This window comes from Streptomyces sp. NPDC096136, assembly GCF_044763325.1.
Taxonomy (GTDB): domain Bacteria; phylum Actinomycetota; class Actinomycetes; order Streptomycetales; family Streptomycetaceae; genus Streptomyces.
Genome location: NZ_JBIWFZ010000005.1, coordinates 167,469 through 223,185, shown reverse-complemented (window position 1 = coordinate 223,185; position 55,717 = coordinate 167,469). Strand labels below are relative to the sequence as shown.

Annotated in this window: 51 protein-coding genes (2 of these 51 only partly in view); 23 read left to right on the top strand and 28 right to left on the bottom strand. The window is 74.4% G+C overall.

Annotated features, from left to right (window positions below):
• Positions 1–174, top strand: partial view of a nitrate/nitrite transporter gene (locus tag ACIRBY_RS12905; RefSeq protein ID WP_403900033.1) — the end only. 1,176 nt of this gene lie to the left of the window's left edge; 174 of the gene's 1,350 nt are visible here — the last part of the coding sequence; its start codon lies off the left edge, out of view; it ends in the stop codon at positions 172–174.
• Positions 175–370: 196 nt separating this feature from the next.
• Here ACIRBY_RS12905 and ACIRBY_RS12900 read toward each other — a convergent pair whose 3' ends face one another.
• Entirely contained in the window at positions 371–1,198 is an 828-nt protein-coding gene (locus ACIRBY_RS12900) for a maleylpyruvate isomerase family mycothiol-dependent enzyme (protein ID WP_403900031.1), read from the bottom strand.
• Positions 1,199–1,337: 139 nt separating this feature from the next.
• Here ACIRBY_RS12900 and ACIRBY_RS12895 point away from each other — a divergent pair, with 139 nt between their 5' ends.
• Positions 1,338–2,135, top strand: coding sequence for a carbon-nitrogen family hydrolase (locus tag ACIRBY_RS12895; RefSeq protein ID WP_403900029.1), 798 nt, complete (start codon positions 1,338–1,340; stop codon positions 2,133–2,135).
• A 101-nt stretch (positions 2,136–2,236) separates the two neighbouring features.
• On the opposite strand, the gene ACIRBY_RS12890 is transcribed toward ACIRBY_RS12895, so the two are convergent.
• Positions 2,237–2,749, bottom strand: a complete 513-nt coding sequence (locus ACIRBY_RS12890) for an LURP-one-related/scramblase family protein (RefSeq protein ID WP_403900027.1) — start codon at positions 2,747–2,749, stop codon at positions 2,237–2,239.
• A 31-nt stretch (positions 2,750–2,780) separates the two neighbouring features.
• Here ACIRBY_RS12890 and ACIRBY_RS12885 point away from each other — a divergent pair, with 31 nt between their 5' ends.
• Positions 2,781–3,590, top strand: a complete 810-nt coding sequence (locus tag ACIRBY_RS12885; RefSeq protein ID WP_403900025.1) for a hypothetical protein — start codon at positions 2,781–2,783, stop codon at positions 3,588–3,590.
• Here the strand turns inward: ACIRBY_RS12885 and ACIRBY_RS12880 are convergent.
• A complete protein-coding gene (locus ACIRBY_RS12880; RefSeq protein WP_403900023.1) occupies positions 3,553–4,701 on the bottom strand; it encodes an acyltransferase family protein in 1,149 nt (382 codons plus the stop codon). The genes ACIRBY_RS12885 and ACIRBY_RS12880 overlap by 38 nt on opposite strands.
• A gap of 119 nt (positions 4,702–4,820) precedes the next feature.
• Here ACIRBY_RS12880 and ACIRBY_RS12875 point away from each other — a divergent pair, with 119 nt between their 5' ends.
• On the top strand, positions 4,821–6,659 hold the full coding sequence (locus ACIRBY_RS12875) for an NHL domain-containing thioredoxin family protein (protein ID WP_403900021.1): 1,839 nt from the start codon (positions 4,821–4,823) through the stop codon (positions 6,657–6,659).
• A gap of 59 nt (positions 6,660–6,718) precedes the next feature.
• Here the strand turns inward: ACIRBY_RS12875 and ACIRBY_RS12870 are convergent, their stop codons facing one another.
• The 3 genes from ACIRBY_RS12870 to ACIRBY_RS12860 form a co-directional block, all read right to left on the bottom strand.
• Complete coding sequence (locus ACIRBY_RS12870) at positions 6,719–8,011, bottom strand: M18 family aminopeptidase (protein ID WP_403900019.1); 1,293 nt, start codon at positions 8,009–8,011, stop codon at positions 6,719–6,721.
• A gap of 103 nt (positions 8,012–8,114) precedes the next feature.
• The gene (locus tag ACIRBY_RS12865) at positions 8,115–8,852 is read right to left on the bottom strand and encodes a hypothetical protein (protein ID WP_403900017.1); all 738 of its coding nucleotides are present in this window, start codon (positions 8,850–8,852) and stop codon (positions 8,115–8,117) included.
• Between the two features lie 161 nt (positions 8,853–9,013).
• Complete coding sequence (locus tag ACIRBY_RS12860; protein ID WP_403900551.1) at positions 9,014–10,840, bottom strand: acyl-CoA dehydrogenase; 1,827 nt, start codon at positions 10,838–10,840, stop codon at positions 9,014–9,016.
• A gap of 176 nt (positions 10,841–11,016) precedes the next feature.
• On the opposite strand from ACIRBY_RS12860, the gene ACIRBY_RS12855 reads away from it, so the two are divergent.
• Together ACIRBY_RS12855 and ACIRBY_RS12850 are read left to right on the top strand one after the other, a co-directional pair.
• Positions 11,017–11,478 (top strand): SseB family protein, encoded by a 462-nt coding sequence (locus tag ACIRBY_RS12855; RefSeq protein WP_042815576.1) that lies wholly within the window; start codon positions 11,017–11,019, stop codon positions 11,476–11,478.
• A gap of 120 nt (positions 11,479–11,598) precedes the next feature.
• A complete protein-coding gene (locus tag ACIRBY_RS12850; RefSeq protein WP_403900015.1) occupies positions 11,599–12,606 on the top strand; it encodes a pirin family protein in 1,008 nt (335 codons plus the stop codon).
• Positions 12,607–12,645: 39 nt separating this feature from the next.
• Here the strand turns inward: ACIRBY_RS12850 and ACIRBY_RS12845 are convergent, their stop codons facing one another.
• Together ACIRBY_RS12845 and ACIRBY_RS12840 are read right to left on the bottom strand one after the other, a co-directional pair.
• Positions 12,646–13,722 (bottom strand): AI-2E family transporter, encoded by a 1,077-nt coding sequence (locus ACIRBY_RS12845; RefSeq protein ID WP_403900013.1) that lies wholly within the window; start codon positions 13,720–13,722, stop codon positions 12,646–12,648.
• A 55-nt stretch (positions 13,723–13,777) separates the two neighbouring features.
• Positions 13,778–16,021 (bottom strand): SpoIIE family protein phosphatase, encoded by a 2,244-nt coding sequence (locus ACIRBY_RS12840; RefSeq protein WP_403900011.1) that lies wholly within the window; start codon positions 16,019–16,021, stop codon positions 13,778–13,780.
• 148 nt (positions 16,022–16,169) lie between these two features.
• Between ACIRBY_RS12840 and aspS the strand changes: the two genes are divergently transcribed.
• Positions 16,170–17,987, top strand: a complete 1,818-nt coding sequence (aspS, locus tag ACIRBY_RS12835) for an aspartate--tRNA ligase (protein WP_403900009.1) — start codon at positions 16,170–16,172, stop codon at positions 17,985–17,987.
• 126 nt (positions 17,988–18,113) lie between these two features.
• Here aspS and ACIRBY_RS12830 read toward each other — a convergent pair whose 3' ends face one another.
• From ACIRBY_RS12830 to ACIRBY_RS12810, 5 genes are all read right to left on the bottom strand, one after another.
• Entirely contained in the window at positions 18,114–20,177 is a 2,064-nt protein-coding gene (locus ACIRBY_RS12830) for a VWA domain-containing protein (protein WP_403900007.1), read from the bottom strand.
• A 429-nt stretch (positions 20,178–20,606) separates the two neighbouring features.
• Complete coding sequence (locus ACIRBY_RS12825) at positions 20,607–21,866, bottom strand: sensor histidine kinase (RefSeq protein WP_403900005.1); 1,260 nt, start codon at positions 21,864–21,866, stop codon at positions 20,607–20,609.
• Positions 21,854–22,582, bottom strand: a complete 729-nt coding sequence (locus ACIRBY_RS12820) for a hypothetical protein (protein WP_403900003.1) — start codon at positions 22,580–22,582, stop codon at positions 21,854–21,856. Before ACIRBY_RS12820 ends, ACIRBY_RS12825 begins: the two co-directional genes overlap by 13 nt.
• A gap of 38 nt (positions 22,583–22,620) precedes the next feature.
• Positions 22,621–24,618 (bottom strand): FUSC family protein, encoded by a 1,998-nt coding sequence (locus ACIRBY_RS12815; protein WP_403900001.1) that lies wholly within the window; start codon positions 24,616–24,618, stop codon positions 22,621–22,623.
• 71 nt (positions 24,619–24,689) lie between these two features.
• Positions 24,690–25,517, bottom strand: coding sequence for a hypothetical protein (locus tag ACIRBY_RS12810; RefSeq protein WP_403899999.1), 828 nt, complete (start codon positions 25,515–25,517; stop codon positions 24,690–24,692).
• Between the two features lie 149 nt (positions 25,518–25,666).
• On the opposite strand from ACIRBY_RS12810, the gene ACIRBY_RS12805 reads away from it, so the two are divergent.
• On the top strand, positions 25,667–26,074 hold the full coding sequence (locus ACIRBY_RS12805; protein WP_403899997.1) for a hypothetical protein: 408 nt from the start codon (positions 25,667–25,669) through the stop codon (positions 26,072–26,074).
• A gap of 89 nt (positions 26,075–26,163) precedes the next feature.
• Here ACIRBY_RS12805 and ACIRBY_RS12800 read toward each other — a convergent pair whose 3' ends face one another.
• The 7 genes from ACIRBY_RS12800 to ACIRBY_RS12770 all read right to left on the bottom strand — a co-directional run bounded on the left by ACIRBY_RS12800 (position 26,164) and on the right by ACIRBY_RS12770 (position 30,165).
• A complete protein-coding gene (locus ACIRBY_RS12800; protein WP_403899995.1) occupies positions 26,164–26,346 on the bottom strand; it encodes a hypothetical protein in 183 nt (60 codons plus the stop codon).
• A 57-nt stretch (positions 26,347–26,403) separates the two neighbouring features.
• Entirely contained in the window at positions 26,404–26,760 is a 357-nt protein-coding gene (locus ACIRBY_RS12795; RefSeq protein ID WP_403899993.1) for a hypothetical protein, read from the bottom strand.
• A gap of 113 nt (positions 26,761–26,873) precedes the next feature.
• Positions 26,874–27,461, bottom strand: coding sequence for a hypothetical protein (locus ACIRBY_RS12790; RefSeq protein WP_403899991.1), 588 nt, complete (start codon positions 27,459–27,461; stop codon positions 26,874–26,876).
• A gap of 216 nt (positions 27,462–27,677) precedes the next feature.
• Positions 27,678–28,685 carry a PucR family transcriptional regulator gene (locus ACIRBY_RS12785; protein ID WP_403900549.1) on the bottom strand — a complete coding sequence of 336 codons (1,008 nt, stop codon included), beginning with the start codon at positions 28,683–28,685 and terminating at the stop codon, positions 27,678–27,680.
• Positions 28,686–28,857: 172 nt separating this feature from the next.
• Positions 28,858–29,103, bottom strand: coding sequence for a hypothetical protein (locus ACIRBY_RS12780; RefSeq protein ID WP_390686275.1), 246 nt, complete (start codon positions 29,101–29,103; stop codon positions 28,858–28,860).
• 52 nt (positions 29,104–29,155) lie between these two features.
• Positions 29,156–29,908: a CbtA family protein gene (locus ACIRBY_RS12775; RefSeq protein ID WP_403899988.1), complete on the bottom strand. Its 753-nt coding sequence runs from the start codon at positions 29,906–29,908 to the stop codon at positions 29,156–29,158.
• 41 nt (positions 29,909–29,949) lie between these two features.
• Entirely contained in the window at positions 29,950–30,165 is a 216-nt protein-coding gene (locus ACIRBY_RS12770; RefSeq protein ID WP_079428426.1) for a CbtB-domain containing protein, read from the bottom strand.
• 244 nt (positions 30,166–30,409) lie between these two features.
• On the opposite strand from ACIRBY_RS12770, the gene ACIRBY_RS12765 reads away from it, so the two are divergent.
• The gene (locus tag ACIRBY_RS12765) at positions 30,410–30,871 is read left to right on the top strand and encodes a histidine phosphatase family protein (RefSeq protein ID WP_403899986.1); all 462 of its coding nucleotides are present in this window, start codon (positions 30,410–30,412) and stop codon (positions 30,869–30,871) included.
• A 54-nt stretch (positions 30,872–30,925) separates the two neighbouring features.
• On the opposite strand, the gene pucL is transcribed toward ACIRBY_RS12765, so the two are convergent.
• Both pucL and ACIRBY_RS12755 read right to left on the bottom strand, forming a co-directional pair.
• Entirely contained in the window at positions 30,926–31,843 is a 918-nt protein-coding gene (gene pucL, locus ACIRBY_RS12760; RefSeq protein ID WP_403899984.1) for a factor-independent urate hydroxylase, read from the bottom strand.
• 293 nt (positions 31,844–32,136) lie between these two features.
• Positions 32,137–33,492, bottom strand: coding sequence for an aspartate aminotransferase family protein (locus ACIRBY_RS12755; protein ID WP_403899982.1), 1,356 nt, complete (start codon positions 33,490–33,492; stop codon positions 32,137–32,139).
• 429 nt (positions 33,493–33,921) lie between these two features.
• Between ACIRBY_RS12755 and ACIRBY_RS12750 the strand changes: the two genes are divergently transcribed.
• On the top strand, positions 33,922–34,338 hold the full coding sequence (locus ACIRBY_RS12750) for an ATP-binding protein (protein ID WP_403899980.1): 417 nt from the start codon (positions 33,922–33,924) through the stop codon (positions 34,336–34,338).
• 39 nt (positions 34,339–34,377) lie between these two features.
• Here ACIRBY_RS12750 and ACIRBY_RS12745 read toward each other — a convergent pair whose 3' ends face one another.
• Positions 34,378–35,358, bottom strand: a complete 981-nt coding sequence (locus ACIRBY_RS12745; RefSeq protein WP_403899978.1) for a LuxR C-terminal-related transcriptional regulator — start codon at positions 35,356–35,358, stop codon at positions 34,378–34,380.
• A 268-nt stretch (positions 35,359–35,626) separates the two neighbouring features.
• Here ACIRBY_RS12745 and ACIRBY_RS12740 point away from each other — a divergent pair, with 268 nt between their 5' ends.
• Both ACIRBY_RS12740 and ACIRBY_RS12735 read left to right on the top strand, forming a co-directional pair.
• Positions 35,627–35,845: a hypothetical protein gene (locus tag ACIRBY_RS12740; protein ID WP_403899976.1), complete on the top strand. Its 219-nt coding sequence runs from the start codon at positions 35,627–35,629 to the stop codon at positions 35,843–35,845.
• A 565-nt stretch (positions 35,846–36,410) separates the two neighbouring features.
• Entirely contained in the window at positions 36,411–36,791 is a 381-nt protein-coding gene (locus tag ACIRBY_RS12735; RefSeq protein ID WP_403899974.1) for a response regulator transcription factor, read from the top strand.
• Between the two features lie 64 nt (positions 36,792–36,855).
• On the opposite strand, the gene ACIRBY_RS12730 is transcribed toward ACIRBY_RS12735, so the two are convergent.
• The 4 genes from ACIRBY_RS12730 to ACIRBY_RS12715 form a co-directional block, all read right to left on the bottom strand.
• Positions 36,856–37,458 carry a hypothetical protein gene (locus ACIRBY_RS12730; RefSeq protein WP_052290852.1) on the bottom strand — a complete coding sequence of 201 codons (603 nt, stop codon included), beginning with the start codon at positions 37,456–37,458 and terminating at the stop codon, positions 36,856–36,858.
• 90 nt (positions 37,459–37,548) lie between these two features.
• On the bottom strand, positions 37,549–39,144 hold the full coding sequence (locus tag ACIRBY_RS12725) for an AMP-binding protein (protein ID WP_403899972.1): 1,596 nt from the start codon (positions 39,142–39,144) through the stop codon (positions 37,549–37,551).
• Positions 39,141–40,349, bottom strand: a complete 1,209-nt coding sequence (gene hemA / locus ACIRBY_RS12720; RefSeq protein WP_403900547.1) for a 5-aminolevulinate synthase — start codon at positions 40,347–40,349, stop codon at positions 39,141–39,143. The genes ACIRBY_RS12725 and hemA overlap by 4 nt, the downstream gene beginning before the upstream one ends.
• Positions 40,350–40,418: 69 nt before the next feature.
• Entirely contained in the window at positions 40,419–41,966 is a 1,548-nt protein-coding gene (locus ACIRBY_RS12715) for a class I adenylate-forming enzyme family protein (RefSeq protein ID WP_403899970.1), read from the bottom strand.
• Positions 41,967–42,338: 372 nt separating this feature from the next.
• On the opposite strand from ACIRBY_RS12715, the gene ACIRBY_RS12710 reads away from it, so the two are divergent.
• The 11 genes from ACIRBY_RS12710 to ACIRBY_RS12660 all read left to right on the top strand — a co-directional run bounded on the left by ACIRBY_RS12710 (position 42,339) and on the right by ACIRBY_RS12660 (position 54,965).
• Positions 42,339–42,494, top strand: a complete 156-nt coding sequence (locus ACIRBY_RS12710; RefSeq protein ID WP_390686287.1) for a thiazolylpeptide-type bacteriocin — start codon at positions 42,339–42,341, stop codon at positions 42,492–42,494.
• 125 nt (positions 42,495–42,619) lie between these two features.
• On the top strand, positions 42,620–42,778 hold the full coding sequence (locus ACIRBY_RS12705; protein ID WP_390686288.1) for a thiazolylpeptide-type bacteriocin: 159 nt from the start codon (positions 42,620–42,622) through the stop codon (positions 42,776–42,778).
• A gap of 61 nt (positions 42,779–42,839) precedes the next feature.
• A complete protein-coding gene (locus tag ACIRBY_RS12700) occupies positions 42,840–43,940 on the top strand; it encodes a hypothetical protein (RefSeq protein ID WP_403899967.1) in 1,101 nt (366 codons plus the stop codon).
• On the top strand, positions 43,937–44,911 hold the full coding sequence (locus ACIRBY_RS12695) for an ABC transporter ATP-binding protein (protein WP_403899965.1): 975 nt from the start codon (positions 43,937–43,939) through the stop codon (positions 44,909–44,911). Before ACIRBY_RS12700 ends, ACIRBY_RS12695 begins: the two co-directional genes overlap by 4 nt.
• On the top strand, positions 44,908–45,816 hold the full coding sequence (locus ACIRBY_RS12690; protein ID WP_403899963.1) for an ABC transporter permease: 909 nt from the start codon (positions 44,908–44,910) through the stop codon (positions 45,814–45,816). The genes ACIRBY_RS12695 and ACIRBY_RS12690 overlap by 4 nt, the downstream gene beginning before the upstream one ends.
• Entirely contained in the window at positions 45,813–48,575 is a 2,763-nt protein-coding gene (locus ACIRBY_RS12685; RefSeq protein ID WP_403899961.1) for a hypothetical protein, read from the top strand. Before ACIRBY_RS12690 ends, ACIRBY_RS12685 begins: the two co-directional genes overlap by 4 nt.
• Entirely contained in the window at positions 48,566–50,287 is a 1,722-nt protein-coding gene (locus ACIRBY_RS12680; protein WP_403899959.1) for a hypothetical protein, read from the top strand. Before ACIRBY_RS12685 ends, ACIRBY_RS12680 begins: the two co-directional genes overlap by 10 nt.
• The gene (locus ACIRBY_RS12675) at positions 50,284–52,212 is read left to right on the top strand and encodes a TOMM precursor leader peptide-binding protein (protein ID WP_403899957.1); all 1,929 of its coding nucleotides are present in this window, start codon (positions 50,284–50,286) and stop codon (positions 52,210–52,212) included. The genes ACIRBY_RS12680 and ACIRBY_RS12675 overlap by 4 nt, the downstream gene beginning before the upstream one ends.
• Before the next feature lie 13 nt (positions 52,213–52,225).
• Positions 52,226–53,689 carry a hypothetical protein gene (locus tag ACIRBY_RS12670; RefSeq protein ID WP_403899955.1) on the top strand — a complete coding sequence of 488 codons (1,464 nt, stop codon included), beginning with the start codon at positions 52,226–52,228 and terminating at the stop codon, positions 53,687–53,689.
• Between the two features lies 1 nt (position 53,690).
• The gene (locus ACIRBY_RS12665; RefSeq protein ID WP_403899953.1) at positions 53,691–54,668 is read left to right on the top strand and encodes a thiopeptide-type bacteriocin biosynthesis protein; all 978 of its coding nucleotides are present in this window, start codon (positions 53,691–53,693) and stop codon (positions 54,666–54,668) included.
• A gap of 117 nt (positions 54,669–54,785) precedes the next feature.
• On the top strand, positions 54,786–54,965 hold the full coding sequence (locus ACIRBY_RS12660; RefSeq protein WP_403899951.1) for a hypothetical protein: 180 nt from the start codon (positions 54,786–54,788) through the stop codon (positions 54,963–54,965).
• Between the two features lie 167 nt (positions 54,966–55,132).
• Here the strand turns inward: ACIRBY_RS12660 and ACIRBY_RS12655 are convergent, their stop codons facing one another.
• Positions 55,133–55,717, bottom strand: the final stretch of a protein-coding gene (locus ACIRBY_RS12655; RefSeq protein WP_403899950.1) for a M16 family metallopeptidase. 819 nt of this gene lie beyond the right edge of the window; only the last 585 of its 1,404 coding nucleotides appear in the window; its start codon lies off the right edge, out of view; its stop codon occupies positions 55,133–55,135.

Sequence of the window (55,717 nt, the reverse complement as noted above, 5' to 3'; positions counted from 1 at the left end):
TTCTCCTCGGTGTTCGCCGTGGAGCTGCTGGGCCTCACCCAGATCCTCCGCCTGCGCCCCCGGGCCCTCGCCCGCGAACGGGAACGCGAACGGGACCGGGAGCCCCTCGCGCCCGCCGCGCCCGCCGCCGCCGGGGAGGGCCCCCGCGCGGCCGCCCCGAGCGCACCGCGCTGACCCGGGGCGCGAGCCCCCGCGCACCGCGCCGGACGGGCTGCGGGCGGTCCGGTTGCGTGCCGGACGGACTGCGGGGCGGGCCGGCGAGGTGCCGGGCAGGCTGCGGGGCGGGCCGGCGAGGTGCCGGGCAGGCTGCGGGGCGGGCCGGCGACGTGCCGGGCAGGCTGCGGGGCGGGCCGGCGACGTGCCGGACCCGCTACGGGGTGACGGCGAAGTTCGCCAGGATCGCTGCCGCCAGCTCCGCGTCCCCGTCCACCTTCACCCGGTCCGCGACCTTCCCCGGCCGCACCCGCCCCGCCGCGAGGCGCACGTACGTCTCCCAGTCCAGCGACAGCGACACCGCCGGGCCCAGCGAGGGCGTCGAGTCGAGGGTGGCCCGGCCCGACGCGTCCACCCGTACCGTCCGCAGGAACTCCAGCGCGCCGTGCACGTCCAGCACCACGGCCGTGTTCGGCGGCGCGCCCGCGCCCTTCGCGACCGCCTTCGGCAGCCCGGACAGCAGGATGTCCCGCGCCACGTGCGCACCCGGCGCGTCCCAGTTGCCCGGCACGCCCAGCGCCGCCCGCAGGTCCTGCTCGTGGATCCACACGTCGAACGCCCGCAGCCGCAGCGACAGCTCCAGCGGGATCTGGTCGCCCTGCGGTCCGCGCACCATCGTCGTGGCCGGATCCCGCTTCTCGCCCCGCAGCTGCCGCTGGCGGCGGATGACGGTGTACTCCAGCTCGGAGGTGATCTCCAGCGCGGTGTGGTGCCGGCGGACGTCGACCGGAACCTCCATGTAGCGGGTGAACTCGTCCACCACGTGCCGCAGGTCGCGGGGCAGCGTGTGGATCGGCCGCGGGTCGCCGAGCTGCTCCAGCTCCATGCCGATGACGTGGGAGACCACGTCCCGCACGGACCAGCCCGGGCACGGCGTCGGCTGGTTCCACTGGCCCTCCGTCAGGGGGAGGACCAGCTCGGTTATCGCCTCGATCGAGTGTGTCCACGCGTCGACGTACGGCTCAAGACTGGGATGGACGGTCAACGGGACCCCTCGCTGGCTGTTCAGTGGCGCGTTGTGGACTATTCCCAAAACTACGCTGCCGATGAGCACCCCGACAGCGCTTTCGTGTGACGATCGTAGGCCTTGACTTGACCGGCTGACATGCCAGGACGGTGGTAGTGTGCGCGCCTCGCTGATTCAAATCGCGGTGAACGAGGGGGAGTCGGTGGCCTCCCGGCGGTCCAGGGCCGCCGAACTCGTCCGGGAGCAGAACGACTCCGACCTCGTCGTCCTGCCCGAGCTGTGGACGGTGGGCGCCTTCGCCTACGAGCAGTTCGAGACGGAGGCCGAGCCGCTGGACGGGCCGACGTACGAGGCCATGTCCAAGGCCGCGCGCGACGCCGGGGTCTGGCTGCACGCCGGCTCGGTCGTGGAGCGCGCGGGCGACGGCTCGCTCTACAACACCGCGCTCGTCCTCTCCCCGGCCGGCGAGCTCGCCGCGACCTACCGCAAGATCCACCGCTTCGGTTTCGACCAGGGCGAGGCGGTGCTGATGTCCGCCGGCGACTCCCTGACCACGGTGGCCCTGCCGGAGCAGACCCTGGGCCTCGCCACCTGCTACGACCTGCGCTTCCCCGAGCTGTTCCGCGGCCTCGTGGACGCGGGCGCCACGACGATGGTCGTCTCGGCCGGCTGGCCGGCCCGGCGGCGCGAGCACTGGACCCTGCTCAACCGGGCCCGGGCGGTGGAGGACCAGGCGTACGTCCTGGCCTGCGCGACGGCCGGCACCCACGCGGGCGTCGAGCAGTCCGGGCACAGCCTGGTGGTGGACCCGTGGGGCGAGGTCCTGGCGGAGGCGGGCCCGGGCGAGTCCGTCCTGACGGTGGACCTGGACCCGGCGAAGGTGGCGGAGACCCGCGACCAGTTCCCGGCCCTGAAGGACCGCACCCTGGGCCTGCGACCCCCGACGGCCCCGTAGCCCGGGGGAACGACGGAAGGCGGGTGGGGGGCTCCGCAGATCCCCCCACCCGCCCGCCCCCGCACCGGCCTACCCGCCCGCCCCCGCCCGCGCGCACCGGCTCACCCGCCCGCCCCGCCCTCCTCGCGCTCCCGTTCCGCCATGCGGATCACGCACACCGCGACCGCCACCATCAGCGCCGCGTCCGCCTCCTCCCGGACCACGTCCACCGCGTACGTCTCCCGGATCCGGTACCACTGCCGCGAGACGAGCGCGAGCAGCTCCCCCTCGTACTCGACCTTGAACTCGCGGTCCAGGATCCGCCCGCTGACGTCGAGTTCCGTGCCCTCGGACATCGTCACCCGGAAGTGGTTGCGCAGCAGCGTCATCCGCTTGCGCCGGATCACCGCGAGCCGCTTCCCGTCCCGCTCCAGGGTCATCGCGTCCCGGAACCCGAAGCCGAACAGCCGCTCCCGCAGGGTGATCAGGACCCGCCCGGACGGATCCTCCAGCTCCAGGGTGTCGCGCAGCCGCAGCGCCTTCCCGTCGATGAGGAAGGCGTGCCGGCCGTCCTCGTCCTCGATCCAGTAGTCGTCCCCGATGGCCAGCATTTTGTCCCGAACGAGGTATTTCATACGGAGATCGTTTCCCGGATAGGTTGCCGCCATGCCCCTTCTCTACGTGACCGACCTGGCGTACCCGGCGCGCGGGCGCCGCTACGGTGACGAGGACGTCCTCCTCACCTCCCGGCTGCGCGAGCACTTCCCGCTCGCCCTCTGCCACCCGCTGGACGCCCGGGCCCTGATGCCCGGCTTCGACGCGGTGATCGTCCGCAACAGCGGTCCCGTCCTGCACTACCAGCAGGCCTACGACGCCTTCCGCGCGGCCGCGCTCGCCGCCGGGACCCCCGTCTACAACCCGCTCACCGGCCGCGCCGACATGGCCGGCAAGCAGTACCTCCTCGACCTGACGGCCGCCGGGTACCCCGTCATCCCGACCGTCGACGACCCGGCGGACCTCCACCTCCTGCCGGCGACGGACCTCTACGCCGTCAAGCCCAAGCAGGGCGCCGACTCCATCGGCCTGACCTTCACCCCGGCCCCCGCCACCGGGCCCGGCGAAGCCCTGATCCAGCCCCGGATCGACTTCGCCTACGAGGTCTCCTTCTACTTCGTCGACGACGCCTTCCAGTACGCCCTCCACGCCCCGGACCCGGAGCGCCGCTGGGAGCTGGTCCCGTACGAGCCCACCCCCGCGGACCTGGCCTTCGCGCGCCGCTTCATCGACTGGAACACCCTCGCGCACGGCATCCAGCGCGTGGACGCCTGCCGGGCCCCGTCGGGGGAGCTGCTGCTGGTGGAACTGGAGGACCTCAACCCGTACCTCTCCCTGGAGCTGCTCCCGGCCCCCGTCCAGGACTCCTTCGTCGAAGCCCTGGTCAGCTCACTGAAGGCGTTCCTCCCCGCCGGGACCTGAGCAGGAGCCGGCGACCCGGCACCTCCACCCAGGCGTACAGGGCCCAGGCGAGCGCCAGCGACACGGAGAAGGCCGCGGCCAGCACGAGCAGGCCGCCGCCCCACAGGTCCAGCTTGGGATGCCCGCCGAAGAGGCTCTCGCCGGTCCGTATCACCAGGATGTGCACCATGTAGAAGGCGAAGGACACCTCGCCGAGCCGGACGCTGAGCCGCCCGCGCCAGGGCGAGGGCTCGCCGCGCAGGTCGGCCTGCGCGGCGGCGGCGATGAGCGCGGCGTACCCGACGACCGTGCAGGCGGCGGCGCGGTAGGCGTAGTCGGCCTGCTGGCTGAGGAAGTACCCGCCCATGGTCAGCGCCAGCGACACGGTCAGCCCGGGACCCCGCCAGCGCCCGGCCCGCACCAGCTCGGCTAGGGCGATGCCGAGCACGAACTCGGGGAGCCGGTAGAGCGGGAAGAAGTTGTCCGCCCAGATCTGCCCGTCGGAGTGGTGGGCGAGCTCCGCCCAGGTGGGGATCGCCACCACCGCGGCCAGGGACAGCGCGGCGACGACCGCGCTCCCCCGCCACCCCAGCCGCCGCAGCGGCCACACGAGGAACGGGAAGGAGACGTAGAAGAACGCCTCGGCGGCGAGCGACCAGCTGACGGGGTTCAGCCCCTGGAAGTACGGCACCTGCGGCACCCAGGCCTGCACCAGCCCCAGGTTGGCGGCGACCGGCCCGGCGGCCGGCTTCTCCCCGGCCCCCAGCAGCCACACCAGCACGAGCGCCGCGACGGCCGTCACCAGGTGCAGCGGATACACCCGCGCGAACCGCCGCCGCCAGAACCGCACGATGCCCCGCCCGGTGGGCGCCTGCGCGGTCGACCAGGCGAGCACGAAGCCGGAGAGCACGAAGAAGAACGACACACCGGTGTTCCCCACCCCGAAGGCGGCGGCCACCAGCCCCTGGGCCCGTCCGCCGAAGTACTCGACGACGTAGACGTGGTAGAGGAACACCATCAGCGCGGCGGTCCACCGCAACCCGGTCAGCGAAGGCAGCGCGACGGGCCGCCCGCAGGCCTCCTCGCCCGCCTTCGCCTCTTCACTCCTGGATATGACCGCTGCCGTCGACATGCGCGGCAACCTAACACGCAAGCCCCTTGATCAATTGCCCCCGCAATCCGAAGCGAAGGAGGCCCTTCCCGTCGTACCGGCGTGATCCGCCGTTCGTGAGCCAATGGCAAGCTTGAAGGATGAACGATGCTGCCCCGGCGCCCACCCCCGCGCCCGCACCCCGCAAGCGTGCCCGTGTCCGTGCTCCCGAGCTGATCGGCAAGGGCGGCTGGCTGAACACCGGCGGCAAGGAGCTGACCCTCGCCGACCTGCGAGGGCGTATCGCCATCCTGGACTTCTGGACCTTCTGCTGCATCAACTGCCTGCACGTCCTCGACGAGCTGCGCGAGCTGGAGGAGAAGCACCGCGACACCGTGGTGATCATCGGCGTGCACTCGCCCAAGTTCGTCCACGAGGCCGACCACGCCGCCGTCGTCGACGCCGTCGAGCGGTACGAGGTGCACCACCCCGTGCTCGACGACCCCGAGCTCGCCACCTGGAAGCAGTACGCGGTGCGGGCCTGGCCCACGCTCGTCGTGATCGACCCCGAGGGGTACGTCGTCGCCCAGCACGCCGGTGAGGGGCACGCGCACGCCATCGCGCGGCTCGTCGAGGAGCTGGAGGCCGAGCACGAGGCCAAGGGGACGCTGCGGCGCGGGGACGGGCCCTACGTGGCGCCCGAGCCCGTCGCCACGGACCTGCGCTTCCCCGGGAAGGCGGTCGTCCTGCCCTCCGGGAACCTGCTCGTCTCCGACTCGACGCGGCACCAGCTCGTGGAGCTCGCCGCCGACGGGGAGACCGTGGTGCGGCGGATCGGCAGCGGGGAGCGCGGTCTGGGGCCGGACGCCTTCAGCGAGCCGCAGGGGCTGGAGCTGCTGCCCGACGGGCGGGTGGTGGTCGCGGACACCGTCAACCACGCGCTGCGGGTGTTCGACCCCGTTACGGGGGCGGTCGAGACCGTCGCCGGGACCGGGCGGCAGTGGTGGCAGGGGTCCCCGACCTCCGGGCCGGCCCTGGAGGTGGACCTGTCCTCGCCGTGGGACGTGGCCTGGTGGCAGGGCCGGGTGTGGATCGCCATGGCCGGCGTGCACCAGCTGTGGACCTGGGACCCGGAGGCGGGGACCGTCGCCGTCGCCGCCGGGACCACCAACGAGGGGCTGGTCGACGGGCCCGCCGCCGAGGCCTGGTTCGCGCAGCCGTCCGGGCTCGCGGCCGCCGGCGACCGGCTGTGGATCGCCGACTCCGAGACCAGCGCGCTGCGGTACGTGGAGGAGGAGGGGGACGGGTACGTCATCCGCTCCGCCGTCGGCACGGGCCTGTTCGACTTCGGGCACCGGGACGGGGACGCCGCCCAGGCGCTGCTCCAGCACCCCCTCGGGGTGACGGCCCTGCCGGACGGCTCGGTCGCGGTCTGCGACACGTACAACCACGCCCTGCGCCGCTACGACCCCGCCACCGGCCAGGTCACCACCCTCGCCACCGACCTGCGCGAGCCCAGCGACGCCGTGCTGGCGGGCGAGGACATCGTGGTCGTGGAGTCCGCCCGGCACCGGCTGACCCGGCTGCGGCTGCCGGAGGAGGCCGTACGGGTCGACGCGGTCGCGCACCGCACCCGGCGGGCGGCCACCGAGGTCGCCCCCGGCACGCTCCGCCTCGACGTGGTCTTCCAGGCCCCGGCGGGTCAGAAGCTGGACACCCGCTACGGCCCCTCCACCCGGCTGCTGGTCTCCTCGACCCCGCCGGAGCTGCTCGCGGAGGGCGAGGGCGCCGGGACGGACCTGTTCCGGGACCTGGTGCTGAACCCCGGGGTCGCCGAAGGGGTGCTGCACGTCTCGGCGATGGCCGCGTCCTGCGACGACGACCCGGCGAACGAGTACCCGGCCTGCCACGTCCACCAGCAGGACTGGGGCGTCCCGGTCACCGTGACGGAGTCCGGCACCGCCCGCCTGCCGCTGGTGCTGGCAGGCATGGACGGCTGACGGGGCGTCGGGAGGGCGGGGGACGGGAGGACGGCCGGGTCCTGTCCTTCCCGGGGGGCTCAGCCCTCCAGGAAGGACAGGAGGGCGTTCGCCAGGAGGAACGGGTCGTCGGAGCCGCAGAGTTCGCGGGCCGAGTGCATCGACAGGATGGCCACGCCGATGTCGACGGTCTGGATGCCGTGCCGGGCCGCGGTGATCGGGCCGATCGTCGTTCCGCACGGCATCGAGTTGTTGGAGACGAAGGTCTGCCACGGCACCCCGGCCCGCTCGCAGGCCGCGGCGAAGACCGCGCGGCCGCTGCCGTCGGTGGCGTAGCGCTGGTTGACGTTGACCTTCAGGATGGGGCCGCCGTTGGCGCGCGGGTGGTGCGAAGGGTCGTGGCGCTCGGCGTAGTTGGGGTGGACCGCGTGCCCGGTGTCGGAGGAGAGGCAGATCGTGCCGGCGAAGGCGCGGGCCTTGTCCTCGTACGAGCCGCCGCGCGAGAAGACTGAACGTTCCAGCACGTTGCCCAGGAGGGGGCCGTCCGCGCCGGTGTCGGACTGGGAGCCGTTCTCCTCGTGGTCGAAGGCGGCCAGGACCGGGATGTGCTCCAGCTTGTCGGAGGCGCAGACCGCGGCGAGCGCGGCGACGCCCGCGTGCACGGACAGGAGGTTGTCCATGCGCGGGCCGGCCAGGAGCTCGCGGTCGCGGCCCAGGTAGGCCGGCGGCTCGATCGAGTGGACCATGAGGTCCCAGCCGGCCACCGAGCCCTGGGGCAGGCCCTCTTCCTCCTCCAGGAAGGCGATCAGGTCGCCTTCGCGGGCCTCGCCCAGGCCCCAGATGGGCTGCATGTGCCGCTGCTTGTCGAGCTTGAGGCCGTCGGAGTTGACGGAGCGGTCGAGGTGCACGGCGAGCTGGGGCACGCGCAGCAGCGGGCGGTCGACGTTGACCAGCCGGTCGGTGCCGTCGCGCAGCGAGAGCCGGCCCGCCAGGCCCAGGTCGCGGTCGAGCCAGGTGTTGAGGAGGGTGCCGCCGTAGATCTCGACGGCGACCTGCCGCCAGCCCTGCGAGCCGGTGTCCGGCACCGGCTTGACCCGGAGGTTGGGGGAGTCGGTGTGTGCGCCGATGATCCGGAAGGGGGTGTGCGCGGCCGCGCCCTCGGGCACGTACCAGGCGATGAGCGCGCCGCCGCGCAGGACGTACCGGCCCCCCGTGCCCGAGTCCCAGGCGTCCGATTCCGACAACTGCCTGAAGCCTGCCTTTTCCAGCCGCTCGGCCGCGTTGGCCACGGCGTGGTACGGCGACGGACTGGCCGTCAGGAAGGTCATCAGATCGTCGGTGTGGCCGCGGTCGAAGCGGGCGGGAGAGCTCATGTGGTTCACCTTAACGACGGTCGTGTTCGCCATGGCCGGACTGCGGCGGATGGCCGGAGGGGTCGCGGGACCGCGGGGTGCGTGGCCCGTGGTCCGGTCGTCCTCAGCCCGGCGGACGCTCGAATCGGCGCTGGAGCTGCCGGCGCTCGCCCCGCCGGATGCGCGGGAGCATCTCGGGGGTCTGCGGCGGGCGCTGAGCACGTCTTCTGCGTCCGGCGCAGAAGATACAGGCCTCACCCGGCGGGGCATCGGGGTCGATCGGCGCGCCGGGGTGTTCGGCGCATCCCGAGGCGTTGCGCGGCCGGGACAGCTCGCGGGCCACGATGAACGCCCGGTGGAGGTCGTCGGCGAGGCGGACGAAGTCCTGGTCGGGGGAGCCGAGGGTGAGGTGGAAGCGCTGCTCGTCGATGCCGCGCAGGTACCGCCGCAGCACGTCGAGGGTGTAGGGGGGCTCGGGTACGGGGTAGCCCAGGCGGCGCTGCTCGACGGGGGCGGCGGGTGCGGCCGGGCGGCCGCCCCGCAGGCGCCGGCCGAGGCGGCGGCGGTCGTTGCAGATGAGGCAGCGGCCCCAGCCTTCGGGCGCCTCGGGGTCGAGGGCGCCGTTGGGGTGCTCGGGGCAGCCGGTGTAGCTCTTGGCGGGGGCGAGGCCGGAGGCCGTCTGGAAGGCCACGTACAGGGCGTCGGCCACGGGGTCGTACTCGGCGGGGTGGGCCCCGTCGTAGAGGTCCTTGACGCGGTCGCCGAGGGCGCCCACGTTGGCCTGGAGCTCCTTGAGGGCGTACGGGCGCCCGGTGGGGACGGTGTACCCCCTGCCGCCGTGCTGCTGCTCCTGTGGACTCATGCCTACGAGCGTCCCACGAACCTCGGACAACCGCGGAACCCGGGCGCGGCGGACCCGTACGCACCGGCGGCCGGATCCGGACGCACCGGAGGCCGGACCCCCGACAGGAGGGGTCCGGCCGCCGGCGCGTACGTGCACCGCGTACGGGGAGGGGGCCCGGATTAGAAGGCGGCCTCGTCGAGCTCCATGAGGGAGTTGTCGACGGCCTCGGCCAGCGCGCGCTGGACCGAGACGCCCGGCAGGACCTGCGCGGCGAAGAACTTCGCGGCGGCGATCTTGCCGGTGTAGAAGGGCACGTCCTTGGCGGAGGCGCCCGCGAGCTTCTCGGCGGCCACGGCGGCGCCCTTGAGCAGCAGGTATCCGACGACCACGTCGCCGGAGGCCATCAGCAGGCGGGTGGTGTTCTGGCCGACCTTGTAGATGTTCTTGACGTCCTCGCCGGTGGCGGTGAGGTCGACGATCATCTGGCCGACGATGGCCTCCAGGTCGACGGCGGCCTTGGCCAGCGCGTCGCGGGCCGGGGCCAGCTCCTCGCCGCCCACGCCCTCGGCGAGGAACTTCTTGATCGTCTCGGAGAGGACGTTCAGCGAGGCGCCCTGGTCGCGGACGATCTTGCGGAAGAAGAAGTCCTGGCCCTGGATGGCCGTGGTGCCCTCGTAGAGGGTGTCGATCTTGGCGTCCCGGATGTACTGCTCGATCGGGTACTCCTGCAGGTAACCGGAACCGCCGAAGATCTGCAGGGACTCGGAGAGCAGCGCGTACGACTTCTCCGAGCCGTAGCCCTTCACGATCGGCAGGAGCAGGTCGTTCAGGCCGATCTCGGCGGAGGCGTCCTCGCCGGCGGCCTCCTTGAGCTGGATCGCGTCCTGGACGGAGGCGGTGTACAGCACGAGGGCGCGCATGCCCTCGGCGTAGGCCTTCTGCGTCATGAGCGAGCGGCGCACGTCGGGGTGGTGCGTGATGGTGACCTTGGGCGCGGTCTTGTCCAGGAAGTTCGCCAGGTCCGGGCCCTGCACGCGCTCCTTGGCGTACTCCAGCGCGTTGAGGTAGCCGGTGGAGAGGGTGGCGATGGCCTTCGTGCCGACCATCATGCGCGCGAACTCGATGATCATGAACATCTGGCGGATGCCGTCGTGCTTGTCGCCGATCAGCCAGCCCTTGGCGGGGTGCTGGTCGCCGAAGGTCATCTCGCACGTGTTGGAGGCCTTGAGGCCCATCTTGTGCTCGACGTTGGTGGCGTAGACGCCGTTGCGCTCGCCCAGCTCGCCGGTCTCCCAGTCGAAGTGGAACTTCGGGACGAGGAAGAGGGACAGGCCCTTGGTGCCGGGGCCGTGGCCCTCGGGGCGGGCGAGGACGTAGTGGAGGATGTTCTCCTCCATGTCGTGCTCACCGGACGTGATGAAGCGCTTCACGCCCTCGATGTGCCAGGAGCCGTCCTCCTGCTGGATGGCCTTGGTGCGGCCGGCGCCGACGTCCGAGCCGGCGTCCGGCTCGGTGAGGACCATGGTGGAGCCCCAGCGCTTCTCGACCGCGATCTGGGCGATCTTCTTCTGCGCCTCGTTGCCCTCGGCGTGCAGGATGCCGGCGAACGCCGGGCCGGAGGAGTACATCCAGATGGCCGGGTTCGAGCCGAGCAGCAGCTCCGCGTAGGCCCAGATGAGGGAGCGCGGGGAGGTGGTGCCGCCGATCTCCTCGGGCAGGCCCAGGCGCCAGTACTCCGAGTCCATGAAGGCCTCGTAGGACTTCTTGAAGGAGGCCGGGACCGGGGCGGTGTTGGTGGCCGGGTCGAAGACCGGGGGGTTGCGGTCGGCGTCCGCGAAGGACTCCGCCAGCTCGTTCTCGGCGAGGCGGGTCAGCTCGGACAGGATGCTCTTGGCGGTCTCGGTGTCCATCTCGCCGAACGGGCCGGTGCCGTACAGCTTTTCGCGGCCGAGCACCTCGAAGAGGTTGAACTCGATGTCGCGGAGATTCGACTTGTAGTGCCCCATGGCGACGGCTCCGTTAAGGCTCGGGGAGACAGGTTCCTCGTACATACCAATCGGTAACCTCATGATGCTACCCACCAGTAATAAGAAGCAACCCTTCTCCGCCGACTGTGACCAGCGTCAACCGGGTTCGGCTGGAGGGTGCCTGGGGGCGGGGGCCGCTCGGTAGGCTTCGGTCCATGTACGGCTACGACCAGAACGTGAGCGCAGGGCAGCAGCAGTACGCCGCCCCGCAGCAGATGGCCGGCGGGTACGGCGAGCAGCCGCTCTACCCCGAGCCCTCGCCGCCGTCGCTCGCCGACGCGGTGCGGGCCTTCACCACCGGATCGCTGTCCGCCGAGGACTTCCAGCAGATCTTCGCGACCTCGAAGGTCTACTGCCCGCGCGGCGAGACCCCCGGGTTCCTGGCGCTGCACAACACGCAGCAGCCGGTGATCCCGATGTTCACCACGCTCAAGGAGCTGCGCCGGTACGCCGGCAAGGAGTCCAAGTACTTCGTGATCACCGGCGCCGAGGTCATCGACCTGCTGCCGACCGGGTACGGCTTCGTCCTCGACATGGAGGGCGACCACCGGATGGTCTTCGACGCCAAGGCGGTCGAGCAGATGGTCGACTTCGCGATGCGCCGCATGTACGGCTAGGGGCGTACCGGCACCACCTCACGGCACCCCCCGGGAATGGTCCCGGGGGGTGCCGTGTTGTGTGCGGGTGGCAGGAAGTTCGAGATTCAACTATTCTCGTTCCAGAAGGAGGTCCTGACCATGCCCGCAGTGACTGTTGAGAACCCGCTCGCGCTGCCGCGCGTCATCGCTCCCGCCGAAGGTGCCCAGGCCCGACCCGTGCTGGGCGTGGTGGACGCGCCCTCCGGCTTCGAGGGCGAGGGCTTCCCGGTGCGCCGCGCCTTCGCGGGGATCAAGTACGAGTACCTGGACCCGTTCATCATGATGGACCAGATGGGCGAGGTGGACTACGCGGCCGGCGAGCCCAAGGGGACCCCCTGGCACCCGCACCGCGGCTTCGAGACCGTCACGTACATCATCGACGGCACCTTCATCCACCGGGACTCGCACGGCGGCGGCGGCGTCATCACCAACGGCGACACGCAGTGGATGACGGCGGGCTCGGGCCTGCTGCACATCGAGACGCCGCCCGAGGAGCTGGTCATGTCCGGCGGGCTCTTCCACGGCCTCCAGCTGTGGGTGAACCTGCCCGCCAAGGACAAGATGATCACGCCGAGGTACCAGGACATCCGCGGCGGCACCGTGAAGCTGCTCGCCTCGCAGGACGGCGGCGCCCTGGTCCGCCTGATCGCGGGCGACCTCGCGGGCCACGCCGGTCCCGGCGCCACGCACACGCCGATCACGATGATCCACCTGACGGTCAGCCCCGGCGCCGAGGTCACGCTGCCCTGGCGGCCCGACTTCAACGCCCTCGCGTACGGCCTCGCGGGCAGCGGTGCGGCGGGCGCCGAGCGCCGCCCCTTCCGGATGGGCCAGACGGTGGTCTTCGGCAACGGCGACGGCCTGACCATCCGGGCGGACGCCGCACAGGACTCCCGCAGCGAGAACTTCGAGGTGGTCGTCCTCGGCGGGCTGCCGATCCGCGAGCCGATGGCGCACTACGGGCCGTTCGTCATGAACAGCCACGCCGAGCTCCAGCAGGCCTTCGACGACTTCCAGGCGGGCCGCCTGGGCGTCGTCCCCAGCACCGACGTCACCGGCCTGGGCCACCGCGGCGCGGGCCGGGCGGAGCCGGAGGAGACGGCCTGAGCGGCCGGCGGGCCCGGCGCGCCGGGCCCGCCGCACCCCTTACGCGGGGCCCCCGGGCCCGGGCCCCGCGGCCGGGGCGGACCAGCGGGCCCGGAGCTCCGACAGGACACCGGAGACCGCGGCCGTCAGCGGCACGGCGAGCAGCATGCCCAGCACCCCGGCGACGCTCGCCCCGGCGGTGATCGCCACCATCACGGTGGCCGGGTGCATCTGCACGGTGCGGCTCTGGACCACGGGCAGCAGCACGTGCCCCTCCAGCACCTGCACGGCCAGCACCACGGCCAGCGTCCACAGCGCGATGGCCCACCCCCGGTCGGCGAGGGCCACCAGCACGGCGACGGAGCCGGAGACGAAGGCCCCCAGGTACGGGATGTACGCCCCGACGAACACCAGCGCGCCCAGCCCGACCGCGCCCGGTACGCGCAGCACCAGCAGTCCGACGGTGATGCAGGCGGCGTCGATCGCGGCGATGAAGGTCGTGCCGCGCATGAAGCCCTCGACGGCCGCGTAGGCACGGCGGGCCATGGCCTCGACGACGTCCCCGGTGGAGCGCGGGGCGAGGGAGCGCAGGGCGCCGGCGGCGCGGTGGGAGTCCCGCAGGAAGAAGAACATCAGCAGGAGCGCGAGGACCGCGGTCGCGGTCAGCGCGCCGACGGCGCCGAGGCCGCTGAGGAAGCCGGAGGCGGCCGTACCGCCGATCTCCGCGAGCAGCCCCTGGGCGTTGGCGGCCAGGTCCCGCAGGGAGGCGCCGGCGGCCCCGAAGTGCTCGGCGAGGTCCTGGCCCGCCTGCTTGAGGGCGCCGAGGATCTGGTCGCCGGTCCTGATCAGCGCGGTCGCCACGATGTACGCGGCCCCGCCGGCGACGGCCACCACCGCCAGGCAGGTCAGCGCGGCGGCGAGGGAGCGCCGCATCCCCATCCCGACCAGCCGCCGGTGCAGCGGGCCGAGCAGGGCGGTGCCGAGCAGGGCGAGCAGCACCGGGGTGACGGCCGTCCTGAAGACCACGCAGAGCCAGACGCCGATCCCGACCACGCCGGCCACCAGCAGGACCACGGCGCACCAGGCCGCCAGCCGCCGCACCGGTTCGGGGAGGAGGGGCGTCGTCGGGTTCGGCATGACCTGGTCCGCCTTTCGGTGGCGCGGCCGGCCCGGGGCGCCCGGGCCGGGCGGATCAGTCGGGGGGCCGGGGTGACTCCCGGTCCGCGTCGCTGTCCGGTTTGGACCGTTCGTACAGCTCGAACCAGATCGACTTGCCCGCGCCGCGCGGGTCCACGCCCCAGGCGTCGGCCAGCATCTCCATCAGCAGCACCCCGCGCCCGCTGGAGGCCATCTCGCCGGGGTGGCGCTTGTGCGGCAGCTCGTCGCTCGCGTCGGCCACCTCCACGCGCAGCCGCCGCCCGCCCAGCTCCCCCGTCGCCTCCGCGACCAGCAGCGCGTCGCCGTCGGTGTGGACCAGCACGTTCGTCACCATCTCGGAGACCATCAGCACCGCCGAGTCCACCTGCTCCGCGTCCGCCCAGTCGTGCAGCAGCTCCCGGACCTGCCGGCGGGCGCCCGCGATCCGGGCCGGCTCGGCCTGGGCCACGGTCAGCATCGTGCGCCGGGCGGGCCGCACGGGGTGCGCGCCGGCGGTCCCGCAGCCGCAGCTCGGGCTCTCGCGGCACAGCAGCACCACGGCTATGTCGTCCTCACGGCGGTCGGCCAGCGGGCCGGTGGTGTGGTGTGAGGAGGGCCCGTGCACGGCCTGGACCAGCAGGTCGGCGAGGCGTTCGAGGTGGTTGTCCTCGGCTCCGCCGCTCTCCCCGGCCCCGGCCCCGGCCCGGGCCCGCGCGTCGTGCGCGTCGCCCTCCAGGATCGCGCGCAGCCGCGCCCAGCCCGTGTCCAGGTCGTGCCCGCCGGTCTCGATCAGCCCGTCGGTGCACAGCATCATCGTCTCGCCGGGCTCCAGCGCGAACCGGGTGGTGGGGTAGTCGGTGTCGGGGACGATGCCGAGCGGCAGCCCGCCCGCCGTCGGCCGCATCAGCACCGTGCCGTCGGCCATCCGCACCACCGGGTCGGGGTGCCCGGCCCGGGCGAACTCCAGCGTGCCGGTCCGCGGGTCGCACTCCACGTACAGGCAGGTCGCGAAGCGCGGGCTGCCGAAGTCGGCGTCGGAGCCGGACGCCGCGCCGGGCTCCTCGTCCGGTGCGGGCGCGGAGCACAGCCCGGCCAGGAAGCGGGAGGCGCGCGAGAGCACGGCGTCGGGCCGGTGCCCCTCGGAGGCGTAGGCCCGTACGGCGATCCGCAGCTGGCCCATCAGCCCGGCGGCCCGTACGTCGTGCCCCTGGACGTCGCCGATGACCAGGGCGAAGCGGCCCGAGGGCAGCGGGATCATGTCGTACCAGTCGCCGCCGACCTGGAGCCCGCCGCCGGTGGGGACGTAGCGGGCGGCGATGGCCATGCCCGGGATCTCGGGGCCGAGCTGGGGCATCATCGACCGCTGGAGGCCGGTGGTGAGCTCCCGCTCCGACTCGGCCACCCCGGCCCGCTGGAGGGCCTGGGCGAGCATCCGGGCGACCGTCGTCAGCACGGACCGCTCGTCCGGCGAGAAGGTCACGGGATGCTTGAACGCGGCCATCCAGGCCCCCAGGGTCCGCCCGGCCACGATCAGCGGCAGGAAGGCCCAGGAGGCCCGGCCGAAGCCCTGGGCGAGCGGCCAGGTGACCGGGAAGCGGCGCCTGTACTCCTCCGGCGTCGGCAGGTAGATCGCCCGCCCGGTGCGGACGGCCTCGGCGGCCGGGTAGTCCGTGTCGAGGGCCATCTCCGCGAAGGGGCCCTCGTCGCCGGGGGCGTGCCCGTGGTGCCCGATCACCGACAGCCGGTCGCCCTCCGCCCCGAAGACGGCCAGCCCGTCGGGGCTGAAGCCCGGCATGGACAGCGAGGCCGCCACCCGCAGCACCTCGGCCGTCGAACGCGCCTCGGCCAGTGCCCGGCCGGCGTCCAGCAGGAAGGCCTCCCGGGAGCGCCGCCAGTCGCCGGTGATCGGGGTGTGCGCGGCCGTGGTGCCGGGCTGCGGCTCGGCGATCTCCTGGATGGTGCCGACCAGCTCGTAGTCGACCCGGCCGTCGGCGGTGCGGTTCTCCAGCGGCTTGGAGCGGCTGCGGACGGTGCGCAGCACGCGCCCGTCCTCGTCCATGATCCGCAGCCGGGCCTCCGCGAGGGTGCCCTCGGCCACGGCCAGGTTGACGATGCCGTTGATCTCGTTCCAGTCGACCGGGTGGAAACGCGCGCGGGCGGCGGCCTCCGGCAGGACGACGGGCTCGGCGGGCAGCCCGAGCAGCCGGGCGGCCTCGCCGTCGAGGGTGACCGTTCCGCAAGCGTTGTCCCACCGCCACAGGCCGGTCGCGATGGCGGCCAGGACGTCCTCGGTGCGCACCCGGCCATCTTTACAGGTCACCCGGCCGGGACGCCCGTCCGGCGCCCTCTGCCGCCGCGCTGCGGGCGCGCCCGGTGAGTGGCGCTCCCCGGACGGTAACCTTGGGGCGGTTGAGTCCACCCGGAAATCGCGTAGAACTGGATGAGTGATGCATCGGTACAGGTCCCACACGTGCGGCGAGCTTCGTGCTTCCGACGTCGCATCCGACGTCCGGCTGAGCGGCTGGGTGCACAATCGTCGAGACCTGGGCGGCATCCTCTTCATCGATCTGCGTGACCACTACGGCATCACGCAGCTCGTCGCCCGCCCCGGCACCGCGGCGAACGAGGCCCTCGGCAGCGTCACCAAGGAGACCGTCGTCCGCGTCGACGGCAAGGTCGTCTCCCGCGGCGCCGACAACGTGAACCCCGAGCTCGCCACCGGCGAGATCGAGATCGAGGTCTCCGAGGTCGAGGTGCTCGGCGCCTCCGCCCCGCTGCCCTTCACGATCAACACCGAGGACGGTGTGAACGAGGAGCGGCGCCTGGAGTACCGCTTCCTGGACCTGCGCCGCGAGCGCATGCACCGCAACATCATGCTGCGCTCGGCCGTGATCGCCTCGATCCGCTCGAAGATGGTGGCCCTCGGCTTCAACGAGATGGCGACCCCGATCCTCACCGCGACCTCCCCCGAGGGCGCCCGTGACTTCGTCGTCCCGTCCCGCCTGAACCCGGGCAAGTTCTACGCGCTGCCGCAGGCCCCGCAGCAGTTCAAGCAGCTGCTGATGATCTCCGGCTTCGACCGGTACTTCCAGATCGCGCCCTGCTTCCGCGACGAGGACGCCCGCGCCGACCGCTCGCCGGGCGAGTTCTACCAGCTCGACGTGGAGATGTCCTTCGTCGAGCAGGAGGACGTCTTCCAGCCGATCGAGAAGCTGATGACCGAGCTCTTCACCGAGTTCGGCGGCGGCCGCGAGGTCACCTCTCCGTTCCCGCGGATCCCGTTCCGCGAGTCGATGCTGAAGTACGGCAACGACAAGCCCGACCTGCGCGCCAAGCTGGAGCTCGTCGACATCACCGACGTCTTCGAGGGCTCGGAGTTCAAGGCGTTCGCCGGCAAGCACGTGCGTGCGCTGGCCGTGCCGGACACCGCCGACCAGCCGCGCAAGTTCTTCGACGGCCTCGGCGACTACGCGGTATCGCTGGGCGCGAAGGGCCTGGCCTGGGTGCGCGTGGGCGAGGACGGCTCGCTGACCGGCCCGATCGCCAAGTTCCTCACCGAGGACAACGTCAAGGTCCTCACCGAGCGCCTGGGCCTGGCCGCCGGGCACGCCGTGTTCTTCGGCGCGGGCGAGTTCGACGAGGTCTCGAAGATCATGGGCCCGGTCCGGGTCGAGGCCGCCAAGCGCGCCGGCCACTTCGAGGAGAACGTCTTCCGCTTCTGCTGGATCGTCGACTTCCCGATGTACGAGAAGGACGAGGAGACGGGCAGGATCGACTTCTCCCACAACCCGTTCTCCATGCCGCAGGGCGGCATGAAGGACCTGGAGGAGAAGGACCCGCTCGACATCCTGGCCTGGCAGTACGACATCGTCTGCAACGGCATCGAGCTGTCCTCCGGCGCCATCCGCAACCACGAGCCCGAGGTCATGCTGAAGGCCTTCGAGATCGCCGGTTACGAGGCCGAGACGGTCGAGCGCGAGTTCGCGGGCATGCTGCGCGCGTTCCGCCTCGGCGCCCCGCCGCACGGTGGCATCGCCCCGGGCGTGGACCGCATCGTGATGCTGCTGGCCGACGAGCCGAACATCCGCGAGACCATCGCCTTCCCGCTCAACGGCAACGCCCAGGACCTGATGATGGGCGCGCCGACGGTGCTGGAGGAGAGCCGCCTGCGCGAGCTCAACATCGCCCTGCGCAAGCCGGTCGAGACGAAGGCCGCGGACGCGAAGCCGGTCGCCGAGGCCGTCCACCCGGACGCCGCGCGCTGACGCTGACGCTGCCGCTCCCGTAGCGGGAAGGGCCCGGGATCCTCGCGGATCCCGGGCCCTTCGCGTTGTGTCTGTGGTCCGTCGTCCGTCGTCCGTCGTCCGTCGTCCGACGTCGGCCTTCGGCCGTCAGAACCGGTCGAGGACGCCCTTGAGGAGGGCGGCCGAGGTGAGCTCCGCGGGGGTCGGGCCGGCGTGGAAGAAGCCGGCGTTCTCGGCGTCCAGCTTGCGCAGGAAGTCGAAGGCCTTGGCGTCGTGGTCGCCGAACGCGACGAACTGCCAGTGGATGCCGGGGGCGGTGGCGGCGGCGTCCGCGATCGCCTGGCGGGCGGGGCGGACGTTGTCGGGCGCGCCGTCCGTCTGGAAGACGACCAGGGCCGGGCCCTCGCCGCCGTCCTTGCGGTACCGCTCCACGACGGCCTCGACGGCCACGTGGTAGCTGGTGCGGCCCATCCGGCCGAGCTCGGCGTGGCGGGCCTCGACCCAGGCCGCGTCGTGGCCGTCGAGGGTCAGGTCGGCGGTGCCGTCGATTTCGGTGGAGAAGAACACCGTGTGCACGGTGGCCTCCTCGTCCAGGTGCGCGGCGAGCGCGAGGGCGTGGTCGGCGAGGTACTGGGCGCTGCCGTCCTTGTAGAACCCGCGCATGGAGCCGGAGCGGTCGAGGACGAGGTACACCTTGGCGCGCGCCCCGGTCCTGCCCTTGCCGCGCAGCACCTGCCCGGCGGCCTTGTACGCCGCACCGACGGCCCCGCCCTTGCGACGCACCGCCGCCGCGGGGAGGGCGGGCCCGGCCTCTGCCTCTGCCTCCGGCTCGGCCTGGGCGGCGACGGGAGCGGGCTCCTGCTCCTCGGCGCCGTCGGCCGGGGCCCCGCCCTCCGGCCCGGCGGCTGCGTCGGCCTCGGGCTCGACGGCGTCGGCCGGGGTGGCCTCGGTTTCGGCGGCCACCGGCTCGGGGGCGGTGGTCTCCTCCGGCTGGGCCTCCGGGGCTTCCTGCGCCTGCGGCGCGGGGGCTTCGGGCGTTGCGGCGGCCGCGTCGGCCTCGGGCTCGACGGCGTGGGCCGGGGCGGGCTCGGTTTCGGCGGTCACGGGCTCGGGGGCGGTGGCCGCCTCGGGTGCGGCGGCCGGTTCGGCCTGGGGCTGCGGCTCCGCGGCCTCGGCCTCCGGCAGGCCGGGGGTGGTGGTGACGACCGGCTCGGGGGCGTCCTGGGCCGGCGGCTCGGCGGGCTCCGCAGCGGCGGTCGGCTCGGGGGCGTCAGCCTCCGGCCGGTCCTCCGTCGCGGGAGCGGCCGCCCCGGCCTCGGTGGCGGCCGGCTCGGTCACGGCCTCCGGCCGGGCGGTGGCCGGTTCGGCCGGGGCGGGCTCGGCTGCGGAGGCCAGCGGCTCGGGGGTGGTGGCTTCCTCGGGCTGGGCCTCGGGTTCGGCGGCCGGTTCCGGGACTTCCTGCGCCTGCGGCGCGGGGGTCTCGGGCGTGGCGGCGGCCGCGTCGGCCTCGGGCGCGGTGGCCTCGGCCTGGGCGGCCAGCGGGTCGGGGGCGGTGGCCGGTTCGGCCGGGGTGGCCTCGGTTTCGGCGGCCACCGGCTCGGGGGCGGTGGTCTCCTCCGGCTGGGCCTCGGGGTCGGTGGCCGGTTCGGCCTGGGGCTGCGGCTCCGCGGCGGCCTCGGCCTCCGGCTGGTCCTCCGTCGCGGGAGCGGCCGCCTCGGCCTCGGTGCCGGCCTCCGTCTCGGCCGGGGGCTCGGGGGCCGGCTGGGGCTGCGGCTCGGCGGCCTCGGCCTGGGCGGGCTCCGCTTCGGCGGCGGCCGGCTCGGTCGGGGTCTCCGGCTCCGGCCGGGCGGGTTCCGGCTCGGGGGTGGTGGCCTTCTCCGGCTGGGCCTCCGGGGTGTCCGGGGCAGGGGTCGGCGTCGGCGTCGGGCGGTCCGGCGGGGTGGGACCGGGGGACGGGCGGCGGGCTTCCGGGACCGTGGGGTCCGTGGTGGTGGCGGGCGCGGTGAGCAGGGCGCCCGCCTCGCGGTCGCGCGGCGCGGACTGCGGCGGGACCGTCGGGTTGTCGAAGGACGCCGCCACCAGGTCGGCCGCCGCGTCCAGGGGAGTGCGCTCGGCCTGGCTGGGGAGGGCCGCCGCCGGGGCGTCCGACGTTTCGGGGACCGGCTCCGCAGTCCTTCCGAACACCTTGCGCAACAAGCTCCGAATACCCATGGGCCAGGCCTTTCGCATGAGTGCGTGCGTCATTTGTCCGTGCTGCGCGGTTGATCCCTGCCCAGAGTGGACACGTAAGGTTATCGGCCCCTTGGCTGGAACGACGGCAGGGGCGCCCTTCGTGGTGCCCGTCCTACCACCCAACCCGGCCGCCCGCACGAACTGGCCCTCCGCCGTGCCGGGTTCATCCACCGTTCATCCCCGCGCCGCCGCATCGGCGCAGCCCTCGGACGCCGTCGCGGCAGGGCCCGCCCCTCCGCATCCGTCGCGGACCATCCGCGCAGGCCCCCGGGACGACCCGTCGGCGGCGCTCCGGCGCCCGTTTCCAGCCGGTTCGGGTGGATGGGGGCCGATCTCGCCGAGGGGAACGCCCAGTTGCCGGCCCGGATGGTCCACGTGATGTTCCACGTGAAACATCGGGAGCGTCCCTCAACTCCCCTCCGGCAGCCGCCCCACCGGGAGTCGGAGCGTGGTCAGGGCCCCGCCGTCGGGGGCGTTCGCGAAGGTGAGGGCGATGTCCAGGACGGCCGCCTGGCCCGCCGCGATCGTCAGGCCCAGGCCGTGGCCGCGCCCGCGGCCGGGGTCTCCCGTGCGGAAGCGCCGGGGGCCCTGCTCGATCAGTTCGGCGGGATAGCCCGAGCCGTGGTCGCGGATCGCCACCACCGGCCCCTCCACCGTCACCTCGACCGGGGGCCGGCCGTGCTTGTGCGCGTTGACCAGCAGGTTGACCAGGATCCGGTCCAGCCGCCGCCGGTCGGTGAGCACCACCGCGTCCCGGACCACCCGGACCTCGGCGGCGAGCCGGGAGCCTGCGACGGCCCGCCGTACGGCCTGGCCCAGTTCCACCCGGGCCAGGTCGGCCCGCTCCACCCCGGAGTCCAGCCGGGAGATCTCCAGCAGGTCTTCCGTGAGCAGGTGCAGGGCGCGCAGCCGGTCCTCGATCATCTCCTTGGGCCGGCCCTCCGGGAGCAGTGCGGCGGCGGCCAGCGAGCCCGTCAGCGGGGTGCGCAGCTCGTGCGCGACATCGGCCGTGAACCGCTTCTCCGCCTCCAGCCGTCCCTGGAGCGAGGCGGCCATCGTGTCCAGGGCCTGGGCGACGTCCCGGACCTCGTCGCGGGAGCGGTCGGGGCCGCGGGTGTCCCGGCCGGAGGGGAAGCCGACCCGGGCGTCCAGGTCCCCGGCGCTGATCCGGCGGGCGACGGCGGCCGTGGTGGTGAGGCGGCCGCTGATCCGGTGGGCGAGGAACAGGCCGGCCAGGGCCACCACCCCGGCCGCGAGCGCCGAGGAGAGGAGGATCGCGGTGTCCAGGTCCCGGAGCCGGTCGCGGGTGCCCTCGTACGGGATCCAGACCGCGAGGGCCTGCCGGTCGGCGGGTCCGGCCGCCCACATCACGGGCTTGCCCTGGTAGGTCCCGGCCATGCTGCCGGTCCGGCCGCGGGCGACGAGGTCGCGCAGCGGGCCGGGGAGGCCGGCCGGGTCGAGGGCGGAGCGGACGTCGCCGTGGGCGGTGCCGTACTCGTAGTGGCCGAGGGCGTGCTCCAGTTCCCGGTCGGCCTCCTTGCGGACCTCCCCGACGATCTGCCGGGCGACCACGTTGTGCACGGCGATCCCCAGGGCGGCGGCCACCGTGCAGCAGACCAGGGTGGTGGTCAGGGCGATCTTCCAGCGGAGGCTGCTCAGCGCGCGCATCGCTGCCGGTCGTCGCTCGACGGGGAATCGCTGAGGGCCGGGCAGTCGTCGAGGGTGAGCTGCGACAGGCTCATGCTCTTGGTGTTCGGGTCCCAGACGTAGTCGGAGACGGAGGTGTAGGCCGGGTTGGAGGTCGGTTCGCGGACGGCCAGGTGCTCGGAGGCGACCTCCACGCCCTCCAGGACCCCGCGCCGGGACAGGATGCGGGCGATCCTGCCGTCGTCCTGGACGGTGTAGACCCGCAGTTCGCTGAGGCGGCCGTCCAGGTCCAGGGCGGTGATCAGCTCCTCCCTGCCGTTGCCGGTGAGGTCGTGCAGGACGCCGGGCCGCACCGGGCAGTAGGGGCCGCCGTCCACAGCCCGTGTGCAGAGTCCGAGCCGCTGGACGGCCCGGGGGTCCACGAGGCGGCCGGTGCCGCCGTCCTCGGCGGTGGCGGCGGCGACGTCGGCCCGTACGACGGCCAGGGGGTCCACCCCGCGCATGCTCAGGCCCGGCACCTTGGGCAGGCCCGGGACCACCGCGGCGGCCCCGGGCTGCTGCCCGGGTCCGGGCGGGTCGGGCCGGTAGCCCTTCCACAGGGTCCGGGGGGCGTGGACGGTGCCGCGGTCGCCCTGGTTCTCCAGACCCTCGACGTCGGCGCAGCCGCCGGTCGCCGCCGCCGTCACGGCCAGGACGGCGGCCAGGGCCGGGGCGGCCAGGGGGCGGCGGGGACGCATGCTTCGATGCTGCCGTGCGGAGGGGGTCCGGGCCCCGTTCAGTGCTCCGGTTGGGCGATGGCCCGGGCCGCCGCCACCTCCTGGTGCAGCGGGGTCAGCACGCTGGGCTCCTCCGGGTCCGGGGCCATGTCGACCCGGCGCAGGGTGGGGCTGCTGCGGATGCCCTCGGCCAGCTCCCGGATCTGGCCGGCGATGCGGGACACCTCGGACGGGGGCGGGGCTGCGGCCCCGTGGTTGACCCGCACGCGGGCCGCCGTGGTGGCGTCCACGACCCGCTCCACGGCCACCACCAGCGGCCACCACGCGGCGGCGCGGCTGCCGGTCGGCGGGGGCTCGGTCAGGGCCCGCTGGAACTCGCTGCGGACGCCCGAGAGGTCGCGGTAGATCCGGCGCCGGGCCTGGAGGCGGGACTGGCGGGCCGCCCGCAGCGCGGCGTCGTCCGCGACCGGGGCGAAGGCGCACTCCACGTAGCGGGCGGCGTCGTCGACGGCGGCGGCGAGCCGGTCCCCGACCCGGGTGTGCCAGCTCTCGGGCCACAGCAGGTAGCCGAAGACCAGGGTGATGGCGCAGCCGATCAGGCTGTCCAGCAGCCGGGGCCGGATGAGGTCGAAGCCCTGGTGGTTGAGGAGGTCCGACAGGAGCAGGATCACCGGGGTGATGGCCGCGGTCTGGAAGACGTACCCCTTCGCGGAGAACGCCGGGATCAGCGCGGCCAGCAGCGCCATCACCGGGACGTCCCACCAGCCGCGCGGCACCTCCGCCAGTACGGCGGCCGCGAGGACCAGTCCGGCGGCCGTCCCCAGGGCGCGCAGCACCGCACGGGAGAACACGGAGCCGAAGTCCGGCTTGAGCACGAAGGTGACCGTCAGCGCCACCCAGTACGAGCGCTCCACCTCGACCAGGGAGACCAGCGACTGGGCCAGGCCGATGCACAGGGCCAGGCGGAGCCCGTAGCGCCAGGAGGCCTCGGACAGCATCAGGTCGCGCACCGCGCGCCCCGCCCGGACGCGCAGGGCGGCGGGCCGGCCGAGCCGGTCGTCGGCGTGGCTGAGGTCCGGCTCCTCCAGGTGCACGATCTCCGCCGCGTACCGCAGGGCGGCGTCCACGGCCCGCTCGGACCGGCCGTGCGCGGCCGGGAGGTCGAGGACCGGGGTACCCGTGCGCCCCTCCTCGACGGCGGCGGCCAGCTCCCGCACCGCCGCCGGGACCTCGGGTGGCAGCGGGCGGCCGCGCAGGTGGGCGGCGGGGGCGGACTCGACCAGCGGGATCAGCACGTTCAGCTGGGCGATCACCCGCACCAGCGACGGGCTGCGCCCGTGCACCCGGGCGCGGCGGGCCAGGACGAGGTCGTAGGCCTGGTTCAGGGCCTGGGTGACCTGCTGGCGGCGCTCGTCGTACACGGCCGCCGGTCCGCCCGCCGCCTCCAGGGCGTCGGCGACGGCCCGGTAGGCGGCCGCGACGGCGGCCCGCTCGGGCTGCCGGCCGCGCAGCGGCCAGCCCAGCAGCGTGAGCAGCAGGACGAACAGGCCGCCCGCGCCGAGCAGCAGCGGGGCCGTCCACCAGGGCTCGGGCAGCGGCAGGCCCGCCCCGACGACCGCGTTGAGCAGGAACACGAGCCCCGCCGCCGAGGCGACCGAGCCGATCGAGGAGATCATTCCGGACACCAGGGCGATCAGGGTGAGGACGGCGACCGCGACCCAGCCGTGGCCGTAGACGAGGGTGCCCAGGGCCACCCCGACCGCGCCCAGGAGCTGCGGGACCGCGATGTTCAGGATCCGCATCCGGTAGGCGTCGGCGGTGTCGCCGATCACCCCCGACAGCGCGCCCATGGAGGCGAGCGCGCCGTACTCGGGCTCGTCCAGGGCGAAGCCGACGGCGAGCGGGACGGACATCGCGATCCCGGCGCGGGCGACCGCGGCCCAGGGGACGGGGGTACGGCTCGGCCGCAGTCCCGCGACGAGCCAGGCGGGGGGAGCCAGCGGGTGGGCCCGGGGCGGCCGGGGCGGTATGTGCTCGGTGCGTCGTTCGGTGGTCATTCCGCTTCCGTGTCACCGCTCGCGAATCGGTTCTTCTGGGTCGTTCTGCGGAGGATGGGTATGTTCCGAGCTTATGGGGTGCGGCGCAGCCGGCCCATCAGCCATGCGGTGAGCGCGGTGGCCAGACCGAGGAAGAGGACCACCCAGGCGGTGGTGCGCAGGAACGCGGTCAGCGCGTCGTAGACCGCCCCGGCGGCGGCCCGGTCGATGTCGGAGGGGAGGTCGTCGAGGGTCAGCCGACGGCACACGGCGACCGCGATCCCCAGCAGGACGGCACCAGCCGCGATCCCGAGGCCGGTGGCCAGCAGCGCGCGGCGGCGGCGCACGGCGACGGCCACGGCCGCCGCGGCGAGCAGCACGGTCAGCACGGGGAGCCAGACACCGGCGACCTGGAGCATGCGGAACCCCTCCCGGAGCGCGCCGAGGTTGTCGTACTCCATGACCTTGACGGACAGGTGGGTTTCGGGGATCCGGTCGGCGAACGGCACCCCGTCGGCCACCAGTTCCCCCCTGACCTGCGCGATCACCGGCGCGAGGTCGATGGTGACCGCGTCCCCGTGGCCGGTGGTGAGGGCGTCGAGGAAGGCGGTGTGGGCGGCCCGGTTGGCCGCGTCCCAGGCCGTCCGGTAGGCGGGGGTCCCGGCGAAGGAGTGCAGGGCCTCGCCGATCAGGGCGTCGACCCCGCCCTGGAAGGGGCCCGCGTCGATCTGTCCGGAGAGGGCGCGGGTGACCTGGGTGACGACCACGCCCTGGACGGCGGGGTTGGAGGCGAGCGGGGACATGGCGGCGGTGTAGCTGTCGGCGTCACCCAATCGGCGGTCTGCCCAGTACGCGACCGCGCTCGCGGGGACGAGGAGGGCCACGAGCACGATGAGGGCCGCCGACAGGTAGGTGCGCACGTCACCAGGGAAGGCGGGCGCGGTCCGGGGCGCCACCCCGGTTGCTGCGTCCGGGGAGCGGCCGCGTCCGGGGCCCGCCCGGACGGGTGATCCACTTGCCGCCCCGGGGCGGCGGGTGTGCCCTGGAGACCGGAAGAGAGGAGCCCGCCATGGCACACGCGGCCCCCCGCACCATCCAGTGGCACCGTCCGATGACGTCGGCGGAGCACGACCTCCACAGGGGCGCCCTGATCCGCGCCCTGCTGCTCGGCCTCGCCTACGGGCTCTGGACCGCCATGATGAAGCGCGACACCGGTCCGGTCACCGTCGGCAACGTCTTCTACGGGATCCTGTGCGGCGTGCTCTTCGCCGCCGTCATGTACGGCCTCGCGCGGTTCGGCCCGCTGCTCATGCGGGAGCTGCACGCCACGGCGTACGGGGTGTTCGCCGGGATCGCCGTCGGCTACCTGCACAGCCTCACCAACCAGTCCATCCTCCGCTCCACCGTCGTCGGCCTGTTCACCGGCATCGGCGTCGGGATCGCGGCCTTCTACCGGTACTACACGCGGGAGGACTGAGGCCCCGCGCACCGGCCGCGGCGCCGGTTCCCGTGCCCCGTTGCGGAGGGCGCGGGAACCGGCGCCGCCTCATGGCAGGGCCGGGCCGGCTACGCGGCCGGCTCGGCGGTGCGCGGCTGCGGCTCGCCGCCGGGCCCGGTCTCGGGGCTCTCGGGCGCGGTCTCCGCGGCCGGGGCCTGCGGGGCCGGCCGGTCCTTGCGGGACGCCGGGGAGAAGCGGACGGCCTCCGCGCGGATCATGGCGTTCAGGGCGGCGTACGGGTCGACGGGCATGACGGAACCTCACGGTGGTCCAGGGGTGTGCGGGGGGTGTTCTGCCGCTCGGCCCCCTCAGCAGCGCAGGACCACGCTCCGGACCGCCCGCGGTGACACGGCCGCCCCGGCCGGCCCGCCCGGGGCCACACGGGTGGACTCGTCGGCGTGTTTCACGTGAAACGTCCCCGGCGGCAGCTCGCGCGGGGCCGGCGCCACGCGCACGACCGTCCGCACGTCCGCCCGGGCGTCGGGATCCGCGGCCGGATCCGCCTGTCCTTCGGCGGGGTCGGCCGGGGCGGAGGAGGCGGTGCGGGGGTCGGCGCCCGCGGTGGCGGACGCCGCCGGACCGGCGCCGAACAGGCACAGCAGGGCCACGCAGGCCACCGTCAGGGCCCGCGCCAGCACCGCCCGCGCGTACCGCGCACCGCTCATGGGGGCTTCCCTGCCCAGCCGCCCCGGGCGACTCGCCGGACCCTGCCGAGAACCCCCCGACCGGGGGACCAGGACACCCCCCTCGGCTGACGCGGCGGACCGGCGCACCGCGCTCAGCCGGTGCGCAGCGGCCCGGTCAGCCGCGCGAGGACGGACGTCTCGCCACTGACCAGCCGCAGGCGGGCCCGGCCGCCCCGGCCGGGCGCGATGACCCCGTACGGGGAGACCCGCTCGACGGTGAACACGGCCGTACGGTGGTCCGCGCGCGGGATCTCGATGGTGCGGCCCCGCCGCAGCTCGCCGAGCGGGAGCCCGTCGCCGGTGACCACGGCGGTGCCGGCCGACCCCGGGGCCGGCCCGGTGGTGTCCCAGCCGGCGGTGTCCCGGCCGTCAGGGGCGCCTTCGGCCAGCGGGAGGTCCACCCCCAGGCTGGGGATCCTCAGCCGCAGCGGCCGCGAGGCGCGCAGCGGTCCGGCGGCTCCGGTCCGGCTCCTGCGGGCGGGGGTGTGGGAATGGGTGCCGGAGTGCTCCAGTTCGCGCACGAGGCGGCGGTGGCCGGACAGGCCCAGGGCCCGCGAGGGCAGGGCGTCCGCGACGCCCGAGGTCCCCGGCTCCGCACCCTCTCCGCCGCGCAGCAGTCCGATGCCGGTGCAGAGCAGGGCGACCGTCAGCGCGGCGGCCGCCCATGGGGCGCGGGACATGGCATTCCTCCTGGGCCGGCTCGGGCGGCCGGTCCCTGGGAGCGTGGACCACGCTCCGGGGCCGGGCACATCGGCGGCAGCCGCGGGGTGACGGTGTGTCACGGCTGCGCCGGGGTGCGCGGTGGGAGTCTTCGCAGCTGGCGGCGGGTGCGCCGGGTGCGCTTCGGAAACCGGGGGCGGTGCCGCCGAACGGGTGAGGGTGGGGAACCGGGGCCGTCAGCCGAGCGGCTCGGCCGGCCAGTTCAGGAGGCGGGCTCCGAGGGCCGCCGTCTGGAGGGTGTAGCGGTGGGCCGGGTCGCCGGGGTCGTGGCCCGTCAGGCTGTGGATGCGCTCCAGGCGGTAGGTCAGCGCCCGCACGCTCAGGCCCAGCCGCCGGGCCGCCTCCGCCGCCACGCACCCCGAGTCGAAGTAGGCGGTCAGCGTGTCCAGCAGCGGGACGGCCCCGCCGCGTCCGGCCCGCAGCGGCCCCAGGGCGCTCAGCACCAGATCGGCCATGGCCGCCCGGTCCCGGGTCAGTACGGGGAAGACCAGCAGGTCGGCGGCGCGCAGCAGCGGCCCCTCGAAGCCGAGCCGGTCCGCGAGGTCGAGGGCGTGCAGGGCCTCCTCGTACGAGGAGGCCACCCCGCCCGCGCCGGGGTGCGGGCGCCCGACGGCGACCAGTCCGCCGGCGCCCGCGCGCGCCAGCCGTGCGAAGTGGGCCAGGACCTCGTCCCCGTCGCCGGAGGCCACGCAGATCAGCCGGCCCTCCTTGGTGGCCAGCAGCGCCGCCCCGTCCCCGAACCGTCCGGCGAGCACCCGCTCCAGCCGACGGACCTGCGGGCTGCCGTCCGTGTGGGGCGATGCCGTACGGGCCACGGCCACCGCGTGCGCCCCGGCCGGGCGGAGCCCGAAGCGGTCGGCCCTTTCGCCGAGGTCCCCCGGATCGCCGCGGCCGAGGAGGAGGTCGTCGATGAACTCGCGCCGGGCCGCCTCCTCCTGGCGCACCGCCAGCCGCTGGGCGCGCTCGTACCCCTCGGCGAAGGCGTCCACGGCCTGTTCCGCGGCCGCCATCAGGGGGTCGGGGGCGGTGCGGCCGCCGAGCGCGGCGCGGGTGGCGGCGAGGTGGGCGCCGACCAGGCCGCGCAGCCCGTACCCGGCCTCGGCGGCCTTCTCCCCGAGGGCGCGGCGGGCGTCGAGCTCCGCGCGCACCGGGCGCCGGCCGGTGGCCGAGACCTCCGCGAGCATGTGCACGTACCCGGTCAGGTACTCCTCGGGTATGTCCCGCCCTGCCGCCGTCACACCAGCCCCCGTTCCGTTCGAAAAGCCCCATTCTTCCTCGCCGCGCGGGTCGTTCGGCGGTGGGGGCGCTGGTGCGGGCCGGCGTGGGTGCGGCACGGGAGCGGGGCGGCGGGCGGGATCAGAGCACCACGAAAACGACCGCCGCCGCCCCCATGAGGGCGGCGGCGAGGTGCATCGCGGGGTGGCCGTAGTCCCCGTACCAGAGCTGGCGGGCCAGTCCGCCGAGGGCGGCCAGGGCGGTGATGACGCCCATCTGGGCGAAGAGGGGGACCGCGGTGAAGGGGGCCAGGCTCAGCAGCACCGAGTTCAGCCAGAACGGTGCGGCGCCGGTCCAGCCCCGCCATTCCCGGATCGCGGACTGCATGTCCCGGCTCCCACCCTCGTCACCCGGCACGTCCGCAACCGGAGTGCCGTCCTCAACTCGTCGGCTGTACAGCCTCCTTGGGTGCGGCGGCCGGGGCAATAGCGCGTTCGGCTAGAAATCCGAAGACCAGGCCGAAAGTAGTCCACACCGCCGCCTGGATGGCCAGCGAGGCGAGCCGGAACTGCCAGATCAGTGCCGCCGGGAAGTCCGCCGGCACCTCGTTGATCCCCGGCAGCAGCGCGTAGGCGAGGGCGACGGCCGCCACGAAGGCCAGGGAGGCGACGACCGAGGCGTTCCAGTTTCCCAGGCGCGGCGCGAGCCGCCGGCCCAGGATCAGGGCGGCCGAGGCCAGCAGCACGCTCAGGGCGATCATCAGCAGGTAGAGGGTGGTCCGCCGGACGACCGTGTCGGGATCGCCGACGGCGGGGGGATTGGCGGGGTACTTGAGGAACGGGACCAGCCCGACGGTGAGGAACAGCCCGCCGCTGACCAGGGCCGCCGTGGCCCGGGGGCCGAAGCGGCCGATACGGCCGAGGGCGAAGCAGAAGACGAGCGCGGCGATGCCGCCGAGCGCGATCCCGTAGAGCAGGGTGCCGGTGCCGAGGCCGGCCGTCGCCTGGAGGGCCCGGCTGACCGGGGCGGCCTCGGCGTGGTCGTGCGCGGCCTCGCCGGCCTCCTCGATGGCGATCGCCGCGTCCACCTTGGACTCGCCGATCAGGTACGCGACGAGGAAGGCGGCGACGCCCGCGAGCAGGCCGGACAGCATGCCCCGGACCAGGAGGGCCCGGGGGGAGACGGTGTTCACGTGGGAGCTCCTTGCGTGATCAGCGGGGGATCAGCAGGAGATCAGTGGCAGGGGAAGCCGAGCAGGTGGCGGCCGTCGTGCATCCACTCGTGGACGGTCTCGCCCTGGAAGATCGCGGCGGCACCCTGCTCGACGCCGACGAGGTACAGCAGGAACAGGGTCACGACGGCGGCGAAGGCGGCCCAGGGGGCCAGCGCGGAGAGCGAGATGGGGGCTACGGCGACGGGGGCCGAAGCGGGCACGGCGGAGTGGGCCATGGCAGAACCTCCAGGGGAACACGCGTCCCGGTCAGTGGTGCTCTCGTCGAAGGCGGACGGGTCTGACTTCCCTCCCCCGTCGCCGCGGGAGGATTCACAGTGGCGCGACCGTGCCGGAATCTCACCGGTACTTCCGTCATACCTTCTTCATGATGTCGTCCGAGACGGTAGCGCGCTCCTGGCTTGAACACCACGGCGTGTGGCCGCCGTCTCACGCCCCGGGCGTGCGCTTTACGCTCTTTTTATGTCCCTGACTCCCCCGGTGCGCCTGCACTTGACCACGCCCCCGCTCGACGACGCCGCCCGCCGGGGCGGGTTCGGGTCCGCACGGCCCTGTCCGGGCCACGAGGGCCTGGCCGGGCCGGACATGGGAGCGTGGGCGGGCCGGACCCTGGACGAGGTGGCCGCGGAGGACCCGGAGGCGGTCCACCGCTGGCTCACGGACCCGGAGTTCGCCCCGCCCGGCGGCGGGGAGTCGGTGGCCGCGCTGATCACCCGTACGGGGGACCACCTGGCCGGGCTGGAGCCCGGCCGGCACCACGCGGTGGTCGCGCAGGCCGTCGTGCGGGCGGCGGTGGTGTCGGCCCTGGAGCTGCCGGCGGCGGTCTTCTGGCGGCTCGACGTGCGCCCCGACACCGTGACCGCCCTCAGCGGGCGGGCGGGCCGCTGGAACCTGCTGGTCGGAGCGCCCCGGGCCGGGGGATGACGGACGGCCCGGACCCCGCGACGCGGTCCGGGCCGAACGGGGGCGGGAGGGCCGTTACGCCACGATCCAGTCGGAGGTGGCGATCACCGGCTGGACGCCGTCACGGTGGACGGTGCCCTCGATCAGGCCGTACATCCGGTCCGCCGCGAAGTAGACCTCGTTGTCGTTCTTGAGGCCGAAGGGCTCCAGGTCGACGAGGAAGTGGTGCTTGTTGGGCAGGTTGAGGCGCACCTCGTTGACCTTGGGGCAGTGGTCGAGCACCCGCTCGGCCATCTGGTTCAGGGTCTGCTGGAGCGAGTAGGAGTACGTCTCCGCGAAGGCCTCCAGCATGTGCTTGCGGACCTTCTTGTACGACCGGTCCCAGTCGTACTCCGCGTCGTCGGCGGCCGGCGCCGAGTGCGCCCAGCGGGCGGTGACCTTGGTCGCCAGGATGCGGTCGTACGCCTCCTGGAGGGTCGTGTACTCGTCCTTGATGAAGCCGTGGAACTCGGAGTTGGTCGAGTTCATCACCGTCAGCTCCTTCAGGCCCGAGACGACCTGGAGGCCGGTGGCCTCGCTGTAGGTCACCTGCGCGGTGCGCACCTCCTGGCCCTTGCGGACGAAGGAGTGCTGCTCCTTGCGGGTCGGCACGGGGATCCGCTCCCAGGCGAACTCCTCGATCCGGATCTGCGCCTCGCGGATCGGGGCCTGGGAGGAGACGAAGTGCTTGGCGAGCAGGATCCCGAAGGCCTCGGGCGAGCTGATGCCGTGCTCCTTGCCGAAGGCGTACACCGTGTTCTTGGTGGTGTCGGTCGGCAGGCAGTTGGCGTTGTCGCCGGTGAGGTGGACGTCGCGGAACTCGCCGCGCAGGGCGACCGAGACGTTCAGGTCGCGGATCTCGGCCCAGGAGCCGTCGCTGCCCTTGCGGGTCACCACGACGATGCGGTTCTCGGCCTTGCCGTACTGGTTCTGTCCCAGGACGTGCTTGCTCATGCTGTCTTCCTTCGGGTACTCGGGAACACGGAGTCCGTTGGTCTGGATCCCGTACGCCCGGCGTCCAGCGCCCGTCCCCCGGGGGACGTCCCGCTCCCCGCCGTTCGGCCCCGGAGGACCGCCCCGGGACTGACGTGCATCCCGGTCCGTAGGTGCTGAGTCGTACTGAAGTACTGGAGTACTGACGGGATTGCACCATGTGTACGGCGGGTTGACCACGGGACGGAACCTCCGAACAGCGGTACCGGCGGATTGGCCGACCCCACAAGGGGGCGCCGCCGGGGGCGTCCGGCTCAGGCCATGTGCGCGTCCGTGACGGCGAGGGCCCCGTCCAGGACGGCCAGGCCCTTGGCCACGTCCTCGGCCGAGATGTTGCAGGGCGGGGCGACGTGGATCCGGTTCCCGGCGAGCAGCGGCCACAGGCCGCCCTTCTTCAGGGCCGCGCCGAAGGCCGCCATGGGGGCGTTCTCGGCGCCGGAGGCGTTGTACGGGACGAGCGGCTCGCGCGTGCGGGCGTCCCGTACGAGTTCCAGGGCCCAGAAGGTGCCCAGGCCGCGGACCTCGCCGACGGAGGGGTGCCGCTCGGCGAGGGCGCGCAGGCCGGGGCCCAGCAGCTCGGCGCCGGTGCGGGCGGACTGCTCGACGATCCCCTCCTCCTCCATCACGCCGATCGTGGCCACGGCGGCGGCGCAGGCCAGGACGTGCCCGGAGTAGGTCAGCCCGCCGGGGTAGGGGCGGCGGGCGAAGGTATCGGCGATCGCCCCCGAGATGGCCACGCCGCCGAGAGGCACGTATCCGCTGGTCACGCCCTTGGCGAAGCAGAGGAGGTCGGGGGTGACCCCCCAGTTCTCGGCGGCGAACCACCGGCCGGTGCGGCCGAAGCCGACCATGACCTCGTCGAGGATGAAGACGATGCCGTGGCGGTCGCAGATCTCGCGGACGCCGGCCAGGTAGCCGGCCGGGGGGACGAGCACGCCGGGGGCGCCGCCGACGGTCTCCAGGATGATCGCGGCGATGGACTGCGGGCCTTCGAAGACGACCGTGTCCTCCAGGTGGCGCAGGGCCCGCTCGCACTCCTCGGCCTCGGTGCCGGCGTAGAAGGGGGAGCGGTAGGGGAAGGGGCCCCAGAAGTGCACGACGCCGGCGGTCGCGCTGTCGTTGCCGAAGCGGCGCGCGTCGCCGGTGAGGTTGATCGCGGTGGTGGTGGCGCCGTGGTACGAGCGGTAGGCGGACATCACCTTGGGCCGGCCGGTGTGCAGCCGGGCCATGCGGACGGCGTTCTCCACGGCCTCGGCCCCGGCATTGGTGAAGAAGATCTTGTCGAGGTCCCCGGGGGTGCGCTCGGCGATCAGGCGGGCGGCCTCGGAGCGGACGTCCACGGCGAAGCCGGGCGCGACCGTACAGAGCCTGCCCGCCTGCTCCGCGATGGCGGCGGCCACCCTGGGGTGCTGGTAGCCGATGTTGGTGTAGACGAGCGCGCTGGAGAAGTCGAGGTAGCGGTTGCCCTCGTAGTCCCAGAAGTACGAGCCCTCGGCCCCCGCGACGGCCAGCGGGTCGATGAGCTCCTGGGCCGACCAGGAATGGAAGACGTGCTTCCGGTCGGCGTCCTTCACGGTGTGGAGGGCTTCGGCTTCGGCATCTGCGTTCATATACCGAGGGTAGTTGTCCAGGATGTGGACAGAGGGTCGCCTCGGCCGCGTCGCGGGCGGAGCCGTGGGACGGGAGGGGCCTTCGAGGACTTGACGGATCGGGGCGGCGGTCCTCGACCGTGCGGAAGCGGCCGGGCTAGCCTCGCCCGGACCGGCCGCTCCACGGGGGAGAACGGCCGAAAACCCCTGGCGGGGGCCTTGTGCGGGTCTTCGGGACCCCGCTCGGAAGGCACCGGGAGGCCCCCGCCGGGCCCCTCCGCCCCGGCGCGCGGAGCGCTTCGGCGGGATTCCGGCGCGGCTCCGGCGGGGCTCCGGCGGGGCTGTGGGGCCGCTGTGACGGCCTGGTGGCCGAAACCGTGGGATTTGTCCATCCTGGTCGGGGGTAGGTGCGGCGCCGAGGGAGCGGTGGGCCGAGACGGGAGTGCGCCGGTGGCGGAACAGACGCGGAGGCTCGTCCTGGGCGGTGCCACGGCCGGCGTCGTCACGCGGTGCCGCGACTTCACCCGGCAGGCCCTCGCGGACTGGAGCTGGGCGCCCGGGACCGAGGCCGAGGAGGACGCCCTCCTGCTGGTCTCGGAGCTGGTCACCAACGCCTGCCTGCACGCCGGGGGCCCGCGGGAGCTGGTCCTGCGCTACGGGCCGGGCGGGCGGCTGCGGGTCGAGGTGACGGACGACAGCCCCGAGCCGCCGCGACCGCGCCCGCAGCGGGACCGGGCGCGCCCCGGGGGGCACGGCCTGGTCCTCCTGAACCGCCTGGCGCAGTCCTGGGGGTCGTCCCCGCTGTCCGGCGCCCACCCGGGCAAGACGGTCTGGCTGGAACTCCCCACCCCGGTCCCGGAGCCGTAGCCCGGCCCGGCCGCCGGGGGAGGGCAGGCGCTCTGCGGGTCAGATCCACTCGCGCTGGGCCGCGCGCAGGCCCGCCTCGAAGCGGCTGCCCGCGCCGAGACGTTTCATCAGCTCCGCCATCATCCGGCGGACCGTCCGCAGGGACAGGCCCAGCTGGCGGCCGGCGGCCTCGTCGGTGAGCCCGCTGCCCAGCAGCCGCAGCAGCTCCTTCTCCTGGCGGGTCAGGCCCCGGTCGTCGCGGTCCTGGCGGGTGCCCAGCGGTACCGCCGTCTCCCAGATCTGGTCGAACAGCCCGGCCAGGCCGACGACCACGCCCGGCTCGGTCAGCTGGACGGCGCCCTTGCGGGTGTTCTCCGGATCGGCCGGGACGACGACCGTCTTCCGGTCGAAGATGAGCATGCGCAGCGGCAGCGAGGGCACCGTGCGCACCTCGCCGCCCAGGTCGGTCAGCCACTCCGCGTACTCGGTGGTGACCGAGTCGTTGCGGACGCTGTCGAGGTAGACCGTCCGCATCCGGACACCTCGGGCGAGGGTGTCGCGGTCGAGGGGCTTGCTGGCCTCGAGGCTCGCTCGAGACTGCGCGCCGCCGGGATTGAAGGTCAGCGACTCGGAGGTAGCCTCGGTGGCGAGCTCGCGGATCCGGTTCTGCACCGACTCGACGCCGAGGAACTGCTGGGCGACGCGGTGGGTCTGGCCGGTGTAGAGCTCGCTGTAGGTGCTGACCAGCTTGGCCATGTCGGCCTCGCAGCGCGCCACCGCCTCCTGCCTGCTCTCCAGCTCCCTCTTGCGCTGGTTGAGCAGCTCCCGCAGCCCCAACGCGGGGTCGGTCGGCTGGAGTTCGTCCCCGACGGCCGATCGTTGCAGAAGGCGCAGATCGGTCAGTTTCTCCAGCGACTCGCGCACGTCGGCGGGTGTGAGGCGGAGTCGGCGTGCGAGCTCCGTGACGCCCCATGCGTGGTTCGCCAGCATGAGTCCGTACACATCCGCTGTTTGTGCGTCCAGTCCCAGTAGTTCCAGCATTGTCAGTTCCTCTTCGGTCCCCCGCCGCTCACTCTGACTTGAGCCGCGCCGATGTGGTCAACATATGAGACGTCGCAGGTGGATGGCTACTTCCCTGCCGGGTCCGTTGCGAGGTTGGCACCGAGCTGCCACGGGGTTCTTCCTGCCAGCGGATCCGCTTCCACTCGAGGTCCGCCGTAAAGCAAGCTGGATGCAGAAGGAAGGAGCCGCCCGGCGCCGAACGCCCGGTTGGCTCCCGCTTTACGAACGCTTTTCCAGGGGGAAATCCATGCTGCAGTTCCGTCGTGTCGCCGGTGTCGCTTCCATCGCCGCCCTTGCCGCCGGCCTGTTCCTGTTCGGTACGGCCCACGCCACCGGGCAGGGCGCGGAAAACCGGGTCGCCGTCGAGGCCGGGAACCAGAACTGGGACATCGTCGCCCCGGGTGCGGCCGCGCAGCTGGAGGCTCCGGCCGTCGCCATCACCTCGTACAACCAGAACTGGGACTAGTCGACTCGCATGCTTATGACCGCGGTTTCCCTGCGCGCGCCTGCCGCCGGGGCGGCCGGCCCACCGGATCCGCTCCTCCTCGCCTCGTTGCTGAGGTCCGTGGCCACTCCCGCGGACGGCCTGGAACACGTGGCGGTCCGCCCCTGTGACGGGCGCGTCGAGCTCGTCCTCTTCCAGACCGTTTCCGACGTACTGGAACCACCGGCGTCAGGCGACAGTATTTGCCGCCGGGCACTGGAGATAACCCAACAGCTCAGTGGCTGGACCGTGGAAACCGAACGGTAGAACACGGCCCCACGGTTCATTCAGGGGATTCACCATGGCTATCAGCGTCATTGTCGGCGGCAGCCGGGTTCTCTTTCTCGAGGCGCTCGTCGAGGCTCTCCGATCGGCCGGCGGCATAGAAGTCATCGCCGCGGAAACCGATCCGCAGCAGGTTCTTTCACTTGTCCACCGCCATTCGCCCGACGTCGTTCTCCTGGACGACACCCCGGTCGGTGATGACGTTCTGCGTCTCGCGTCGGCGGTGCGGGCCCGGGTGCCCGCGTGCGGAATCGTCCTCATGATGGCCGGCAACCGGCCCGCGGCGGTGGGCCGCGCGATGGCGGCCGGGGTGCACGGCATCGTTCCGACCGACACGGGCCTGCCCCGGCTCATCGCCACCCTCAAGGGCGTGGCCGCGGGCTGCGTCACGATGGCCCCGTCCCTGGCCAGCAGCGCCATGGGACTGGGCAACCCGGGCGTGGGGCCCGGGGCGAAGCTGAGCACCCGGGAGTCCCAGGTGCTGCGGCTGACGGCGGGCGGGGCCACCGTCAAGGAGATCGCGGCCGAGCTCTACCTGGCGGCCGGAACCGTACGCAACGTCACCTCGGCCTCCATCAAGAAGCTCGGCGGCCGCAACCGCTTCGACGCGGCCCGCATCGCCGTGGAGCAGGGCTGGATCTGAGGCGTCCGCCGGGCCCGCCCGGCGGACAGGCGCGCCCGGGCTCCCGGGCGCGCCCGCGGCGTGCCTAGGCCTTGCGGCCGGCGCGCCAGCCGCTGTACGCCGTGCTGCCCCACAGGACCGCCGCGCAGCCGAGGCCCGGCACGTACCGCCAGGCCTCCTTGTCGGCTCCCAGCAGCAGGGTGGCGATCGCGGCGAGGCCGACGGTGGCCAGCATCGCGGCGCCCACCCACCGGAGCATCGGGGCGCGCAGGCTCTTGGCCATCGGGAAGAAGTGCGCGCCGACCACCAGCGCCGACCAGGTCAGCATCAGCTCGGGGCGGTCCAGGGAGGTGCGTATGTAGTTGTTGCCCGCGCCGAGGACGGCGACCTCGATCAGCAGGACGGTGAGGAACTTCGGGCCGCCGCCGCCCGGGGCCGGGGGAGCGCCCTTCACGTGGGCGGGGGTGCGCCGGGCCAGCAGGAGGAGGCGGACGATCGCGGCGGCGCTCGCCGCGAACAGCAGCCCGCCGCCCGCGAGGACGAACGGCCGGGCGGTCCCGTGGACGACGGCCTGTCCGAGGGAGAACCACATCACGCCGAAGCCGGTGCCGACGAGCGCTGCCCGGCCACCGTTGCGGAGCTGGTCCCGTCGGGTCGTGAAGACGGGACGGGCGGCGGTCTTTTCCACGGGTGTTGCCTCCTGGTGTGCGTGGTTCGTACATCTTCTCGCAGCCGGCGCGGGGATCCTGCCACACCGCCGGGCGGCCTGTCGGTCGATCTACCCGAAGAGCGCGGCCAGTTCGCCCTTGAGCACCTTTCCGGTGGGCCCCACGGGGAAGGCCCCGCTGAAGGCGATCCGGCGCGGGTACTTGTAGCGGGCCAGCCGCTCCCCGCACCACGCGGTGATCTCCTGGGCCAGGCGCGGGTCCGGCCGGACGCCCGGCACGGTCCGCAGCACCGCGCAGACCTCCTCGCCGAGCCGTTCGTGGGGGACGCCGACCACCGCGGCCTGCGCCACCGCCGGGTGGCCGAGGAGGACCTCCTCCACCTCGCGCGGGTAGACGTTGTAGCCGCCGCGGATGACCACGTCCTTCTTGCGGTCCAGGACGCGCAGGTAGCCGTCCTCCTCCCGGACCCCGATGTCCCCGGTGCGCAGCCAGCCGTCGACCAGCACCTCGGCGGTGGCCTCCGGGCGGCCCAGGTAGCCGGCCATCAGGCCGTGGCCGCGGACGACGATCTCCCCGCGCTCGCCCTGCGGCAGCAGCCGGACGCGCGGCTCCCCGTCCGCCGCGGCGATGCCGACCTCGACGCCCGGGATGGGCAGGCCGACCGTGCCGGGCCTGCGCTCCAGCCCGGGCTGGTTGTAACTCACGCTCGGGGAGGTCTCGGTGAGCCCGTACCCCTCGTAGACCGGTGCGCCCAGCACCTCCTCGACGCGCCGCAGCACCGCGGGGGGCAGCGAGGAGCCGCCCGAGTAGGCGCGCCTGAGCGGGGGCCGGCGCGGATCGCGCCCGGCCGCGTCCAGCAGGGCCAGGTACATCGTCGGCACGCCCATGACGACCGTGCACCCGTGCGCGGCCATCAGGTCCAGCGCGTGCGCGCCGCAGAACCGGGACATCAGCACCAGGGTGGCGCCGGCGTGGAAGCACACGCCCATCCCGCAGATCTGGCCGAAGGTGTGCGAGAGCGGCAGCGTGCCGAGGAGCACGTCGTCCGCGGCGAAGGCGAAGGGGGTGCGTGCGGTGGTCGTGATGTTCATGAGCACGCTGTGGTGCGTCAGCATCACCCCCTTGGGGGCGCCGGTCGTCCCGGACGTGTAGAGGACCACCGCGATGTCCTCGGGGGCGCGCGGCACCTGCCGCTCCAGCGGCGCCGCCCGACCGGCCTCCCGGTCGAGCCGCGGGACGTCCCGCGCGCCGTCCGTCGTGCCGTCCGCCGTGCCGCCGTCCGTACCGCCGCCGTCCGTTCCGTCCCCGTCGCCCACGCCGAGCAGCGCCACCCCCGCCGCCCGGGCGACCGGGGCCGCCTCGGGCAGCAGGGAGGCCGCGCAGACCAGCGCCACGGCGCCGGAGTCCCGCAGCACGTGGGCGATCTCGGGCGCCCGGGAGTGCTCGTGGACCGGTACGGCCGTGCAGCCCAGGGCGAGGGTCCCGTAGTAGGCCATCGGGAACGCCGGGGTGTTGGGCAGCAGCAGCGCCACCCGGTCCCCGGCGCCCAGGCCCCGGGCGCGCAGCGCGGCCGCGTACCGCAGGGCTCCGTCCCAGAGCTCCGCGTAGGAGTACGAGCGGTCCCCGAAGACCAGCGCGGGGTGCGCGGGCCTGCGGGCGGCCGACTCCGCCAGGACGGACGCCACCGACGAGGACGGGGAGCTCATGCGCCGGTCCGGGGCAGGCCGAGTTCCAGCCAGACCGAGTCCAGCGCCTCGACGAACTTCTCCACCTCGGCCGGCTCGGGCAGCGCCCCCGGCGCGATGCGCAGGATCTCCTCGCCGGTCTTGACGCTCGGCGCGTTGATGGACTGCACGTAGATCCGGTAGCGCTCCAGTAGCAGCGCCGAGGCCTTCTTGCAGGCGGCGTCCTCGCCGATGAGCACCGAGACGATGTGCGACTCGTCCGACAGGAAGGGGATGCCCCGCTCCCGCAGCAGCCCGTGCAGCAGCTTCGCGTTGCGGTGCAGCGCGGTCCGCTCGGTGTCCGAGCCCGCCAGGTGGCGCACGGCGGCCAGCGCGCCCGCCGCCACCGCCGGCGGGAGGGAGGTGGTGAACACGAACGGCCGCGACAGGGTCCGCACGGCGTCGATCAGCGCGGCCGGGCCCGCGATGTAGCCGCCGGCGGTGCCGAAGCCCTTGCCGAGGGTGCCCATGACCACGTCGATCTCGTCGGCCAGCCCCTCGCGGGCCGCTATGCCGGCGCCGCGCGGGCCGTACATGCCCACCGCGTGGACCTCGTCGAGGAAGATCGTCGCCCCGTACCGGCGGGCGATCTCGGTGACCTCGCGGATCGGCGCGACGTCGCCGGACATCGAGTACACCGACTCCAGCACGATCAGCTTCGGCCGCTCCGGCGCCTCGGCCGCGATCAGCTCCTCCAGGTGCGCCGCGTCGTTGTGGCGGAAGATGCGCTTCGCGGCCCCGCTGTGGCGCAGCCCGTCGATGATCGAGGCGTGGTTCAGCTCGTCGGAGAAGACCACGCAGTCCGGGACCGCTCCGGCGATCACCGTCAGGGCGCCGTCGTTCGCGGTGTAGCCGGAGGTGAAGATCAGCGCCGCCTCCTTGCCGTGCAGCGCGGCGAGTTCGGCCTCCAGCCGCACGTGGACGTGGTTGGTGCCGCCGATGTTGCGGGAGCCGCCGGAGCCGGCTCCGAAGCGCTCCAGCGCGTCCCGCATGGCCGCCATGACCTGCGGCTGCTGGCCCATGCCGAGGTAGTCGTTGCTGCACCAGACGCTGATCTCGGCCGTGCCGTCGGCCGGGTCGGTGGAGGTGGAGGCGCTGGGGAAGCGGCCGGCCCGGCGGCCGAGCTCCAGGAACTCCCGCTTGCCGTCCGCGATCGCGGCGGCGGCGCGGTCCGTGAAGAACGCCAGGTGGGCCTGGGGGGACGCCAGGAGGGTCGGGGTCGTGGAAGTCGTCACGATGTCAGCTCGCTTTCTTCGTCAGTTCGAGGCCGCGCCGGAGACCGCCGCGCCCGCGAGGCGCCTGTGGTCGGGCTTTCCGGATTCGGTCAGGGGAAGTTCGGGCCACCGCACGATCCGCGCGGGGGCGTGGGCGGGGGAGAGGGAACGGGCGACGTGTCGGCGCAGTTCGTCCGGCTCGCAGGGGACGCGCAGCACCACGGCGGCGTGCACGGCCTCGCCGGTCACGGCGTCGGGCGTGCCGAACACCGCGCAGTCGGCGACCGCGGAGTGGGTGAGCAGGGCGCGTTCCACCTCGGCGGGCCGGACCTTGACCCCGCCCGCCTTGATCACCCGCCCGATGCGGTCGACCAGGTGGAAGCAGCCGTAGGAGTCCCGCCGCCCGAGGTCCCCGGTCCGCAGCCAGCCGTCCGGCAGCAGGGCCGCGGCGCTCTCGGCGGGCAGGCCCTGGTAGCCGGCCATCGCGTACGGGGAGCGCACCTGGAGCTCGCCGCAGTCGCCCTGCGGGACCTCGCGGCCGGTGTCGGGGTCGCAGACGCGGACCTCTACCCCCGGGAAGGGCCGGCCCACGCTGGGCAGCAGCTCCGGCTCGAAGTGGTCGAGCTGGTCCAGCAGGGTGATCCGGCCCGCCTCGGTGGAGCCGTAGCACTGCACGAGGCGGGGCCCGAAGACCCGTACGGCGGAGGCCAGCCGGGCCGGGGAGGCCACGCAGCCGCTGTAGATGAGCTGGCGCAGCGCGGACAGGTCGGTGCCGGCGGTGTCGGGGTGGTCCAGCAGCCGGTACAGCTGCGGGACGGTCAGGTAGACGCGGGTGATCCGTTCGGCTGCCAGCGCCCCCAGCACCCCGGCGGCGTCGAAGCCGTCGTGGACGACGAGGGAGCCGCCGGAGGCCAGGACCACGTCGGCCATGACGGCGACGGTGTGGCTGGTCGGGGTGACGATCAGCATCCGCTCCGGCGGCCCTCCCGCGAGGGAGTCGGCGTCGCCGAGCACGAGCCGGTTCCAGGCGGCGAAGGACTGCCGCACGCCCTTGGGGCGGCCGCTGCTGCCGCTGGTGTAGGTGACCACCGCGCACTCGGGAGCCGGCGGAGCCGGCTCGGCCGGGGCCTCGCCGCCCTCCTCGGCACCGGGGTCGTCGAGCACGGTGACCGCGGCCGACTGCGCGAGCAGGCCGGCCAGTTCGGCGCCGCGCGCGGCGTGGGCCCGGTCCGTCACGAGGACCGTGACCCCGCATTCCGCGAGGAGCCCGGCCTGTTCGGCGACCGGAAGGGGCAGGTCCGAGCCGGGGTTGACCGAGCGCACGTACATCACGCCGGCGCCCAGGAGGTGGGCCGCGTACCGGGCGGTGAACGTCAGCGGGTGGTTGGGCCCGGTGAGGATCCCGACCATGGCGCCCGGCCCGGCGCCCGCGGCGCGGAGCGCCTCGTGGGCCCGGTGCACGGAGCGGACGAGCGCGGCCCCGTCGAGGGTGCCGGCCCCGCCCTGGATGCGCGCCCGCCGGGGGTCCCGGGCGAGTACGCCGAGGATCCGGGAGACGTAGTGCCCTTGCGCAGTGGATCGTCCGGTCACGCCGCCATTCCGTTCCCTCTGAAGCCGAGTCCCTCGCATGCTCGTTCGGCGGGAAGGCCCCGGACAAGGTTTTCCGCGGGAGCGCTGACACGGATCACGTGAGGTCGTGACGTTTGTCATTCCGGGAGTCCCGGCGGGGCCGGCCGGAGCCCGGAGGACATCACCGGGGCGATGCCCTTCACCCCGCCCCGGACACACACTCCCTTGTCGCGCGCGCGTATGCGTACAGGGGCCCCATGACGAATGTCACGGGGCCCCATTACCTGTGTCAGGGGAAGCCCGGAAAGCCTTCCGCAGGCCAATCCGAACCGGCCATGATTCTTCTTGTCCGGCCGACCGGTCGGAAAGAAGAAAACCTGAAAGGGAATTCACATGGACCAGAACCTGGGCACCGAGGACTTCGCTTCCTTCGAGCTGGAGGAGGTCGAGGTTCTCGACGTCGCCGACGGTGTCGCCCTCCCCGAGGTCGGTGCCTCCAGCGGTGGCTGGCTGTGCTGCTCCTCGTCGTCCTCCTCGTCCTGCTGCTGAGCTGACGACGGCGGTACGCCGCAGGCAAGTCTGAGCAAGGCGCCCCGCCCGCCCGTCGCAGGACGGCGGGCGGGCGCCTGCCCCGTATGACCCGTGAAAGCAGTGAAAGCGAAAGGGGAATTCGTATGGACATGAACTTGACCGCGCAGGACTTCGCCTCCTTCGAATTGGAGAACCTCGAGGTCCTCGACGTCGTCGACGGTGTCGCCCTCCCGGAAATGGGCGCCTCGAATCTGGGCAGCTGGCTGTGCTGCTCTTCGTCGTCCGGTTCGTCCTGCTGCTGACGGCGGATCCAGGACTCCGGAGCGCCCGAGCGAGGCGCTTCGCGTACGAGAGGTGACACTCATGGAAGGCGCCCCGAACGAGCGCACGATCGGCCTGCGCTTTCATGCGCGATCACCGATCGAACCCGCATGGCTTTCGCAGGTGATGGTGCCCGTGGTGCGGTCCCTGCGCAAGGAGCACAACGCCACCGTGGCCTATCTGGCCCGTGGCTGGAAGCACGGACCCCACGTCGAACTCATCGCCCGGGGCCCGGACGGAATTCCGTGGCAGGACATCGCCGGCTCCATCGACTGGCGGCTGGAGGAACTCCCCGAGCAGATGACCGGGGAGCAGTACCTCGCCCAGGCCCGCGAACTGGGTCGGCTGGAGCGCGTGGAGCCCCCCTACCTCCCGCTGCACCCCCGCGGCACCCTGGAGTTCTTCGACCGGCAGCGCGGCATGACCTGGCCCGCCGCCCTGGAGGACCCCCGAGACCTGGCCCTGACCCGCATGTTCACCCCCCTTGCGCGGCTGATGGACCTCGCGGCCGGCCGGAACGCGGGCGTTCCCGTACCGGCCCTCGCCGAGGCCTTCACCGCCCTGTGCACGGCCCACCCCGGCGGCCCCGCCTACGGGGTGTTCTCGCTGCGCTCGCACGCCGAGGCGTTCCTGCACTGGGCGGGCTCCGTCAAGGACCCGCGCCCCTCCTTCGCCCGCAGGCTGGAGACCGACGCGCCCGTGCTGCGCGCGATCGTCGAGCGGGCCCGCGACGGCGCCGAGAGCGCCGAAGCCTCCGAGTTCCGGGCGGCGTTCGCCTACGGCATGGGCGTCTTCGACACCGCGGCGGCCCGCGGCGACCTCAGCGCCGAACTGCTCGACGGACTGGCGCCGGCCGAGAACCGCGAGGCCACGGCCCCGCCCGGACACCAGGGCCCCGTCTCCGACGGCCGCAGCGAGTTCCACGACACCGTCGCCGAGAGCCGGGTGACCGACCGGGCCCCGTCCTGGTTCGCCTCGTACCGGCTCCTCATCAACCTGTTCTACAGCCGGCTGCCCCTGCTCGGCGTGACACCCATCCAGCGCTACTACCTGTGCTTCGCCATCGCCGAGACGGTCGACGAGGTGTACGGGGAGAGCTGGCGCGAGCGGCTGCGGCGCGCAGCGGAGAGGAATGCGGCGTGAGCCCGCTCAGCCGGCCCGGCACCCCGACCGACGTCGACACGGACACCCTGACCCGCCCCGGCACGGCGACGGGCACCGCGGACGACGCGGAGTTCGCCATCCGCACCTCCGGCCTGCACAAGGCGTACGGCGCCCACGTCGCCGTCGGGTCCGTGGACCTGGAGGTGCGCCGCGGCGAGGTGTTCGGCGTGCTCGGCCCCAACGGCGCCGGCAAGACGACCACCATCGAGATCCTGGAGGGCTTCCGGCACCGCTCCGGCGGCTCGGTCAGCGTCCTCGGCGAGGACCCCGGCCAGGCCGGGCGCGCGTGGCGCAACCGCATCGGCATCGTCCAGCAGAGCGGCACCGACCACGAGGGCTGGCGGGTCGGCGAACTCGTCGAGCAGATCGGCCTGTGCTACTCCGACCCGCTCCCCGTCCGGGACGCGCTGGAGCTGGTGGACCTCGCCGACCGCCCCAAGGCCGTCCTCGGCTCCCTCTCCGGCGGCCAGCGCCGCCGCCTGGACCTGGCCCTCGCGGTCGTGGGCCGCCCCGAGCTGCTGTTCCTCGACGAGCCCACCACCGGCCTCGACCCGCAGGCCCGCCGCGACTGCTGGGCCATGATCGAGCGGCTGCGCGACGAGGGCACCACCGTGCTCCTCACCACCCACTACCTCGACGAGGCCGAACGGCTCGCGGACCGCGTGGCGGTCCTCGCCGGCGGCCGCGTACGGGAGGTCGCGCCCCCCGCCGAACTGGGCGGCGGCGACGCCGGGACCGAGGTGTCCTGGCGCGAGGACGGCCGCACCCGCACCGTCACCACCGCCGAGGTCGGACCCGTCCTGGAGGACCTGCGCGCCCGCCTGGGCACCGACGTGCCCGGACTGGAGATCCGCCGCCCCTCCCTGGAGAGCCGCTACCTGCGGCTCATCGAGGACGCCGGCCGCCACCGCGCCGGCGACGACACGCACGAAAGGAGCAGGACCCGATGACGCCCGCCCCGACCCTCGAAGCCGAGAGCGCCGCCGCCACCGCCGAGGCCCCGGCGCAGGCCCCCGCGAGGGCGCCGATCGGCACCGTGGCCGCCCGCGGCCCGCTGCCGGGCGTCTTGCGCACCGGCGTCCTGCGCGCCCGCGCCGAACTGCGGGTCTTCTTCCGCAACCGCACCGCGGTGGCCATGAACATGGCGCTGCCCGTGGTCCTGATGCTGCTCTTCGGCTCGATCTTCACGATGAAGGCCGGCGACCACACCGTCTCCATGCACGACGTGGTCGTGGCGGGCGTCCTCGCCTCCGGCGTCATGTCCGCCGCGTTCGGCGTCCTGGCCACCGGCATCGCCCTGGAGAGCGGCGACGGCTCGCTGAAGCGGCTGCGCGGCACCCCGTTCGCGACGGGCGGCTACTTCCTGGCCAAGACCGTGCTGGTCCTCGTCCTGGCGCTGCTCCAGTCCGTGGCCGTACTGGCCCTGGCCGTGATCGTGTTCGACTTCCAGCTGCCCACCACGCCCGGCCGCTGGGCCACCCTGGTGTGGGTGTTCCTCCTCGGCTCCGCCGCCACCGCCCTGCTGGGCATCGCGGTGGGCTCGCTGATCACCGACCGGCGGACCATCACCGCCGCCGTCCAGTTCCCCTTCGTCCTGCTCCAGTTCGTCTCCGGGGTCTACTACTCCTTCTCCGGGCTGCCCGACACGGTGCAGCGCATCGGCGCGGTCTTCCCGCTGAAGTGGATGGCCCAGGGCATGCGGGCGGCGCTGCTGCCCGACGACATGGCCGCGCTGGAGCCCGCGCACAGCTGGGAACTCGGCCGGGTCGCCCTCGTCCTGGGCGCCTGGGTCGTCGGCGGACTGCTGCTGTGCGTCGCCGCGCGCACGCACCGGATCCGGAAGGACTTCCGGTGACCGTCACAGAAGAACGCCCGGCGACCGTCCTGCGGGACGCCGTCGCGCAGGCCACCGCCGGGGAGGACACTCCGGTGAGCGCCGCCGCGACCGACTTGCGGGACGCCGTCGCGCAGGCCACCGCCGGAGCGGACACTCCGGTGAGCGCCGTCGCGGCCGATCCGCTGGACGGGACCGCCGGGCCGGCCGCCGCGCAGGCCACCGCCGGGGAGGACACCCCGGTGAGCGCCCGCGCCGACACCCCGGGGCGTCCCCCGGCGGAGCGGACCGAGCCCGTCTGGATGCTGCGCGTCAACCCCCTGCGCCGCTCCCGGCTCGCCGACCCGGCCCTCGCCGGCGTCCTCGACGAACTGGCCCGCGTCGAGGCCGAGCTGGCGCTGCGGGCCACCGCCTGCACCGACGCCCTGTACGAGCGCATCGGCGCGGCCCCCGCCGACGAGCGGGCCGCACTGGTCGCCGTACGCCGGGCCGTGCACAACGACCGGGTCCCGGCCACCCTGCCGGACCCGGCCCCGGCCGAGTTCCTGGCCTGGCTGGAGCTGCGCGTCCTGCGCGACGGCCTCCTCGCCGAGGCGGCCGGGGAACACCCCCGGGCCCTGGCCCGCGAGCGCGGCACCCTCTCCGGTCTCCTCGGGGACGAGGACCTGCTGCGCTCGCTGGCGCTGCTGGCCCCCGAGGTCCACCGGGCGGCCGTCGGCTACCGCGAGGGCACCCTGTCCCGCGCCGCCAAGTCCGAGCGCGGGCTGCTCCAGTATGTGACCCGCGCCATGATGCGCACCAGCCCGCTCGCCCGCTTCACCGCGGTCGGGCTGGCGGTCCCCTCGCCCGACGGCGCCCGCCCCGACGAGGTGTCCTTCACCGGGGCGCGGTCCTTCCCGCACCTCGACCAGGCACTGGTCGGCTACGTCGCCCGCACCGGGGACCCCGCGGCCGCCCCCGGCCCGGACACCTGGGTCCGGCAGTCCCCCAGCCTCTCCCCGGGCCCCGGCCCGGACAAGATCTCCTTCGTGAGGGTCGGCGACGACAGCAGCCGGCTGATGTCGACCACCCTCAGCGAACCCGTGCGCCTGCTCCTCAACGCCACGGACATGGGCCCCCGAACCGTCGGCGCGATCGCCGGCGATGTCGCCCGTGCCCTCGGCACCACCCCCGAGCAGGCCGCCGGCGTCGTCCTGGGCTCCCTGCGCGCCGGACTGCTGTGCACCACCGACGGCCCCGAGGACTGCGCCGCCGACCCCCTCGCGGAGTCCGCGCGCCACGACGGGCTGCGGACCGCCCTGGCCGGGCTCGCCGACGCCGGGCACGCCGAGCGCGCCGAGGCCCTGCGCGGCATCGGCGCCCTCACCTCGGCGCTGACCGAGGAGGCCCGCCGCCCGGCCCTGCTCCTCGTCTCCGAGAACTACCTCCTCGCGCCCGCCGAGGTCGACACCCGCGGCCTCGACCGGCAGCTGCGCGACCTCGCGCAGAGCATCGAGTTCCTGTCCGTCTTCGACCGGCTCCACGACATCCGCGCCGTGCTCACCGACGTGTTCGTGGAGCGCCACGGCCGCGGCGCCTCCGTCAGCCTCACCGACCACGCCCGCGGGCTGGTCGGCGAGGTCAACGAGCGGGTGGTGGCGGGCGGCGACAGCCTCACCGCGCTGCGCGGCCTGCGCACCCGCCTGCTCGGCGAGCTCCGCGCCGACCTCGCCGGCCGCGGGGGCGACACCGAAGTGGTGTGGGACCCCGCCTGGCTGGCCGGCCTGGCCGCGCCGCTGCCCGACCGGTTCCGCCGGGACGCCGTCGCCTACAGCGTCCTGGTCCAGCCGGCCGGCGAGCGGCTGGTGTTCAACGACTCCTACCCCGGCCACGGCATGCTCTACGGCCGCTTCCTCGGCCACGACGCCGAACTCGGCGGGCAGGCCCTGCCGCGGCTGCGCCGCCGCCTCCAGGAGCGGCACGGCTCCCACGGCACGGTCCTCGCCGAGGACCGCGGCCTGCACGGGGTCAGCGTCAACGCCCATGCGCCCGTCCTCGACCGGCGGCTGCGCGCCGACGACTGGTACGGGCTGCGGCTCGTCCACGACCCGGACCTCGACCGGCTGTACGTCGAGGACGCCGACGGCCGCCCGCTGCACGTCCTCACCCTCGGCACCGGCCACCCCGAGCTGCTGCCGCCCCCGCTGCGCCTGGCCAACTGGCTGGTCATGGGCGGTCGGCTGCTGCCCGACCTGGGCATGCCCGGCGGCCTCGGCGGCCCCGGCCTCGGCGGGGTGCCGACCGAACCGGTCACGCCCCGGCTGCTCGCCGGCTCCGTCGTCCTCCAGCGCCGCCGCTGGTACCCGGGCGAGGACTTCGAGCAGGCCGTCCGGCAGGGCCCCGGCGAGGCCGACCGGCTGCTGGCGCTGACCCGCTGGCGCGCCCGCCACGGAGTGCCGGCCGAGGTCGTCCTCAAGCCCTCCGCCGGCACGTCCCCCGGCTCCGGCCCGGACTCCGGCCGGTCCGCCCCCAAGCAGCGCAAACCGCAGTACGTCGACCTGAGCAGCGCGCTGCTCGGCCGCGTGCTGCCGCGCTTCCTCGACCGCGACGGCAGCGCCTTCGTGGAAGAGGCCCTGCCCGCCGCGGGCGCGTCACCGCACGCCTACGAGTGGGCGGTCGAGATCAGCAGGCCGTCCGGCGGACGGTTCACCTACACCCGGCCCGGCGACGGGCCCACCGACGACCGGGCACCCGAACGGCACCGGCACTTCAAGGACCAGGGAGAGCGATCATGCGGATGAGACTGCGCCCGGCCCTGCACTACGCACCGGTGCGGGACGGCGTCTACTTCGGAGCCGAGGGCACGTCGTTCGTCGTGCGCGGACCGGCGGCGCTGTTCAAGGTGGCCGACGTGTGCGTCCCGCTGCTGGAGGACGGCGCCACCGAGGACTCCCTCGTCGCCGCCCTCGGCAACGAGGCCGCCCGGCCCGTGGTGGCCACGCTGCTGAACACCTTCAGCCGCCAGGGCCTGCTCCTCGACCTGGACGCCCTCAGCGTCCCGGAGCCCGACGCCGCGACCCGTGAGCGCCACCGCGACGTCCTCGCGGACCTGGAGACGCTGCACGACGACCCGTACGCGGCCTTCGCGCGGCTGCGCGCCGCCACCGTGCTCCTCTCCGGCCCGGCCGCCTTCGTGCTGCCCGCCGCCCGGGGGCTCGCGCGGACCGGCGTCGGCCGCCTCGTGCTCGCCGTGCCGGACGCGGACGCCGACGCCGTCGCCGACACGGCCGAGCGGCTCGGCGCCGAGCGGCTGCCGCAGGCGGCCGGCGGCGTGGAGGCGGCGGCCGACGCGGCCGTCGTCTTCGCCCCGGGCGGGCGGCTCGACGCGGCGGTGGCCGCGCAGGCCGCGCTGCTGCCGGCGGACTGCGTGATCCTCCCCGTACGGCTGGACGAGCGCTTCCACCTGGTCGGCCCGCAGGCCGGCGGCGCCCCCGGGCGGGCGCGGGCCGTGGCCGACCGGGTCGGCCACTGGGCCGACACCTCCGCGGCCGCCCCGCTGGGCGCGGCGGCCGGAGCCCTGGCCGGCGCCCTCGCCGGACAGCTGGTCTACCGGGTGCTGACCGGTACCGCCGGAGCCGCGGGCGAGAGCGCCTACGTGGTCCACGGCGCCGAGCTGAACGCCTCCCGCGTCGACCTGGCACCGCTGCCCCCGGCCGCCCCGGCCGCCGACCTGGACGAGGCCGTGGCCCACGTCCAGGCCGTCGCCGCCCAGTGGACCGGCCCCTTCGCGCTGGTCACCCCCGAGAACCTGCCGCAGCTTCCCCTGGGCGTCGCCGAGGCCGAGCACCGGGACGGCACCGCCGGCTCCGTCGCCGCCTGGGGCGCCGACCAGCGCTCCTCGTCGGTGGCCGCCGCCCTGGCCGCCCTGCGCGCCCAGCAGCGCCCCGGCCCGGAGGCCGTCGCCGCCGCCGGCACCACCGAGGAGCGCTGGCTGCTCGACGGCGCCCTGCGGCTGCTCGCCGGGCGGGCCGAACCCGCCGGGGACGCCCCCGCGTTCGAGGACCTCGACAACGCCGCCCAGGTGCTCTGGCGCACCCTGGAGGACCACGAGTTCCTCACCGTCGCGATGGGCCTGCTCCGGGTGCCGGGCGTGGAGTGGCCGCTGGCCGTGGTCCGGGACCGCGCCACCGGCCTGGACGTCGCCTCCGCCTGGGGCCCCGACCGCGCCGGTGCCGCCGTCGCCGCGCTCAGCACCGCGCTGACCCGCGTCCAGACCCGCCGGATCCGCGGGCGCGAGCTCGTCACCGCCAGCCCCGACACCACCGCGCTGCTGCACGCCGACGCCGCCGCGCTGGCCGCGCTGGCCGAGCAGACCCGGCTGTGGATCACCCCGGCCGGGGAACGCGCCGCCGACCCGGTCGTGGGCGGGACCCCGCTGTGGTTCGGCACCGTCACGGGCCGCCCGGCCGCGGACTCCGTCGCCGAGTCCCTGCCGAAGGAGGCCCTGGCATGACGACCGCCCCCGCCCCCACCGCCCCGGCCGACGCGCCCGCCCCGGCCGCGCTGCCCGACCTGGCCGGGCTCCTCGGCCGGTACGCCCGTACGGCCGGCCTGGCCGAGGGCTCCGTCACCCTGCACACCGGCTGGGACCTCGACCGCGAGCGGGACCTGTACCGGCGGGCCGACAAGGACGGACGGCCCTACCTGTCCGTCCGCATCCTCGGCACCGAGGCCCAGGTCGGCCCCCTGCGGGTGCCCGGCACCGACTCCGGCTGCCCCGGCTGCGCCGAGACGCGGGCCCGGATCGCCGTCGACCACCCGCTGGCCGACCGGATCGACCAGCCCGTGCGCGGCGCCCGCCCGCCGCGGCCCTTCCTCGCGGAAGCGCTCGCCGCCGCCCTGGACGCCCTCACCGAGAACCCCCTCGCCCCCGGCGAGCTCCTCGCGGTGGGCGCCTCCGGCGTCTCCCGCCACCGGATCGTGCGCACCTTCAACTGCCCCGTCTGCGCAGGGCCCGCCACCGCGCCCGACCCGGCGGCCCGGCCGCCCCGGCTGGTGCTCGACGACCCCGCCGCCTCGCCCGGCGACCCGGTGCGCGGCACCGGCGGCGACGCGCTGCTGGCCCCGGGCGCGCTGCGCCGCCGCCTCGTCGACCCGCGCTTCGGCCCGGTCCTCCAGGTCATGCGCGACCTCGACGCCCCGTACGCGATGAGCAACGCGGTGCTGCCCGAGTCGCCCGCGTACGGCTACGGCCGGGCCCTGACCTTCGACCGCGCCGAGTCCGTCGCGGTCCTGGAGGCCTACGAGCGCATGGGCAGCTTCCCGCACCACGGGCAGGTCCTCACCGGCCTCGCCCACCGGGAGATAGCCGACCACGCCCTCGACCCGGCCACGCTCGGCACCTATACGCAGGAGCAGCTCGACCACCCGCTGTCGCGGGTCATCCCGAGCACCCCCGACACCCCCATGGACTGGGTGTGGGGCCACGACCTCGACACGGGCGAGCCGCTCCTCGTCCCCGCCGAAATCGGCTTCTACCGCTACGAGTACCTGCACCGCCACGACCGCCACGGCGCCCGCCGCGACCAGCACGCCGACCGCCGCCGCAGCCACTTCCCGGACTCCTCCAGCGGCTGCGCCCTCGGCTCCGGGCCCACCGAGGCGGCCCTGCACTCCCTCCTCGAACTCGCCGAGCGGGACGCGTTCCTGCTGTCCTTCCACCGGGCGCAGCCGCTGCCCGCCATCGACCCGGCGAGCCTGAAGGACCCGCTCTCGCGCCGGCTCCTCGACACCATCGACATCCACGGCTACGACGCCCACCTGCTGGTCGCCACCCAGGACATCGACGTCCCGGTGGTGTGGGCCATGGCCGTCAACCGGACCGGCGGCCATCCGGCCAGCTGGTCCGCCGCCGGCTCGGGCGCCGACCCGGAGTCCGCCGTGCGCGCCGCGCTGTGGGAGCTCACGCAGATGTGCACCCGGCCCCCGGCCGACGCCGAGGCGGGAGCGTCCATGGTCGCCGACCCCTGGCAGGTGGACCTGCTGGAGGACCACGTCGACCTGTACAACCGGCCAGAGAGCCTGCCCCGGCTCACGACCGTCCTCGGCGGCCCCCGGGTCACGCTCCAGGAGGCCTTCCCGGACTGGCCGGACCGCCTGGTGCGGGCCGCCGGCGGCACCGTGCGGGGCGCGCTGGACTTCGTACGGGCCCGGTTCGCGGACGCCGGCCTGGACCGGGTCGTCCTGGTCGACCAGTCCACCCGCGACCACACCGACCTGGGCCTGGCCGTGGTCAAGGCGGTCGTCCCCGGGATCCTCCCGATGTGCTTCGGCCACGCCCAGCAGCGCCTCGCCGGACTGCCCCGGCTCACCGCCGCGCTGCGCGGCACCCCGCAGGAGCACCGCAGCGCCCCCTACGACCCCCACCCCTTCCCCTGAGAGGCGGCACCCGATGACGACGGACACCCTGTCCCGCCGCGTGCTGCGCTACGCCCACGCGCAGGGCACCGGCCGCTCGCAGTTCCCCACCCCGGCCCAGGTCGCCGAGGCCTCCGGGCCGCTCCCCGACGGGGCGGCCGGGGCGGACCGCTCCCCGCTGCCCCACGGGACCACCGAGCTGCTGGAGCGCGCCGCGTTCCCCGCGGGCCGGGTGGCCGGGGCGGACCGGCTGCCGGAGCGGGCGCTGCTCGCGGCGTTCGGCCTCCAGCGGGCCGAGTTGACCAACCCGTACTTCGAGCACCGCGCGCTGCCCTCCGTACGCAGCCTCTTCCCGGTGCACGCCTTCCTCACCGGCGAGGGGCCCGCCCGGGTCCTCGACGTGCACCGGCACGCGCTGGCGGAGCTCCCGGGCGCCGCCCGCGACCAGGCCCGGCGGATCCTGCTGGCCGGCCGGTACACCCGGCTCCCGGCCTTCTACGGCCCGCTGCGCGGCACCCTCACCGAGCTGGAACTGGGCATCTCGCTGCGCTCGCTGGCGGTGGGCCTGGAACTGTTCGGCCTGGAGGGCCGCCTGAGCCTCCCGGTGTCGGGCGGGGACCTGACGTCCCTGGGCCTGGCCGACGGCGAGTGGAGCTGGCCGCTGGCCGTCGACCTGGAGGACGCGGCCGGCTCCGGCCGCGCTCCGGCCCCGCCGGCGGCCGGGCCCCGGGACGCGCGGGACGGGGAGCCGCTCCGCGCGGCGGCCCCCGCCGACCCCTCCCTCGACGAGATCCTGTCGGTCAACCGCGCCCAGGCCGCCCTGCCGCACGAGGACCCGGCCCCCCTCGCCCCCGCGATCCCGCACGGCGCCGCCGCCGGGCGGGACCTCTCCTGGGCCGAGGCCCTGTGGGAGCGCGGCTCCGGCCGGATGCCCCGCGGCCTCACCGGCATGGCGGGCCGTCTGCGCCGGGTCCCGGAGGACTCCCTGGCCGGCGCCGCCGCCTGGGCCGCCGTACCGCCGCCGGGCGCACTGCTGCGCCGGGTCGCGGAGCACGTCAACGTCACCGTGGCCGTCCAGGCCACCGACGGCTTCGAGGACGGCGTCCACCGGCTCGCCGGCGGCCGGCTGCTGCCGCACCGGCCCGGCCCCGGGGCCCTGGCGGCCCTGGAGCGGGACTACGGCTACCGCCTGGCCCCCGGCAACGGCTGCGACGTGCGCCACGCGGCGGCGGTCTGGTTCTGCTCGGTCCGCCAGCACGAACTCGTCGCCGAACTCGGGCCGGGCGCCTGGACCCTGGCGCAGTACGTGGCGGGCTGGATCACCCAGGGCCTGTGCCTGAACGCCGCCGCCCACGGGCTCTACGCCCGCCCGGCGCGCGCCTTCGACGGGCTCGCCGTCCAGCGGCCGCTGGGGCTCGCGCCCGACGAGACCGTCCTGCTGTCCGTCATCAGCGGTACGCCCCGCTTCAACGGACTCCCTCTGGACCTGAGGTTGTGACATGACCGAGAACGCGAACACGACGAGGACCACGACGACGGCCGCGCCGAGGACCTGGACCTCCTGGCACCTGCACCTGGCGGCCTCCGACCGGTCGCTGGGCGACCGGGTCGTCACCGACGTCGTCGGCCCGACCATGGCCCGACTGCCCTCCGGCAGCTGGTTCTTCATGCGCTACTGGCAGGGCGGCCCGCACGTCCGCCTGCGCGCGCGGGACCTCCCGGGCCCGGCCGCCGCCGAGCTGCGCCGCGCGCTGGAGGAGCGGCTCGCCGCCGCGAACGTCCTCCTGCCCGGCGAAACGCCCCTGGACCCGGCCCGGTTCGCCGTGCAGTCCAGGCGGCTGTCCACGGCCGGGGAGGGCGGGGTCCCGGTCGAGGAGCGGGACCTGCTGGCGCCGGGCGTGTACGAGAGCCCGTACTCCCCGGAGTACGAGCGCTACGGCGGTGCCCACCTCATCGCCGCCTCCGAGGACCTCTTCGGCACCTCCAGCGAGCTGTGCCTGGCCTTCCTGCGCACCCGGCCCTCCGAGCGGGCGCGTACGGCACTCGCCCTGCGGGCCACCGCCGTCGCGGCCTCCGTCCTCGAATCGGGCCCCTTCGCGGCCTTCGGGGCGAGTTCCTGGAGCGACTGGGCGCTGCGGGCGGGCTACCCGCAGCAGATGCTGAGCGGGCTGGAGGCGGACTGCGTCATCGCGGCCGACCGGCTCACCGCCGACGGCCACGACCTGATCGGGCGGGCCGCCACCGCCCCGGGCCCGCTGATCTCCTGGCAGCGGGCGCTGTCGCAGGCCGTCGCCGGCGAACTCGGCGCGGAGGGCACGTACACGGCCCGGATCGTCTTCTCCCACGTCCACATGCTCCACAACCGGCTGGGCCTGGGGACGCTCGACGAGCTGCGCAGCTACCTGCTCCTGGCCCGTCAGACCGGCGCCGGGGTCCCGGGCGCCGTTCCCGCCCCGGCCGGGGCGGGAACGGCGTGACGGCCACCGCCGCCCCCTGACCCGGTCCCTCCCCCGCGCGGGCCGTGCGCCCTCCCCCGGCGCACGGCCCCGCCACCCCTCCCGCATCCCACCCGCACCCCTCGAAGGAGCCCCCTCATGAACCCTCGCGCCCTCATCACCGCCGGCCTGATCGTGGTCCTCACCCTGGCCGTCGTCATCGCCATCGGCGCACTGCCGCACGACGTGCAGCCGATGCCCCGGATCCTGGCCCTGGCGGCCGGCATCTCGACGGTGATCCTGACGCTCCGCCGGTCCCGGAGCAGCGTGTCGCGCTAGGCGGTGCCACTCGGATCGGGCCGGGTCGGCCGGGACCGTGAAGATCCGGCCCGATCCGCGGGCCACGGCCCCCGGATCGACCACCCGGACGCGGTCGACGCCCGGATGCTCGCCTTCAAGGACGGGGTCGACGCCCCGGAGCGTCCGCCGCCTGACGCCCGCCCGGTTCAGGGGGCGAGGGTGACCGGGCCCAGGGCGAGGGACTCCAGGGACGGGCGGACGGCGGCGGCGTCCCCCACCGCCACCACGACCAGCCGGTCCACCGGGAAGGCGTCGAGGAGGGCCTGCGTGGCCTCCTCGGCCGTGACCGCCGCCAGGCGGTCGTGGATGGTGCCCAGGTAGTCGGCGGGGAGGCGCTCGGCGGCGGCGCGGACCACGGCCTTCACCGTCGAGGCGGCGCTCTGGTACTGGAGGGGTGCCACGCCCACCAGGTTGCGTGCGGCGGCGGTCTGCTCCGCCCGGGTGAGGCCGCCCTCCAGGGAGCGCAATACCCCGAAGACCTCGGCCACCGCCGGGCCGGTGACCGCCGTGGCCACGGCCCCGCCGATGGACAGCAGGGCTCCGGAGCGCAGGGGCTGGGCGATGGCGGAGACGCCGTACGTGTAGCCGCGGCGTTCGCGCAGGACCTGGTCCAGCCGCGAGGTCAGGCCGCCGCCCAGGCACTGGATGCCGATGGACTGCGCGGCCCAGGCGGGGGCGTGGCGGTCGATCCCGTGCCGGCCGATCATCAGGGTGGTCTGCACCGCCCCCGG

Coding starts and splice junctions, on each gene's coding strand:
- ACIRBY_RS12890 (WP_403900027.1), bottom strand. CDS start 2,749: ATGAAATACCTCGTTCGGGACAAAATGCTGGCCATCGGGGACGACTAC.
- ACIRBY_RS12885 (WP_403900025.1), top strand. CDS start 2,781: ATGCCCCTTCTCTACGTGACCGACCTGGCGTACCCGGCGCGCGGGCGC.
- ACIRBY_RS12880 (WP_403900023.1), bottom strand. CDS start 4,701: ATGTCGACGGCAGCGGTCATATCCAGGAGTGAAGAGGCGAAGGCGGGC.
- ACIRBY_RS12875 (WP_403900021.1), top strand. CDS start 4,821: ATGAACGATGCTGCCCCGGCGCCCACCCCCGCGCCCGCACCCCGCAAG.
- ACIRBY_RS12870 (WP_403900019.1), bottom strand. CDS start 8,011: ATGAGCTCTCCCGCCCGCTTCGACCGCGGCCACACCGACGATCTGATG.
- ACIRBY_RS12865 (WP_403900017.1), bottom strand. CDS start 8,852: ATGAGTCCACAGGAGCAGCAGCACGGCGGCAGGGGGTACACCGTCCCC.
- ACIRBY_RS12860 (WP_403900551.1), bottom strand. CDS start 10,840: ATGGGGCACTACAAGTCGAATCTCCGCGACATCGAGTTCAACCTCTTC.
- ACIRBY_RS12855 (WP_042815576.1), top strand. CDS start 11,017: ATGTACGGCTACGACCAGAACGTGAGCGCAGGGCAGCAGCAGTACGCC.
- ACIRBY_RS12850 (WP_403900015.1), top strand. CDS start 11,599: ATGCCCGCAGTGACTGTTGAGAACCCGCTCGCGCTGCCGCGCGTCATC.
- ACIRBY_RS12845 (WP_403900013.1), bottom strand. CDS start 13,722: ATGCCGAACCCGACGACGCCCCTCCTCCCCGAACCGGTGCGGCGGCTG.
- aspS (WP_403900009.1), top strand. CDS start 16,170: ATGCATCGGTACAGGTCCCACACGTGCGGCGAGCTTCGTGCTTCCGAC.
- ACIRBY_RS12830 (WP_403900007.1), bottom strand. CDS start 20,177: ATGGGTATTCGGAGCTTGTTGCGCAAGGTGTTCGGAAGGACTGCGGAG.
- ACIRBY_RS12825 (WP_403900005.1), bottom strand. CDS start 21,866: ATGCGCGCGCTGAGCAGCCTCCGCTGGAAGATCGCCCTGACCACCACC.
- ACIRBY_RS12820 (WP_403900003.1), bottom strand. CDS start 22,582: ATGCGTCCCCGCCGCCCCCTGGCCGCCCCGGCCCTGGCCGCCGTCCTG.
- ACIRBY_RS12815 (WP_403900001.1), bottom strand. CDS start 24,618: ATGACCACCGAACGACGCACCGAGCACATACCGCCCCGGCCGCCCCGG.
- ACIRBY_RS12805 (WP_403899997.1), top strand. CDS start 25,667: ATGGCACACGCGGCCCCCCGCACCATCCAGTGGCACCGTCCGATGACG.
- ACIRBY_RS12800 (WP_403899995.1), bottom strand. CDS start 26,346: ATGCCCGTCGACCCGTACGCCGCCCTGAACGCCATGATCCGCGCGGAG.
- ACIRBY_RS12795 (WP_403899993.1), bottom strand. CDS start 26,760: ATGAGCGGTGCGCGGTACGCGCGGGCGGTGCTGGCGCGGGCCCTGACG.
- ACIRBY_RS12790 (WP_403899991.1), bottom strand. CDS start 27,461: ATGTCCCGCGCCCCATGGGCGGCCGCCGCGCTGACGGTCGCCCTGCTC.
- ACIRBY_RS12785 (WP_403900549.1), bottom strand. CDS start 28,685: ATGCTCGCGGAGGTCTCGGCCACCGGCCGGCGCCCGGTGCGCGCGGAG.
- ACIRBY_RS12780 (WP_390686275.1), bottom strand. CDS start 29,103: ATGCAGTCCGCGATCCGGGAATGGCGGGGCTGGACCGGCGCCGCACCG.
- ACIRBY_RS12770 (WP_079428426.1), bottom strand. CDS start 30,165: ATGGCCCACTCCGCCGTGCCCGCTTCGGCCCCCGTCGCCGTAGCCCCC.
- ACIRBY_RS12765 (WP_403899986.1), top strand. CDS start 30,410: ATGTCCCTGACTCCCCCGGTGCGCCTGCACTTGACCACGCCCCCGCTC.
- pucL (WP_403899984.1), bottom strand. CDS start 31,843: ATGAGCAAGCACGTCCTGGGACAGAACCAGTACGGCAAGGCCGAGAAC.
- ACIRBY_RS12755 (WP_403899982.1), bottom strand. CDS start 33,492: ATGAACGCAGATGCCGAAGCCGAAGCCCTCCACACCGTGAAGGACGCC.
- ACIRBY_RS12745 (WP_403899978.1), bottom strand. CDS start 35,358: ATGCTGGAACTACTGGGACTGGACGCACAAACAGCGGATGTGTACGGA.
- ACIRBY_RS12740 (WP_403899976.1), top strand. CDS start 35,627: ATGCTGCAGTTCCGTCGTGTCGCCGGTGTCGCTTCCATCGCCGCCCTT.
- ACIRBY_RS12735 (WP_403899974.1), top strand. CDS start 36,411: ATGGCCGGCAACCGGCCCGCGGCGGTGGGCCGCGCGATGGCGGCCGGG.
- ACIRBY_RS12725 (WP_403899972.1), bottom strand. CDS start 39,144: ATGAGCTCCCCGTCCTCGTCGGTGGCGTCCGTCCTGGCGGAGTCGGCC.
- ACIRBY_RS12710 (WP_390686287.1), top strand. CDS start 42,339: ATGGACCAGAACCTGGGCACCGAGGACTTCGCTTCCTTCGAGCTGGAG.
- ACIRBY_RS12705 (WP_390686288.1), top strand. CDS start 42,620: ATGGACATGAACTTGACCGCGCAGGACTTCGCCTCCTTCGAATTGGAG.
- ACIRBY_RS12700 (WP_403899967.1), top strand. CDS start 42,840: ATGGAAGGCGCCCCGAACGAGCGCACGATCGGCCTGCGCTTTCATGCG.
- ACIRBY_RS12690 (WP_403899963.1), top strand. CDS start 44,908: ATGACGCCCGCCCCGACCCTCGAAGCCGAGAGCGCCGCCGCCACCGCC.
- ACIRBY_RS12680 (WP_403899959.1), top strand. CDS start 48,566: ATGCGGATGAGACTGCGCCCGGCCCTGCACTACGCACCGGTGCGGGAC.
- ACIRBY_RS12675 (WP_403899957.1), top strand. CDS start 50,284: ATGACGACCGCCCCCGCCCCCACCGCCCCGGCCGACGCGCCCGCCCCG.
- ACIRBY_RS12670 (WP_403899955.1), top strand. CDS start 52,226: ATGACGACGGACACCCTGTCCCGCCGCGTGCTGCGCTACGCCCACGCG.
- ACIRBY_RS12665 (WP_403899953.1), top strand. CDS start 53,691: ATGACCGAGAACGCGAACACGACGAGGACCACGACGACGGCCGCGCCG.
- ACIRBY_RS12660 (WP_403899951.1), top strand. CDS start 54,786: ATGAACCCTCGCGCCCTCATCACCGCCGGCCTGATCGTGGTCCTCACC.